Here is a 57,124-nt window from a genome sequence, read left to right on the forward strand (position 1 = left end):
ATGAGGTGATTATAGAATGGAATATAATCAAGATATGAAAAATAGATTGAAACGTATTGAAGGTCAAGTTCGTGGTGTGCTTCGTATGATGGAAGAAGGAAAAGATTGCCGAGAAGTTATTACACAGTTAACAGCATCTCGTTCTGCACTTGATCGTACAATTGGACTCGTTGTTGGAACGAATTTAGAGCAGTGTTTGCGTGAACAGTTTGAAAGTGGTAATGGTTCAAATGAAGAGTTAATTAAAGAAGCTGTTCAATTACTTGTAAAAAGCCGATAATCTGTCAAACGTAAGTGTTGACAGATTTTCAAAAACGTTTTAATATACCCCTACAGGTATTTGTATATGAATTGTGGAGGAATCGATTATGAGTATAAAAGTGGATATGAGTTTAGATTGTAAAGGTTTGGCTTGTCCGATGCCTATTGTGAAAACGAAGAAGGCGATAGAAGGATTGGCACCAGGGCAAGTGATTGAAGTTAAGGCAACAGATAAAGGATCTACGGTAGATATAAAAAGTTGGGCGAGTAAAGTAGGACATCAATATATCGGGACGAAACACGAGGGTGATGTATTGGTGCATTATGTTAGGAAAGCAAACGAGCATGAAGTGAATGAAGTTGTGAAATATCCACATACAATTACGAATGCAGAATTACAGTCTATATTGTCTCATGGAGAAGAGAGCATTGTATTAGATGTTCGCGAAGCAGCGGAATTTGCTTTTGGCCATATTCCATCCGCCATTTCGGTGCCATTAGGTGAATTAGACAGTGCAGTATTAGATAAGATGAAGCAAATTTATGTTATTTGTCGAACTGGTAACCGTAGTGATGTAGCTTGCCACATGTTGAAAGAGAAAGGTTATGCAAATGTGAAAAATGTCATCCCAGGCATGTTAGAGTGGAAAGGGAATATAGAGAAGTAAATTTTTTTGAAAGAAAATATACCTATGGGGGTAATAAAATGAATGTTAAACCGTTACAAGCAAAAGATGTGGCAGAGAAAGTTTTATTCGGAGAGTTATTCATTTTAGATGTTCGTAATGAGACGGATTATGAAGATTGGAAAATTGAAGGGAAACAAGTTTCTTCTATTAATAAACCTTACTTTGACTTGTTAGATGGTGTAGATCATATTGTAAGTGAATTACCTAAAGATAAAGATGTTTTAGTAGTATGTGCAAAAGAAGGGTCTTCTATATTTGTGGCAGAGCAATTAACAGAGGCGGGATTACAAAATATTTATTATTTAGCTGGTGGCATGAAAGCTTGGAGTGAATATGTAAAGCCTATAAAAGTTGGAGATTTAAAAAATGGCGGAAGTATGTATCAGTTTAACCGCCTAGGAAAAGGCTGTTTATCTTATATGGTCGTTTCAAACGGTGAAGCAGCAGTTATTGATGCGGTAAGGACAGCCGAGGCATATGAAGAGTTTGCGAAAGAGCATGGCGTTACGATTAAGAATGTAATGGATACACATTTACATGCAGACCATATTTCTGGAGGACGTAAGTTAGCGGAAAAAGTAGGGGGTACGTATTGGTTACCGCCAAAAGATGCGGAGGAAGTCGTTTTCTCATACGAACCGCTCGTTGAAGGATCTGTTATTACGGTGGGGGGTACTAAAATTGAAATTGACGCGTTATACTCACCAGGGCATACGATTGGAAGTACGTCATTCATTGTAGATGATTCTTATTTATTATCAGGCGATATTTTATTTGTAGATTCAATTGGGCGTCCTGATCTTGCTGGTAAGGCTGAAGATTGGGTGAGTGATTTACGTAATACTTTGTATAGCCGATATAAAGAGCTATCTCAAAATTTAGTTGTGTTACCGGCTCATTATTCAAAAATAAGTGAAATGAACGAAAGTGGTATTGTTAGTGCAAAATTAAAAGATTTATTTGAGCATAATGCAGGATTAAATATTGAGGATGAGGGAGAGTTCCGTAAAGTTGTAACAGAAAACTTACCACCTCAGCCAAATGCATATGAAGAAATTCGTCAAACCAATATGGGTAAAATTCACCCAAGTGTGGATAAAGAGCGTGAAATGGAGATTGGTCCAAATCGTTGTGCAGTGCACGAATAATGAAATAAATAAAAAATGGAGGAATTGATGATGAATATAAAACAAGTGTTAGATGCGAAAGGTTTAGCATGTCCAATGCCGATTGTAAGAACAAAGAGAGCAATGGATACTTTGCAAACTGGAGAAGTGTTAGAAATACATGTAACGGATAAAGGGTCAGTTAAGGATATTCCAGCGTGGGCAAATAAATGTGGCCATGACATCGTAAAGCTTGAAGAAGAAGGCGATGTGCTGAAGTTTTGGATTAGGAAGGCGTAGTGAAGCAATAGTTTTGTAAATATAGAGAGGTTGGTTATATGAACACAATATTAAGTACGCTTTTCATTGTACTTGCTGCATGGTTTGTTATTTCACGATTTTTACCAGTGAAAGGTGTTCAAAATATAAATGGCAAAGAATTGAAAAGTATAGTGGGGAAAAAGGGGAAGTATTTTATTGATGTCCGTACAGTAGGTGAATATAGAGGGAATCATATGAAAGGCTTTCAAAATATCCCCCTAAATGATCTAGCAAGTAAGGCGAATCAATTAGATAAGAATAAGGAAGTAATCGTTATTTGCCAAAGTGGAATGAGAAGTAAGCAAGCAGCAAAGGTATTGAAAAAACTAGGGTTTCAGCAAGTAATAAACGTTTCAGGTGGTATGAATGGTTTGTGAGGAGGAAATTTAAAATGAAAGAAATGACTACAAAAGAATTAGAAGAAAAATTGTTGCGTAAAGAAGCGGTAAATATTGTGGATGTACGTGAAGTAGAAGAAGTAGCTGAAGGGAAAATTCCAGAAGCATGTAATATTCCACTAGGACTATTAGAGTTTCGTATGCATGAATTAAATAAAAATCAGGAATATATTATCGTTTGTCGTTCAGGCGGGAGAAGTGCAAGAGCTGTTCAATTTTTAGAAAGTTACGGTTTTCAAGTAATCAATGTGGTAGGTGGTATGTTAGCTTGGGAAGGAAAAGTAGAATAGGGAGAAACAATTTTTATAAATAAAAATACCCCTATAGGTAATTGGAGGGAGAACAATATGGAACAACAGAAGAAAACAACAATCGTTTTATTTAGCGGAGATTACGATAAAGCAATGGCTGCTTATATTATTGCAAATGGCGCAGCGGCGTATGATCAAGAGGTAACTATTTTTCATACTTTCTGGGGATTAAATGCTTTAAGGAAAGATGAATATGTGAATGTAAAGAAAACATTTATAGAAAAAGTATTTGGAAGAATGATGCCACGCGGTGCTGATAAGATGGGGTTATCCAAAATGAATTTTGCTGGTATGGGACCAAAGATGATTAAAGGCATTATGAAAAAACATAATGCAATGCCTTTGCCAGATTTAATTGATTTGGCAAAAGAACAGGGGATTAAACTTGTAGCTTGTCAAATGACAGTAGATTTATTAGGGTTAAAAGAGGAAGAGATTATGGAAGGCGTAGAGTTTGCAGGTGTAGGGGCATATTTAGCAGATGCTTCGGATGGGAATGTAAACTTATTCATTTAAATCACCTTCTTTTTAGAAGGCGGGGGATGTAAGATGAGCTTAGTCGTATTACTTTTTATAATTGGGTTTATAGGATCATTTATATCAGGAATGGTTGGGATTGGTGGCGCGATTATTAATTATCCGATGATCTTATACATTCCAGTATTGCTAGGATTTACTGGCTATACGTCACATGAAGTGAGCGGTATTACAGCGGTACAAGTATTCTTTGCAACTTTTGCAGGCGCGTGGGCATACCGGAAAAGTAATGACATGAATAAAACGTTAGTTATGTATATGGGAGCTAGTATATTAATAGGAAGTTTTATAGGAAGTTTTAGTGCAAATCTATTAGATGAACACGCTGTAAATGTTGTTTATACAGTATTGGCGACCATTGCAGCTATGATGATGTTTGTACCGAAGAAAAATAATAGTGGAGCAGTTAAGTATAATAAATGGTTAGCAAGTGTGTTAGCGTTTATTGTAGGAGGTGTTTCGGGCATTATTGGAGCTGGAGGTGCGTTTCTTTTAGTTCCTATTATGCTAGTTATTTTAAAATTACCATTGCGCATGACGATAGCGACATCTATCGCTATTACGTTTATTTCCTCAGTAGGGATTACGACTGGAAAAGTGATTACTGGACAAGTAGTTATCATTCCAGCTCTAATTATTGCGGTTGCAAGTATATTTGCTGCGCCACTTGGAGCGCGAGTCGGGAAGAGGATAAATCAAAAAGTACTACAATATATGTTATCGATTTTAATTGTCGGCACTGCTATTAAGATGTGGATTGATATGATATCGAAATAAAAGGATGGGCTGCTTGCAGCCCATCCTTTTATTTATGCCCAAATAACTTTCATTAAGTTTTTATATTCGTCATTCGCTAATTTATATAGCATTCTCGTATGTTCAAAGACAAGTGCTGGATTAAAGTTTGGTTCTGAGAATGCAAGAGATGTTGAAATATCAATTGCATTTTGCTTATTTAATGTGAATTTTGCAAAGCGATAAGATGTATTTAATTCATTGATGACATGTAAAATATCATTTGTTGATGTTGCATCAGGTACGTGAGCAACATTGAAGCAGTATATATCCACCGTAGGATGTTCGTTTTGGAAAGCAGCGATAAGTTGAATTTTTGCGCCAGCTTCAGTCTCTAATCCTACTGAAAAATGAACAGAGCCATCATTTTCATCTATATTTTCTTCCATGTATATATCGTTGGATTTTAAGTAGTCTTTAAAATCTGAGATGTTATGTTTTACTGCAGCTTTCATATGTATGAGCCCCCTGATAATTGGAATAGATTGCTACTATTTATTATAATTTAAAAATATTAAAAAAGATAGTTAGAAAGTTCTGATTTTTAATTCTGAAGAAATAAAAAGAAGCCGTACTCTACCTCCATAGAGTACGGCTTCTTTACTATTCATTGTCGTTAGACGATGTTTCTGTATCTTCACTGCTATTTTTGTTCTTATTTTTCACTTCATGGTTACTTGATTCGCGTTCACTTGAATTTTCAGACTTAGATTCTTTTGTCTTTTTCGAATCAGAGTCTGAGTCAAACTTTGTATATGCAGGTAGTCCAAGATGAGTACGAAGTTCATTTGTAACATTAGCTAATTCTTTTTTATCTGGATTGTAGTAGTAAGTTCGACCACCACCAGCAGATTTGCTACAAGTATCGTCACCTTTTGCCATATAGCAATCATCACCTTGGATTTGTAATTTCTCAATTTCCGAATCCGATCCATATTTATAGAATGAAAGCATATCATCAAATGTTAAGTTTGTAACGAATTGGCCGTTAATATCATCAATGATGTTGCCAACTTTTGTTACAGAACCAACACTAGTTAGTTTCTTTAAAATAGCCTCGATAACGAGTTGTTGACGTTGTCCACGCATTGCATCACTATCGATGTGTCTTGTTCTAGCAAGAGCAAGAGCTTCTTCGCCATTTAGCTTTTGAACACCTTTTTCTAGGTGAATAGCCTCAGCATTATCATTGCTATCTTGCTCAGTAAATTCAACTGGTACATCAACTTCAACACCGCCCAAGTCATCGACGATTTTTATAAATGATTTAAAGTTGAATTTTACAAAATAATCGACAGGAACATTCATTAATTTTTCAACTGCATCAATGCTTGCTTGTGGTCCACCATTTTTTCCGTTTTTAGCAGAACCGAATGCATGAGCGTGTGTAATTTTATCTTTTTTCTTTTCTATTGGAATATAAGTATATGTGTCACGTGGGATACTTAATAGTTTAACAGTTTTGCTATCTTTATTAAATGTTGCAAGTAAAAGCGCGTCTGTTCTTATAGCTTCACCATATTCTTTTCCACGGACATCGCTTTCATCAACACCCATTATTAAAACAGAGACATTGTTTGTAATAGGTTTTACAGCCTTATCACGTAAATCAGATTTATCACCGCGTGCTAAATCGTGTGCGGCATTTCGAACAGCAGAAGATGCTTTATTTACTAAAAACCAAGTATAACCGCCGCCTATTAATAAAACGAATAGTATAGCGCTTATAATAATTTTTATTTTTTTCTTATTTTTTTTCGGTTTATTGCGTGTATTTTCTTGCAAAGATGGGTTTTGCTCCATTTCCTGTACTCCTTCATTTGGATTGAAATACGACACTCATATCCACTTATTATAATGAAATTTAGCGAAAAAAAACATTACAAAACATTTACATTTCGTAAAAATTCAATATATTTATAAAAAGTCAGATTTTCTATATTATATTTTTGAGATGTAGAATAAGTATAAGTTGTTTTAGTAGAAATGAAAATATATATTGTGAGAAAGTGATAGAGAAGTAAGATTTGTTGAAATATAGCCAAGAAGAGATGAGTAAGCTTACTTATTTCTTCTATATAATAAAGAAGAATTTGACGGATAAAGGAGAGAGCATAATGAATCATACATCATTCCGAGCAATCGTTGTGAACGAAAAGGAAAATCATCAGTTTGTAAGAAAAGTTGTTGAGAGAGAAGTAAGTAGTTTACCTGAGGGAGACGTATTCATACAAGTTCATTATTCTTCATTAAATTATAAAGATGCTCTTTCAGCTACTGGTAATAAGGGTGTTACGAGAACATATCCTCATACGCCAGGAATTGATGCTGCAGGAGTGGTTGTGAGTAGTGAAGATGCTACCATTAAAGCAGGAGATCAAGTTATTGTAACGGGATATGACTTAGGTATGAATACCTCTGGTGGTTTCGGAGAATATATTCGCGTGCCATCATCTTGGGTCGTGCCTTTACCGGAAGGAATGTCATTAAAGGAAAGTATGATGTATGGGACAGCAGGTTTTACTGCGGCTTTGTCGGTATATAAGCTTATTGGAGCAGGAGTCAAGCCTAGTATGGGAGATGTTTTAGTAACGGGTGCTACAGGCGGCGTAGGGAGTGTAGCTGTTAGTATATTAAGTAAGCTAGGGTTTAACGTAGTAGGAGCGACAGGAAAAATGGAAGAGGAAGATATGCTACTACGTCTAGGAGCGAAAAAGGTGATTCATCGCGCGGAATTGAATGATGAATCAGGAAGACCGATGTTAAAAGGGATATACGCGGGAGTTATCGATACTGTAGGTGGACATATGCTAGAAACAGCTTTAAAAACAGTAAAGTATGGTGGTTGTGTAACGACATGCGGTAATGTGGCAGGCCAGGAACTACAAACAACGGTATATCCGTTTATTTTACGAGGTATAAGCCTTTTAGGGATAGATTCCGTGCAATGCCCAGTAGATGTGAGAAGAGATGTTTGGACGCTTTTAGCGAAAGAATGGGGAAATAAAGAGTTACTATCTTATACAGAAGAATGTACATTAGAAGAATTAGAGAAGAAGTTTGCACTTATATTGCAAGGAAAGTTAAAAGGAAGAACAGTTGTTAAAATATAATGAAAAAAGAGACGCTTAAGTTAGCGTCTCTTTCTTATTATAATGATTGTTTTAGATTGATTTTTCCTTGTTCACCTAAAACACCGTCAGCGATATTTACAGCGTGATCGCCAATGCGCTCTAAGTTACTTACCATATCGACGAAGATGATACTTGCATCACCTGAACAGCTGCGTTCGTTTAGACGTAATACGTGACGTTTACGAAGAACACGTTCCATTTGGTCGATTTTGCGTTCTTTGGCAATAACAGTTTGAGCTAGTTCAGTATCGAAGTTTGTTAAAGCTTCAACTGAGTCTTGCAGTGTTGAAATTGTTAACTCAAGCATTTCGTTTAATTCAGCTAATGCTTCATCTGATAGTGAAACACGGTTTGAAATTTGGAAATCTACAAGTTCTACAAGGTTTTCTACATGATCACCGACACGTTCAATATCTCCAACAACACCTGCTAAAACAGAATGTTTTTCAGAATCCGTAGGTGAAAGTGGCTTTTCTGATAGTAAAACTAAATACTCGGTAATTTTTTTATCTAAATTGTTAATAGCTCCTTCTAATTGAGTAGCCATGTTTGCGTGTTTTTTGTCTTGTGTATTTAAAAATTGATTTGCTTCTTTTAATCCATGTAATGAGAACTCAGCCATACGGATAATCTCTTTTTGAGCTTCAGTTAAAGCGATGGCTGGAGATTGTTCAATAAAGATTGGATTTAAATGTTGTGGTTTGAAGTCAATCGCTGCATCTTCACCACGAATAATTTTTGTTACGATCCATGCTAACACTGCAATGAACGGGAATTGAATGATTGTATTTGTTACGTTAAATGTTCCGTGTGCAAATGCAATAGTCATTTCTGGATTCAAGTTTAATGATGTTTGGAAATATTGAATTAAACTTGTAAATGGTATTAATAAAATTGTAAAGATAATTGTACCGATAATATTAAAGATAACGTGAACTAATGCTGCACGTCTTGCTGCAATTGAAGTACCGATTGCTGCTAATACAGCTGTAATTGTTGTACCGATGTTATCACCGAATAATACAGGAAGAGCTGCTTGTAAATCGATTGCACCTTGACCGAATAGTTCTTGTAAAATACCGATTGTTGCACTTGAACTTTGTACAATTAAAGTAAAGACTGTACCGACAACAATTCCTAAAATTGGATTATCACTCATGCTCACTGTTAATTCTTGGAATGATTCTAAAGAACGAAGAGGTTTCATACCTGCGCTCATTAATTCTAAACCGAAGAATAACATACCAAAACCGAATACAACTTGACCTACAGAATGTACTTTTTTATTTTTAAAGAAGAATAGTAAGATTGCTCCAACTGCCATAACTGGGAGAGCATATTCTCCGATTTTAATTCCGATAATAAATGCAGTAACTGTCGTACCGATGTTTGCACCCATAATAACACCGATTGCTTGTCTTAATGTCATAAATCCGGCACTTACAAGTCCGACTGTTAAAGCGGTTGTTCCTGAACTGGATTGGATTAATACAGTAACTAACATACCTGCTAGTACACCCATAAGTGGGTTTGTTGTAAAACGATCTAGAATATCGCGAAGACGATCTCCAGCTGCTTGTTGCAGTCCATCGCCCATGTATTTAATCCCGAATAAGAAAATACCTAATCCACCAATGAACTGGAAGATCATATCTTGAACATTATATTCCACGCATTCCACTCCTTAAATTTCATGTACGATGTAATTATTAACTGAACCTTGAGTCACTGTAAACGGTTTGCTAGTAAAATTTACACTAAATTTACAAAGGGAATAAAAGTTTACAATCCCTTAAAGAAACAACTGCATTTCATTGGTTTTTATCTTGTATAAATCTTAATTTTGTAAAGAAATCACACTTTTTAGAATAATGTTGTTCAGTCGAATATCAAGGAAAGCGTCTGCAAGTTCATCGTATATTTTTTGATGAACGTTAAAAAAATATGTAGGGAAATGCATGTAGTTTTAGAACAGCAAAATGAGGGAAAACAATTCTTTTAACATGATAAAAAAGCCACTGAATTATCCAGCAGCTTTTTCCGTGTTTTTATCGCCATGCTTTTGTTTTCTTATGCTTGTAATGTAAATGAAGAGAAAAGCAATAAGTAATAGAGAGGAGTAACGATATACAGTTGCATAGTTTGTAAAGTGAGCAATAAATCCAAAGATAATCGCTCCAGCGCCGATTCCAAGGTCAAATGCGGAGAAGAATGTAGCAGTTGCTACGCCGCGTCGATGCGGTGCTACGCGGTCAATCATCCATGCTTGTAGTGCAGGTTGGATCGCTCCAAAACCACTTCCGTAACATGCTGCAGCAATAATTAAGCTCGGAATTGTCGTCGTATACGACAATAAAATAATACCTGTAAACGTTATAATAACTCCCGGAATGATGACGAATGTATGGCCTTTCGCATCATATAGCTTTCCAGAGAATGGACGAGTCACAGCGATTGCTAGTGCGTTACATAAAAAGAAGAGACTAATATCAGCTATGCCGACTTCTGTAGCAAATAGTGTGATAAAACTTCCGATTCCTCCGTACATTAATGTAATACATAATATTAATAATGAAGGAAGTAAAGCTTTACGCTCAATAAATCCATCGAGAAAAGTACTAGATGATTGTTGTGGAGGCTGTTTCGTTTTTTGGATTTGAAGTAGTTTCGTTAATATTAATGAAACAATTGTGCACGATAATGCACATAAAAAAAGAATTGTGAAGTTATATGTTTGCATAAGCCATAGTCCGATAAGTGGACCGAGGGCCATTGCAAGTGTTCCAGAAAGACCAAAATATCCCATGCCTTCTCCGCGGCGAGCTGAGGGAATTAAATCAGAAACGACAGTTCCATATGTAGTCGTTGTAATACCGAAACCAGCTCCGTGCAAAATACGAACAGCAAGCAAGAGAAAAATAGTTGAGGCGAAAAGGTAACTGCCCATAGCGAGTAAACAGATAGCAGTACCGATCATTAAAATGATTTTTTTATTGAATTTTTGCAAGGCGTTCCCAGTTAGCGGTCTAACAAAAAGTGCCGCAACGGTAAACATGCCGACAACAAATCCGATATTTGAACTTGTGCCACCAATTTCTTTCACATAAACAGGTAAGGTTGGAATTAACATTTGAAACCCTAAAAACATACATAAGTTTGCAAAAATTAAAGCAACAAACTCTTTTGTCCATAACGGTTCTCGTTTTACGAGTATTGCTTCTCCCATATATTCATCCCCTATATAAAATTTTCTCTTTTCTTTCGAGTATATGTATTGGCCAATGCAACAGTCAAGGAAGGTGTCTTGAAAACGGATAACAATTTTTAAGGTGAAAAACTGACAAATTTGTGTAAAGGCTACACAACTATGAAAAAAAGATGTAAAGTATAGATGTATAGACTTGTAGGTGTTAAGAATGATAGAAATTGTTTTTTCTTTAAAGAAAGCGGATTCAAAGGAGTAGTGAACAAGAAGGGGATATATACTTTTTCACTACATATATTTGAAAAGGTTTACAATATGATGAAGAAAGAGGCGTGTACATATGAGACGATTAGGTATTTCTATTTATCCAGAACATTCAACAGTAGAGAAAGATAAGGAGTATTTAACATTAGCAAGTAAATATGGGTTTACACGTGTGTTCACATGTTTATTATCTGTGGATGGAGAAAAAGAGAAAATTATTGAAGAATTTAAAGAAACGATCTCACATGCGAATGCATTAGGGTTCCAAGTATTAGTGGATATTAGTCCATCTGTTTTTGAACAATTAGGTATTTCGTATAATGATTTATCATTCTTCCATGAATTGGGTGCGTACGGTATTCGTTTAGATGTTGGTTTTTCAGGATTAGAAGAATCAATTATGACTTATAATCCGTATGGTTTGAAAATTGAGATTAATATGAGCAATGGTACGAAGTATGTAGATAACATTATGAGTCATAGACCAAATCGTGAAAATTTAATTGGTTGTCATAATTTTTATCCGCATCGTTATTCAGGGTTATCATACGATCATTTCATTAAATGCTCGAAACAATTTAAAGATTACGGTATGAGAACGGCTGCTTTTATTTCATCATTTGATGCAACATATGGACCTTGGCCAGTAACAGAAGGGTTATGTACATTAGAGCAGCATCGTGAATTACCGATGACAACACAGGCGAAACATTTATTCGCGACGGAATTAATTGATGATGTTATTATTGCAAACGCATATGCGTCAGAAGAAGAATTACAAGCACTAGGTGCATTAAATAAAGAGAAACAAACATTTGATATAGAAATATATGATACAACGACAGAACTAGAAAGAATTATCGTATTAAACGAACCACATTTTTATCGCGGAGATGTATCTGAATATATGATTCGTTCTACACAAAGTCGTGTGAAATATAAAAAAGAAGAGTTTAAACCTCATAATACGCGTGAAATTAAGCGTGGGGATTTATTAATTGATAATGAACAATATGGTCAGTATAAAGGCGAATTACAAATTGCATTAAAAGATATGGTGAATACAGGAAAAACAAATGTAGTTGGTCGAATTGTAGAAGAAGAGATTTTCTTACTAGACTATTTACAAGCATGGGATAAATTCGGATTTACATTAAAGAAATAGAGAGAATATAAAGGGGAAAAACTACTGATTTCAGCAGCTTTTCCCCCTTTATATATAAAGAGCGAGAGGAAGAGCTATGACAAAGGTGCATCAGCGATTAATTTCTATTTTAGAGGAATTTTTAGAAGAGAAATCGATGTTAAATCGAGCTTTTTTAGCGGGCCGTTTACATGTATCGACGAAGACGATTCAAAAGGATATAAAATTATTAAATGATATATTGGAAGAAAATGGAGCGAAAATCGAATCGCAAAGAGGGACTGGGTACGAATTAGAAATTATACAAAAGAAGAAATTTGAAGACTTTTGTGTGAGTCTATTTCAAAAACAGACGGAAAAGATCCCAACTTCTTATGAAGAAAGAATAGCGTACATTCTGCAGCGTGTTTTAATGACAGAGGGATATGTGAAGCTTTCAGAATTAGCGGAAGAGATGTATGTGAGCAAATCAACGGTCAATTTAATTATGAAAGATGTTACAGATATATGTGGTCGCTATAAATTACAAATTGAGAAGAGACCGTATTATGGTATACGTATTGTTGGAGAGGAATTTAATATTCGTTCTTGTTTATCACAATATGGTTTACCGCGTTATGACCATACTCCGTTTCATGAGCAATTTGAGCAGACGGAGACATATTTATCGCTACCGCATATATCACTCATTCGTTCAATTATATTAAAGTATATTGAAGGCGGAACAATATATTTATCTGATATAGAAATTGATAATTTAGTCATTCATATTGCAATCGCATTAAAGCGTTGTCAAAGTCAACATTATATGAAAGGACTGCATGCGGAGCAATCAGAACTTATAATAAAGAAAGAATATACAATTGCGAAGCAGATTTTAGGAGATTTAGAGAAAGCGTTAAAATTTTCATTTCCAGAAGAAGAAGTATTATATGTGACGATGCATTTATTAAGTACTGCTGTTACAACGAGAAATCGCTATGAAAATATAGAAGAGCTATTAGGGAAAGATATATATGCATTTATGCAACATATTCTTTTTAAAGTAGCGGAAGAACGGAATCTTATTTTTTATTATGATGAAGAATTATTATTTGGATTTGGTATTCATTTAAAAACGTTATTAAATCGTTTGAAGTATAAGTTAAATACGAGAAATCCTCTTTTGGCAGAAGTGAAAAAGAATTATCCGTATGCTTTTGAAATTGCGGTTCTCGTTGGAGATATCATTGGTGAATATACGAGTGAATCGATCCCTGAAAGTGAAATTGGTTATATTGCAATTCACTTCGGTGGAGCTATGAGCCGTTTGCAGGAGCAAAATCAAAAGAAAAGATGCTTATTAGTTTGTGCGACTGGTCAAGGAAGTGCCCAACTATTAAAATATAAAATTTTATCACAGTTCCGAGATAAATTAGAGATTGTAGGTATTACAGGCTATTATCAATTGAAAGTAGAAGATCTTTATAAAGAAAAAATAGATTGTATTATTAGTACGATTCATATACCGAGTGGCTTGCCTGTTCCAGTTATAAAAGTGAATTCAATATTTGATGATAAAGAGATTAAATCGATTGGTCAGCGGTTGTTTACGCATGTGAATACTAGTGTGCAGCCTTATATTAAGGAAGATTTAATCTTTTTAAATTATAGTGCTTCTACGAAAGAGGATGTTATTCAGTTTTTATGTGAGAAAGCTGCTGAGAAACGCTATGTACCAGAAAACTTTTATGCTTCTGTTATGGAAAGAGAAAATACGTCTCCGACAGCGGTTGGGAATTCAGTTGCAATCCCGCATCCGATGCAGTTATTAAGTGAGGAAACTTTTTTGATGTTTTGCACACTTGAAAAGGCTGTTGATTGGGGAGATAAAAAAGTACAAGTAATTATTTTATTTAGTGTAAAGCGCAATAATAATGAAGATTTGCAAAGGCTTTATGATTTTTTATATGATATTATGTCTAGTCAAACTACGATAGAGAAACTTACTCAGACCGAGGTAATTGAAGATTTTCAAGAGATTTTATTATCATTTTGAAAAAGTATATAAAAACTTCCGTTACATAACGGAAGTTTTTTATGTTTAATTGTATGCGTTTTCATAATAAGATGGAAATATAGAAAACATATAGCTTGGGGGAATTTAAAATGGCTGATATGCAAACTCCATTTGCGTTAATTTTACATGGTGGCAATGCGAGAAGTGCGGCGCTTGAAGCAATTGCTTTTGCAAGACAAGGAGATTTCGGGAATGCCGGTGAAAAGATGAAACTTGCTAGTGAGGAAATTTCAGCAGCGCATCGTATTCAAACGGATTTAATTCAAGAAGAGGCAAGAGGAAATCATGCAGAAATTAGTTTACTGTTGGTGCACGCACAAGATCATTTAATGAATGCAATTACAGTGAAAGAACTGGCTGAAGAATTTATTGCTCTTCATAAACGAGTAGAAGAGAAAGTGACCGTATAAGATGTACATTTTATTATGTTGTGCAGCAGGTATGTCAACGAGTATGGTCGTAAGAAAAATGCAAGAAGAGGCAAAGAAACAGGGGAAGAATTATAAAATTAAGGCAGTTGATTCAGAACTAGTGAAGCTTGAAATTAAGGAAGCCGATGTCATTTTAATTGGCCCACAGGTGAAATATTTATTTCCAGCTGTAGAATTTCTTGCAAATTCATACAATATACCAGTTGCGATTATAGACCAACGAGATTATGGCATGTGTGATGGTTTGAAGGTGCTTAAGCAAGCAGAACAATTAGTTTTAGCATAATTATATCTTTTTAAATATAAACATTATAATGTTATAAAGTTTATTTCATTCTTTTATAGTAGAGAGAAAGAGGAGGGCTATTGATGAATGGGTTTATGAGTTTTATGGAACAAAAGATTATGCCAACAACGCAAAAGATTGCAGGACAACGACATTTATTAGCAATTCGAAACGGGGTTATTTCTACATTGCCGTTAACGATCGTCGGATCATTTTTTGTTATCTTTTTAAATTTACCAATTGATGCATATATGGAATGGATTGCACCGTTTCGCCATATTTTAGATATTCCATTCCGATTTACAGTAGGACTAATGGCATTATACGCAGCGTTTGGTGTAGGGGCTTCGCTCGCGAACTTTTATCAGCTCAATCAGTTAAGTGCAGGGTTATTATCTGTACTCGCCTTTTTACTAGCATCAGTTGAACCAATTCAAATTACGAAAGCTGTACCAGGTGTTATTGATGCAGGTAGATATATTTCAGTAGGAACATTAAGTGCAACGTCTTTATTCGGCGCAATTGTTACAGCATTAATTGCAGTAGAAATTTATCATTTTATGATTAAGCATAATATCTCCATTAAATTACCAGATAGTGTACCACCAGCAGTTTCAAATTCGTTTGCAGCATTAATTCCAACATTAGCAGTTATTCTTTTATTCTGGGGCATTCGCTACGGTTTGAAATTTGATGTGAATACAACGATCACATATTTAATCGCACCATTAAAATCAGTATTAGTAGGAAATAATTTATTCGGTGGTTTATTAACAGTATTCTTAATCGTGTTTTTCTGGTCATTCGGTATACATGGACCAGCGATTTTAGGACCAATTATTCGTCCGATGTGGGATTCAGCAATTCTTGAAAATATGGAAGTATTCACGGCTACAGGAAATGCACATCAGTTACCAAACTTATTTACAGAGCAATTTATTCAATGGTTCGTATGGATTGGCGGATCAGGCTCAACGTTAGCTTTAGTAATTATGTTTATGTTCTCTAAATCTAAGTTCCTAAAAGAGTTAGGTAGATTATCATTCGTACCAGGTTTATTCAATATTAACGAACCAATTATTTTTGGGGCACCGATTGTAATGAACCCAATTCTAATTATTCCGTTCGTTATTACACCGTTAGTGACAACGACAGTATCATATTTTGCAGTTGTTTCAGGTATGATTCCACTTATGATGGCGAAACTGCCATTTACGATGTTAGCACCAATTGCAGCGGTAATTAGTACGGACTGGACAATTATGGCTGGTGTACTTGTACTTGTTAACTTTGTCATCTCATTCGTTATTTACTATCCATTCTTCAAAATGTATGAGAAACAACAATTAGCAGGAGAGGAGAAAACAGAATGCTCGGAGCAATTATCATCTTAATTACATTCGTGGTCGGACAGTGTATTGCCCATTATTCGAAATGGGTACAAAGTAAATCTTTATTAGTGTTACTACTAGTATCAGTTTTATTTATCGGTTGTTCAATGGGTGCATATGTAATGTTAGGATTGCAATCACCGTACGTAATTATTGTACCGACAATTTTATGTGCAACGTGTTTATCTGCAAAATATAGATTTACGAGCATGGCATTAATACAACGTGTGAAGGAGATGCAAAAGCATGGAGCGTAAATTAGGAATTTCACTTTATCCAGAACATTCAACGAAAGAAAAAGATATGGCTTATATTTCCGCAGCGGCACGACACGGTTTCTCAAGAATATTTACTTGTTTGTTATCTGTGAATCGTCCGAAAGAAGAAATTGTAGCTGAATTTAAAGAGATTATCAATCACGCAAAAGATAACAATATGGAAGTTATTTTAGATGTAGCTCCAGCTGTGTTTGATCAGCTTGGTATTAGTTATAGCGATCTATCATTTTTCGCAGAATTAGGCGCAGACGGTATTCGTTTAGATGTAGGTTTTGACGGATTAACGGAAGCGAAAATGACGAATAATCCGTACGGTTTAAAAATTGAGTTAAATGTAAGTAACGATATTGCGTACTTAGAAAATATTCTTTCGCATCAAGCGAATAAATCAGCTTTAATTGGTTGCCATAATTTTTATCCGCAAAAATTCACTGGTCTTCCATACGATTATTTCATTCGCTGTAGTGAACGCTTTAAAAAGCATGGTATTCGCAGTGCAGCCTTTATTACATCACATGTCGCAAACATCGGTCCATGGGATATTAACGATGGATTATGTACATTAGAAGAGCATCGTAATTTACCAATTGAAGTACAAGCGAAGCATTTATGGGCAACAGGGTTAATTGATGATGTCATTATCGGAAATGCTTATGCGAGTGAGGAAGAGTTAGAGAAACTAGGAAACTTAAATCGCTACATGTTACAGCTAAAAGTGCACTTTGTAGACGAAGCGACTGAAGTAGAGAAGAGAGCTACGCTGCAAGAATTACACGTAAGGCGCGGCGACATAACAGAGTATATGGTACGTTCTACAGAAGTACGTAAAAAGTACAAAGATTATGACTTCCCAGTGCGTGAAAGTGTGCTGCAGGAAAGAGGGCAAGTTGTAATTGGAAACAATTCATTTGGTAAGTATAAAGGTGAACTGCAAATCATTCTGAAAGAAATGCCGATAGATGAACGGAAAAATATTGTCGGTACAATTGCAGAAGAGGAGTTATTCTTACTAGATTATGTAGGAGCTTGGACGCAGTTTACTTGTGTGGAATAGGGAAGAGAAGGAGAGGATGCTGTGACATCCTCTTTTTTCTGTTGAAATAGTAATCTATCGTATATAGAATGCAAAGAGATAGACTTAATTTGGACGGGAGAGAAGGAGATGGAAGAGTATATAGATGATTTATTAAGGCGGATGGCTGATGAGGAAACAGAGATTTGGCATCGTGCGTATGATGAAGCAAAAGCGTTAAATGACTTATTAACTTTTCTTTATTTACAGCAGAAGGTAATCAAAGCAAAAAAGGTATCTATGAAGAAAGATATTTATTATTTAATGACGAAACTCGCCATCAATACGAAGGAAATCTATATTGCTGATTATCTTATAGATCGTTTGGAATGTGAACAAAGCCCGACTTTGTTAAGTGAACTGCTTAGTAATATTTATACATTGCCAGAAATAAGTAGTACAAATAAAATCATTCCGTATATTTATCATAAAAACGATAGTGTTCGTTATTGGGCAGTTGCTTCCTTAAAGTTATATAAATCGTTAGAAGCGGAAAGTGCGTTGCTAAAGTTGTTGGATACTGAAGAAAATAAAGATGAGATTACACATATTTGTTATACATTGTTTGAGATTGGAACGAAGCAATCGATTCTGCCGTTAACAAAGCTTTTATATAGTAATAGTGCCTATGTTCGTTCAACCGTTATTGAGGTTTTAGCAAAAATAGGGGGATCGGACTTACAAATAGTTTATATTGAAGCTTTACATGATAGAAATGTTATGGTGAAATATGAAGCTGTTCGAGCTATTTATACGTATGGCGACGAAATGGCAATGAGAGCAATTTGCGAACGTGTGAATAAAATTGTTGCTAGAAGACGTAAAAATGAAGTAGAGCCTACGGATGAAGCAGAGATTATCATTGCTCTTCGTTTCTTACATAAGTTTGCTAATCATGAAGAAGTTTTAAAGATATTTGATAAGGTATACAAAAAACGTGGAAACTTGTTTATGTCGGAGAGGGAGTGGCTTCGAGACAATATTGCTTACTTTCAAGAGAAAGAAAGAATGTAATAATTATAGAAAAGGAGCCAGTCTCAACGATGAGACTGGCTCTTTTTTATAACTAGTTTAATACTTTAACTGTAACTGTTTTACGTCCCCAGCTACTTGATGAACCTTTATCTGGCATTAAAACGTCGATTTTATTACCTTTAATAGCTCCACCAGTATCACCAGCGATTGCTACTCCGTAACCTTCAACCCATACTTTTGAACCTAATGGAATGACACTTGGATCAACTGCAATTAGTTTCATGTTTGGATTAGCTGTTAAGTTGTGGCCTAAAGCTGATTTTACTTGGTCGCCTGCTTTATAACCATTTTCAAGTGGATCTGCTGTGTAAGCTGTTGCTACAACACGTAACTCACGAGAAGATGATGGTGTACTTGTTTCAGTTTCTTTTGCAACAGGTTGTTGTGTAGCTGGTTTTTGAGCTTTAGCCGCTTCTTGAGCCTTAGCCGCTTCACGAGCTTCTTGAGCCTTAGCTGCTTCACGAGCTTCAGCTGCCTCTTGAGCTTTAGCTGCTTCACGAGCTTTAGCTGCTTCTTGAGCCTTAGCCGCTGCTTGAGCTTCAGCATCTGCTTGAGCTTTAGCTGCTTCACGAGCTTTAGCTGCCTCTTGAGCTTTAACTTCTGCTTGAGCTTCAGCATCTGCCTGAGCTTTAGCTGCTTCTTGAGCCTTAGCTGCTTCACGAGCTTTAGCCGCTTCTTGAGCTTTAACTTCTGCTTGAGCTTCAGCTGCTTCGCGAGCTTTAGTTGCTTCCACTGCTTTAGCTTTTGCTTGAGTTTCAGCTACTTCCTGAGCTTTAGCTGCTTCACGAACTTTAGCTGTATCTTGAACTGTAGTCGTTTTTTCAACTTTAGCTACTGGTTGAACTTTAACTGGTGCTTTACCTGTTAAGTAAGGAACATGAACATAAGCTGTTTTTCCGTTATATTCAAATTGAATCCAATCATTTTGTACTTGGTGTGTTGTTTCAATTACATCATCTTTTTTCAACTTACCAAGAATCTCTGAGTCTGTGTTTGCCCCAGCACGTACGTTTAATACGTTTGCTGTTACGTAGTAAGTGTCTTTTGTATAGTCAGCGCTTATGAAAGCTTCTTTACCGCTATTCAATTGAACTTTTGACCAACCATTTTCTGTATGTAAAACATTTACTTTATATCCATCTAATAATTTTCCTACAACTTTTGATTCAGTAGTTGGGTTTTCTCGTACGTTTAGTACGTCAGTCGTTACGATTGTTTCTGCTTTAGCAGATGTTGTGAAAATCCCAAGACCAAAAACCGCTGCTGTTGCTATACCCATAAATTTTTTCATAATAGCCTCCATTGCATTTGTTTTCGTTGACCTCATTATAGCAACCATTATTTTCTTATTTGCGAAAAACATAAAATTACAAAGCTTTCGTAATGGGGCATTAATATTCTGTAACAATTCCATAAATATCCTGATAGCGCTTCCTTGTTGTTTTTTGGCGTATTAGGGCATATGAAACACAAAATGAGTAGTATTTCAATTACTGTAACGTTAATAATGTTACAGTAATATTTCTTGATGATATCTATAGTGTTACAAAAATAGCTTATTTTACTGTTTGAATGGAAATTTAGTTATGAAACGATAATCTTTTTAGGCGTGAAAATATATAAATGAGGTGAAATTTAATAAAATATCGATATAATTGTTACAAAATCAGTCGAAGTATGGAAAAAATTACGCCTTGATTTTCGTCTGTTACATAGTATTTTTGCAATAATAGGATTAGATAATAGCCTTAGTACCTATAAATAATGAAGAGTATTAGAATGATAGTTGTAACGTGAAACATATATAATAGAAGAAACTCGATTTAATAGGTAAATAAAAAACGCAGGAGTATAAACTCCTACGTTTTTGTTTATTCATATCGTAAACATTCAATTGGATCCAGTTTGGCAGCTTTGTTAGCTGGTAGTAAACCGAATAGTATACCGATTAACATAGATAGGGCAACGGAGATAAGTCCTAGTTTTAGTGAAACGACAAGTGGCCATCCTGCAAACATTGCGACAATCCATGCGAAGAAGATTCCAAGCATAAATCCGACAAAACCACCAAGTGCTGTTAAAATACAAGCTTCGATTAAGAATTGCATTAATACTTTACCACGTGTTGCACCTAATGCTTTACGGATACCAATTTCACGTGTACGCTCTGTTACAGATACTAGCATAATGTTCATTACACCAATACCACCTACAAGTAAGGAAATAGCAGCAATACCACCGAATACACTTTTTAATATACCTGTGAAGCTATCAATTTCTTTTAAGAATTCTTGTGGATCTGGTACTTCAAATTTACCTGAATGCTCTGGTTTTTTTGCTTCATTTAATGATTTTACAACTGCTTCTTGAACAGTTTCCTTATCTTGACCAGGAGCAATTTTTACCGTTACAGAATCGTAGTTGTTTTTCCCGAATAGTACAGGCCAGTTTTCTGCTGAAATGACACCTTCTTTAAATGTCATGCCACCCATCATTGCTTTTATTGAATATACGCCAACTACTTTGTATGGTGTACCTTTTATATCTACATATAAGTTTGGTTCCCATGAAGAATATAATTTATCAAAAGCATCTGTATTTAATACAATTGTGTGTTCAGGTCTGTCTAAATCAGCTGCTGTTAAAAATCTGCCGTGCTCAAGTTTGAATTTAGATGTATCTTCAAAATAATCACCTTTTGCACCGGTAATATCAAGATCTAATTCTTTTTTTCCTGCATATACTTTTTCTTTTCCTTTTACATCTGGATAAACTTCTTGCACACCAGAAATTTTGGATATACTTTCATACATGCTTGAGGAAATTTTGCCGTCCATATCTGAGTAATCTTCTGTCTTATAATTTACAGAAAACTGATCTTTTTTTTCATTCCCGATTTGTTCGCGGAACTTTGCGTTTGTTCCATCCCCAATCGAGATAATAGTAATGATGGCACTAACCCCAATAATAATACCTAACATCGTTAAGATAGAACGCATTTTATGAGCAAAGATAGAGGAAAGGGCCATGCGTATATTTTCACTCGTATTCAAAATTAACCTCTCCAATCTTGGACGATATTTCCGTCACGAATTACAATTTGACGTGCTGCAGCTTCCCCGATTTCACGGTCATGGGTAATCATAATGATTGTTGAGCCTTGTTTATTTAATTCGTAAAAGAGGTCCATAATTTGTGTACTTGTTTTCGTATCAAGTGCTCCCGTCGGTTCATCGGCTAAAATGAATTTCGGGTTATTTACGATTGCGCGGGCAACGGCGACACGTTGCTTTTGACCACCGGATAATTCGTTCGGTAAGTGAGTAGCGCGATCAGCTAAACCGACTTTTGTTAAAGCGGCTAATGAGCGCTCGCGTCTTTCTTTTTTATCGACTCCAGCGTAAATAAGAGGTAGTTCTACATTTTGAAGCGCTGTAAGTCTCGGTAATAACATGAAGTTTTGGAATACGAATCCGATCTCTTTATTACGTACGTGTGCAAGTTCTGTTTCAGTCATGTTTGAAATATTTTGACCGGCTAGTTCGTACGTACCTGTCGTCGGTTTATCTAAGCAACCGATAATGTTCATTAGTGTTGATTTACCAGAACCAGAAGGTCCCATAATTGAAGTGAATTCTCCTTGGTTCAGTGTTACGTCAATTCCGTGTAATATTTGAACGGACTCTGCACCATTTTGGAAGGATTTCGTGATGCCTTTTAAGTTAATCACTGGGCGACAACCTCCATACCATCTTTTAAGTCTTTTTCAGGTTTAGAGATAATTTCCTCTCCTTTTTTCACTCCAGAAACTTTTGCTTCGCTATCAGTCTCGAATTCAACAGTAACTGCTTGTTCTTTCGCCTTACCGTCTTTTACAACGAAGACAACATTTTTGTCACCTTTTTTCACGATACTGCTTTTCGGAACAATTGTACCAGTTGCTTCGCCAGATTTACTTGTTACGTAAACGTGGAAGCCGTTTTGTAATTCGTCACTATTATCTAATGTGACAGTGAATTGATAGTTAGAAACAGTTTTATTTTCATCCATGCTCTTTAATGGTGTAGAACCGATTTCTGTTACTTTTCCTGTCCAAGTCTTACCAGCGACAGTTTTTGATGAAACAGTTACTTCTTGCCCAACTTTCATACTAGCAAGCTCATATTCAGAAATTTGACCTTTTACTTTAAATTGACCAGCGTGACGAAGAGTAATTCCGCTCATACCTGTTTTTTCGTCAGCAGTTTTTACGATATCATCAATTACGCCATCAGCAGGACTTGTTACAGAAAGATTGTTTACTTTCTCTTTTGCTGCTTTAATCATTTCATCAGCTTTTTCAACTTCAAACTTTTTCATTTCAATTTGTGATTCTAATTGCCCAACTTCGGCTTCTGATGCTTTTAATGCTTCAGCAGGAAGGCCTGCATTTTTATCTTTTTGTAATTTTTGTTTCGCTACATCAATTTGTTTTTGGAGCAACGTTACTTCTTTTTGTGCGATTTTCTTTTGCATTTCTGCTTCTGTTACACCTTGTTTCGCAGTCGGATCATTGTATTTAAATAGAAGCTGACCTTTTTTCACTTCATCGCCTTTTTTCACAGCTAATTCATATGTTCCTTTTGTTGGATCGAATGAAATAGTTTCAATTCCATTTGGAATAACTTCGCCACCAAATTTTTGCGCGTTTTGGATTTGTTTTTCGGTTACTTTATATCCGCTATATGCCATTGCTACATCTGAACCGCCACCAGCAAATGCAAAGTATGATCCAGCTGCAATTCCGATTGCTACTACACTAGTAATTAACACTTTATTTTTCTTCTTCATCTATTTATCACCTTTTCGTTCGTTTTAGTATCTACATTAAGTATAGAAGAGGTAAAGAATCTGACAAATCGTTTTAGCTTACAATAACCTTACAGTTTTGTAAGGTATGAATATGTAAATGTAAGGTAGAGGTTGTCCTAGTGTAAGCAAATGAATTGACTCGTCGTTTCTTTCTTACAATAATATTGTATGGAGGAAAGGAGGAAGGAAGATGGAAGCTTATTTTAGCGCACACCCATTAAAACCATTTATTCCATACTCAAGGCAACATGCCCTTATATTATTTATTATGTTGGTGGGGATATTTTTTCTGTATCAATACCAAGATGTATTACGTCAAAGTGAGTGGAATATAACGGTTCGATATGCAATTGCATTTTTATTTATAGGTAGTGAAATTGGGCTTCATATGTGGGAGTGGAAAGCGGGGATTTTTGAGCTAGCTACTTCATTACCGTTTGAATTATGTACGATTAGTTTATTATTAGCGTCGATTATGATCGTAACAAAAAGTTACCGCATATATGAGATTGTATTTTTCACGGGAATTATTGGTGCATCACAAGCTATTTTAACGCCAAACTTGCAGTATGCTTTTCCGCATTTTCGTTTCATTGAATATTTTATCGCGCATATATTGCTCATTTGGGCACCACTCTTTATGACTTGGGTGGAAGGCTATAGACCGACCTTGCAATCTATTAAGCGTACGATGATATTTTTAAACATATTGATTCCGCTTGTTTCGTTTGTGAATTATAAAACAGGCGGTAATTATATGTTTTTAGCTCATAAGCCAGAAACAGCTTCATTACTCGATATGTTAGGACCGCATCCTTACTATATTATTTCATTAGAACTCGCAGCGCTTATTGGGTGTTTTATTTTGTATATGCCGTTTGCAAAAAGAGAAAGGCATGCGCATAAAGAATCACTAGGATCATAACCTAGTGATTTTTTATGTTTGAATATTTACAATTCAGAAAATTAAGAATAAAATTAGAGAGTAAAATATAAAGAGAGAGAAGGGAAAACGTGGTCAAAAAAGTTTTTCTGAATGGGATGGAAGTGACAATTCAATTTATTATTTCGATTTTGGGGATTATTATGTTAGGGGCTCTGCCGAAATTGTTTTATGGATTTAAGCTGGATGTATCAAAGTACATACAGAGTTTAAAAGAAGTGTTTGTGAACTTAATGGATATTTCCAATTTGCAATATGTGAAAGGTAAATTTTTATTTCCACAGCTGTTCGTCCATTATAAAGAAACGATTATTATTTTTTTAGCTGCTTTTTTTATTTCATTATTTGTAGCATTTTGTATTGTTTATGTAATTATGAGTAGTTCACCGCGTATACAACATCGAATTAAATCATTTCTTATCTTCCTAGAATCTATTCCAGATATCCTTCTTATTTTAGTATCACAAATTTTAGTTATATGGTTTTTTAAACAAACAGGTTTTTTACCTTTTCAAATTGCTTCAATTGGAGGCGAGTCAATTAGAGGATTGCCGATACTTTGTTTGAGCATCCCGACTACGATTATGTTTGTAAAAATGGTCGTGCTTCGTTTTGAAAATGAACTAGAAAAAGATTATGTACTATTTGCTAAGGCGAAAGGGCTGGGGCGCTTTCATATTTTAAATCGTCATATTTTACGAAATGTGTTGCTTAGTACATTATTCTTTGCGAAAACGAATATCTTTTTTATGTTATCTAATTTATATATTATAGAATGGATTTTTAATACGGGTGGTATTTTTATGTTTTTGAAATCTTATTTTGGTATTAGAGTTGAGGTTTTCATCGTTAGTGTGCTTCTTATATATATTCCGATTTTTATTTTATTTAAATTGTTTCATTATCTCATTCCGGCTGCGATGAAGGAGAGATTATAATATGTGGACGTATATAAAACGTGATAAAAGATTTTGGATAAGCATTGGGTTTCTTCTCCTATTAGTTCTTTTGAGCATCGGAAATACGTTATGGAATGATGGACATATTAGACAAGTTACATTGCAATATGATGCGGATGAAAATCCACAAGTGCCACCGTTTTCACCTTCATTACAATTTTTACTCGGGACAGATCGGAAAGGATACGACCTTTTACATTTAGTTATTGAAGGCGCGAAGTGGACGATTGGTATATCTATTTTAATTGCGGCACTTAGAATGGTAATAGGTGTGTTTTTCGGTGTCGTACTCGGAACGTATATAAAAAGAGGATTTTCAAAAATTGAGGCTTTCTTTGATAGTTTTACAGTTATTCCGACAGTTATGATTGCGTATTTTTTTCTTCAATCTGCAAATGCATTTGGAAGCGGGGAGGAAACAACAACCTTTTTTGAAAGGGCTTCGTTTCAAGTTGTCTTACTTGTAATGCTTGTAATGCCAGTTATTGCACTGTATGTTGCGAAGGAAGTTCGTAAATTGCGAACGGAGGAATTTGTTGATGCCGCACGCATATTAGGTGGATCGAGAAGACATATTGTTATAAAGCATCTTTTCCCGCACCTTTATATGACGTTTATACTTGTATTTTTTCAGCAGTTTACGCAGACTCTTACTATTTTACTGCACTTAGGGTTACTAGAAATATTCTTTGGCGGAACGGTTAAGTTTTTAGGACCGATAGAAGAAATAGAATCTTACACACATGAATGGTCAGGGCTAATTGGAGTCTATTTTAGATCTTTAACAGTGCATCCATGGATTCCTCTCGTCCCAATTACATTTTTCGGGCTTACCATTTTTTCAGGAAATATGATTGTAAAAAGTCTAGAAGAGGCGATGTTGAAAGTTCGATTAGGGGGAGAGATAAAGAAGGAAGTTGTAGAAGAGGAACAATCTGCTGTACAGTCAAAGGAAGAGTTGTTTACGTTTAAACATACGATGTGAAGAGAAAAAGAAGCAAGCATGGATTTCATGCTTGCTTCTTTTTACTTTGCAGAAACTTCACCTTCAGCTTCTGTTTGCGGAATAAAGTATCCGATTATACCACCAATTATTGCTGGAACAATCCAGCCGATTCCTAAGTTATAAAAAGGAATCGTGTGTACGATATTAGCGATAAAACTTGGTATCATTCCCACATTATCAAGTGCATGAATACAGCTAATAATGAATGCTGCGATCATTGCTCCGATGTAGACAGAAGGTTTACGTTTCGTATATTTATCGATAAATGATACGAAAATTAAAATGATTGTAATTGGGTACAAAATAATTAATACAGGTAGTGTGATTTTAATTAATAAGCTTAATCCTAAGTTTGAAATAACGAAACTAAAGATACAAACGTATAGTACGAGCTTTTTGTAAGAAACATTTGTTAATACTGTTGCGAAATAGTTGGCGAATGCACTTACAACACCAATTGCTGTTGTTAAACAAGCGAAGATAATGGCGATACTTAATAAAACATTACCGCTTGTCCCAAAGAATTGGTACATAACAGTTGCTAATAGTTGACCACCGTTCTCGAATTGTCCCAAGTTTCCGTTTGAAGCTCCGATATAACCGAGTAAGAAGTAAACAATTGTTAAGAATAGAGCAGCGATACTTCCGCAAATGATTGTATATTTCGCGATAGATTTCTTCTCTTGTATACCGTTTTGACGAATTGCATTTACAACAATTGTTGATAGTACGAGAGCGCCAATTGCATCTAACGTTAAAAATCCTTCAAGAAATCCTTTGAAAAACGGGATGTCTTTATAGTCACCGATAGGCTCTGCAAACGTTCCTGGTGAAAGAATCGCTTTTGTTGCCATAATTGCAATAATTACAAGTAAAATTGGCGTTAATATTTTACCAATATGATCTACTAGCTTGGATGGATTTAATGATAAGAAGTAAACGACTGTAAAGAAAATCGCACTAAAAACTAACATAGAATACCATTGATCTGGGAAAAGTGGTGCAATCCCAATTTCATAAGATACAGATCCAGTTCGTGGAATAACAAATAGTGGGCCGATTGAAAGATAAATAATGATAGCGAATACTGCTGCGAATTTTGGATGAACACGGCTCGCTAAAGTGTTAAAACTACCACCAGCAAGGGCAACAGCAACGATAGCAAGTAAAGATAAACCGACGTCTGTAATAATAAACCCTGTAATGGAAACCCACATATTTTCTCCGGAAGAAAGGCCAAGAAGGGGCGGGAAAATCATATTACCAGCACCGAAGAAAACTGCGAAGAGTAATAAACTAATCGAAAGTATTTGCGCTGGTTTCAAAGTTGTACGCATATAAAGAAAATCCTCCTAATGAGTATTTTTGTCGAAAATTCAAATAATTTGTCGAGTAACTGTTATTATTTTAAAGGTCTGATGACTAGAAAGCAATAGGGAATTTTGAAAAAATTAAAAAATAATGCATTAAATCGAATAAATATACTATTTGTATGTTTAATAGGAAGGATTTAACTTTTAACGTAAAAAAAACACATATCGCTAGGATACGTGTATTAAAAATATATTTTTCTATCGCGTTCTTCTTTTAAAATTTCAACCGCTTCTCGGAAACGTTGTGAATGGACAATTTCTCGTTCGCGTAAAAAGCGTAAACTGTCATTTATGTCGGGATCGTCAGATTGGTTGATAAGCCATTGATATGTGGCACGCGCTTTTTCTTCAGCCGCAATATCTTCGTATAGGTCGGCAATTGGATCACCTTTAGCTTGTATATAGGTTGCAGTAAATGGAACACCAGCTGCGTTATGGTAATGAAGTGCGCTGTCATGATCGACGTAATGAGGGTCGAGACCAGCTGCCTTCATCTGTTCAGGAGTCGCATCTTTTGTCAGCTTATAAACCATTGTAGCAATCATTTCAAGATGCGCAAATTCTTCTGTACCAATATCGGTAAGGAGGCCAATGACTTTATCCGGGATTGTATAACGCTGATTTAAGTAACGTAGTGCAGCAGCTAATTCTCCATCTGCACCACCGTATTGCTCAATTAATAATTTTGCAAGTGCTGGATTACAAGTGCCTACTTTAACAGGGTATTGTAATTTTTTTTCATAAATCCACATAGTTTCTCTCCTTTATATTTGCCATGGCCAAGGACCTTTGCTCCATTCCCAAGGGGCATTAGAATAGCTATTTCCATACTGTTGAAGCGGTCCATATTTTTCTTCCATCTGTTGTTTTAATACTCTTCGTTTATAGGAAAAATCATTAAATTGGTTAATAGCTGCTGTATCGTCTGGGTGGGTGTCTAAGTAAAGGGTTAGTTCAACTAATACAAAGTCTAATTCTTGGAGATTCTCTAAAAGTCGATAATACTCTTCTGGTAGTGGCTGGTTCACGTCAGTAGTCACCGCCCTTTTTTATAAGGATTTTCGTAATAATCATAAAAGATAGGCCATAAGGTTCCTTTTTGTAGTGCTTCTTTCGGTGAGAATTGTGGTAAATTTGGCGGTTGAAAACCTAAATATAAATTAGGAGGGGTAGAGTAATATTTTTTACCAATAGGAGGACAAGGATCTTGAGGACTATGATATGGCACATATGATTTCATATATTTATCCATTAATAAACCTCCCTATATTCTTCATCACTACGTATTGTATTCAGACATAATAGGCCTTTATGACACATATAAAAAAGTAATAGGTACGGGGGGAATGAATGTGGAGAATGTGAAACAATTCATTGTATTGGAAGTGAAAAACTTAAAGGAAACTTTGTATTTTTATGAAGGGATTTTAGGAATCAAGCCTAGTTTAGAAAGACCCCAATTAGATGTAACAGGGGTTTGGTATGATGCTGATTCAATGAGAGTTAGTTTTGTAATGAATCGTAGTTTGGGTGGGCGTGAGAAGAGTGTTACGGATTCGGTTGATGTACTAATATTTTCAATTTCTAACATAGAGAACTTAAAGAAGAGGTTAGTGTTTTATAAAATTGCATATACAGAAAACAAAAGTGAGAAGAGTATTGTAGTACAAGACCCAGATGGATATAAAATTCAAGTGATAGAGAAGGACGAATAAACGGAGGGGATTTAGTGGAGAGGAATTATGAAGAAAGTGCATTGTTTGAGCATCAATTTTGGCTAAAGGTGCTTACTGATCATTCGCAATTTTTACTTGATGCATTAGCTCCGAAGGAAAAAGAGGATATAAAAAAGGCCACTTATTTTGTTGAAACATTTACGAATCTGTTAAATAAAGTTCGTAATGTGAATCTCATTGCGTTTTCAAAAGAGGCAGAACGAGCCGCAAAGGAAATACGAACGTTTAAATTAAGTATTATACAGAAACAACTCGAGGGAAAAATCACTATTCATTTTACGCCAACTTTCATCAATCATATGGTAAACGAAGTAGAAGAGTATATAACAGTGTTAGAATTTTTAAATAAAGGAGAAGTTCCGCCTGTTTTTCATGAATTACATTATCATCTCGTTTGGTTAACGGATGCGGCTGGCCATGCAGGGTCTATTTCTGGTGGATTAGATCTTGTTGAAAAAAGATTAAAAGAGAAAAGCGAAGAATTTACGAAGCACTTTGAACAATTTTATTTAAAGGCAGTTGAAATGACGGGGTATTTACGGACAGAGCTTCATCATTTTCCTGCATTAAAGAAGTTTACAAAAGATGTTTCACTTGAGTTAAAATTATTTTCGCATTTTCTCCATGAGGTCGAAGAGCTGGAGTTATCGAATGAAATATTAAGTGCATTATCTGCTAGAATGGCGGATCATATGGCAAGAGAAGAATGTTATTACTTATTAAAATTAGCACAATCGTCTGGACTTGAGATGCCAAAATGTAATCCGCTTTAAAGAAAAAAGAGGTCAATTTTATTTGGCCTCTTTTTCTGCTTTATTTTCTCTTTTTATTTTTGCTTGTTCAATACTTGCCTGTAATGTCTCCATAATATTGATGATGTTTGGAGTTGGAGAGATTGTTTCGGTTTTTTCCTGTTGTTCAATTTTGTTTTCGATTAGTTCGGTAAGGGCTTCTTTATACTCATCTGTATACATCTCTTGTTCAAAAGGATTTGTAAGATGGTGGATTAAATTGATTGCTGCTGTGAGTTCTTGTTTTTGAATCGGATAATTTTCGTTACTTGGTAAGTTAGGTGTATTTGTTATATCGCGAATTTCATTAGGGTAGTGAATAGTTTGTAATATAAGCCCATCTTCAAAGTTACGGATAATAGCTAAATGTTGTTTTTTTCTAATGGAAATATGGATAAGACCAAGTTTATTCGTACGTTCAAGTGCTTCTTTTAATAATAAATATGATTTTTCATGTCCTGAGGTAGGGCCTATAAAATAAGAACGATCGTAGAGAACAGAATCAATTTCGTTATTTTGGATAAAAGATATAATACGAATAGATCTTGGTTCGTGAGCTTTTTGCAACTCAGCTAATTCTTTTTCATCCATAATAATGTACTTATGAGGTGCGTATTCATAGGCTTTTACAATATCTTTATCATCAATTTCTTCATCCGTACAATCAGGAGCAAATTTTTTATATTTAATAGGTGTTAAGCATTCTTTATGAAGACTTAAAAACTTTATATCGTTTTCTTCTACGGCACTGTATAGTTTGATTCCTATATTTAATAGTCCAAGTGAAAGGGCACCTTTCCATACGGTATGCAAATGAAGCCTCTCCTTTCATTCAAAAATGATTATGTATATTATGAGATAGTAAGAAATTTCCTATACGTTTTTTGTTTTTACGGAATGTTAAGCAGGAGGATGTGGGATATAAAATATATTGACAAGCCCTCCAAAATATTTTAATGTGATTGTATAAAATTGTGTATATAAAGGGGAGTAACTTATTACAGTAAAGTCGTCATTACAGGGAGAAACCCTCGGCTTTATTGGCAACGTTTCGTTGTTAGTGAGACCTTTACCAGCAATGGTAAAGGCCCCTTATTGTCTTTTTTAGGACCCTTACCATGTTTGGTAGGGGCCTTTTTGTATACAAAGAGAGGAGATATAAAAATGAAAAAACTTATTAGTAGATTAAGAGTTGTATTTCATGTTCGCCGATTTGTTCCATTCCTATTTGACTTTTTCACTTCAAAAGAGGTTTCAATAAAGAAGAAAATTTTATCTATTGCGTTTTTAGTTGGTTATGTTGCGATGCCGCTCGATTTAATTCCAGACTTCTTACCGTTTATCGGTATTTTAGATGATATTGGAATTGTATTATTTATTTTGAACCGAATTGTAAAAATGGCGCCAGTTCAATTACAAGAAAAGCATAACGTAAACGTAGGATAGGAGTTGGGGTAGAAAATATGGAGCAAATTATTTTAGATATAATCGAGTTTTTAAAGCAATTTTCTTATTTTGGAGTTGTGTTAGCATTAACGTTTGAATTTATTCCAGCAGAAGTAGTTTTGCCCATGGTTGGTTATTGGGTGTACGAGGGAGATATGAATTTTTGGCTTGCTGTATTAGCCGGAACCCTCGGCGGAACGACAGGACCTTTAACGTTATATGCACTCGGTTATTACGGTGGTCGTCCTCTATTAATAAAATACGGGAAATACTTCTTCATTAAAGAAGAACAAATTCAAAAAGCAGATGATTTCTTTGAGAAATATGGACCGGTTGTAGCATTTGTTGGACGCTTTGTGCCAGGAGTTCGAACGCTTATTTCTGTTCCATGTGGTATGGCGAAAATGAACATATGGAAATTTAGCATATATACATTTGTAGCAATGTTCCCGTTAACGACTTTGTATGTTTATTTTGGAATGAAATTAGGTCCACATTGGGAAAAAGCAGCGGATGTTGTTGGGCAATATATGTTACCGATATTAGGAGGCGTTATTCTTATCGTTGCTAGTATCTTTGTCTATAAATATATGAAAAAAAGAAACAAAACAGAATCTATCTAGTCACATGAATATTTTTTGAAAATAGATGAATAGTACAGGCAAAAGACTCTGGGGGACATACACATATAGGGAATATAAAAGAGAGAGGGGAAACAACTATGTCTTGTGAGTGCTCAGGGTCAGCATTAACTTGTTGTCCAGATAAAAATTATGTGCAAGATAAAGTGTGTAGTCCGTGGTCTGCTACTGTAGTTGCAACAGCAATTGATAATGTTCTCTATACAAATAATATTAACCAAAACGTAATTGGTACTGGTTTTGTTAAATATGATGTTGGACCAGGCCCAATTACTGTAGAGGTACTTGATTCTGCTGGGGGTACAATTGATACACAAACATTAAACCCAGGAACGAGTATTGCTTTTACGTATCGCCGCTTTGATAGTATACAAGTTGTGTTACCTGCAACACCTGCTGGAACGTATCAGGGAGAATTTTGTATTACAACACGTTATCCACTTTCATAGCAGAATAGGAGAGGATCGAAATGGGAATGAGAAGTTCCAGTTTGTCTTGTTGTTCTAATAAAACACTTGTGCAAGACCAAGTATGTACAGACTGGTCTATTACAGGTGCTGGTACTCAAATTGTATATACAAATAATATCACGCAAGAAGTATATGGTTCAGGTTACGTGAAGTATGATGTAGGTGCCAACCCGATTACAGTTGATTTTTTAGTAGGTGCAACAGTGGTTGATACAATTACTGTACAACCACAAAGTAGTGGTACTTTCACTGTCCGATATTTTACTACTGTCCGAATTACTACGACAGGAACGACTGTTAATCAAGGAGAGTTTTGTATTACAGTACGTTATCCAATCTCATAAAAAGCATACCGTGAACGGTATGCTTTTTATATTAAGGAAATAATGAAATTGGTATTCTATAAGCAACATGTAAATTCGCAACAGTACTTGCCTTCTAAATATAGTGAAGGATTACTTGTTATATTGATAATATTGATCGACTGTAGGTCTTTTCCTGTGTACGATATTGTATTACCAGGAAACACAGTGAAAATATTGGTTACTGTTCCAACGATTTGAATTGTAATTGCTTCGTTGCTGCTAGTACTATTGTAAACCGAGACAGTACCTGATATAAGTAGTATCCCATCACTTTGCCATAGTATCATTAATTGTGATGCATCTTTGGCAGAGGAGATGGTGTTATTAGTTATGAGGAAATTCCCTGCAAATTCATTTGTTACTCGCTCGCAATTTGGATTTGGAGGAGGGGGCGGTGGACAAGGGTCTGGACAAATAATAGATAAAGGAGCGAAACAGCCGATATTTTTTTTATTCTTCAATACAACCCCTCCTTTTAAGTTGTCTTTTATTACTATTAAATGTAAAAGCATGGCCGATGTGTTAAAAAAAGAAGGAAATATTAAAAATTAAGATTGTCTAATAGGCTTAAACCTTAACTTATCATTAGTGTTATAGAAAAGATTATATGTGAATAGTCATAGGAAAAGAATGATCAGACTCTTTTAGACAAAAGGTGGTTGTATACAATAGTACGAGTAATGTTGGACTTAATTTCTAATTAACTGTATATTTACAAAAATCTAATAAAGTTCATTTGTTATTTAAACGACATTAACATGTATTAGATAAAATAGCCCTTGTAATGAATCAATTATTATGAGGAGGATTCACGTGGACAGAAATGCTTTAAGAAAAGTAAAAGGCCTTATTGGATTATTAATGTTTTTTGTATTAGCATTCGTATCATTTCCATGGAGTACATCAGTCAAGGCGGAAGAGAAAAAGCAAGAAAAGGCATCAAGTGAGAAGAAGATAGTTTTTCCAGTTGTAAGTGATGTGCATATTAAAAACAGTGGAACAGATGATACGTTTCGCTGGAAAAGAGCGATTGAACAGTTTAATACACTAGCACCAAAGCAAGATGCATTTGTTATTGTAGGTGATTTCACAGATACAGGATCAGTGCAGCAATATGATCGTTTCATGCAAGTGTATAATGAAAATGCAAATAAAGATGCCGTGAGAATGAATTCTCTTGGTAACCATGATTATTGGAACGGTTTATCTGTAGAGGGCGCACAGAAGCGTTTCTTAGAAAAAACAGGTATGGAATCAATTTATTATCATAAAGTGGTAAAAGGTTATCACTTCCTTGTTATGTCTCCAGAGAATGGAACAACTCATGGCTATTATTCGGACAAGCAAATTAATTGGTTAAAAGAAGAAATGGCAAAAGCGCAAAAAGATGATCCAGAAAAACCGATTTTTGTATTTTTACATCAACACATTAAAGAGACAGTATACGGTAGTCATGAATGGGGAACACAAGATAGCGCAAAAATTAATGCAGTATTAAAAGAATACCCACAAGTTATTACGTTTTCAGGTCATTCACATTATCCATTAGATGATCCGAGATCGATACATCAAAAAGACTTTACATCAGTTGGTACATCTTCAGTAAGTTATATGGAAGTTGAAGGTGGTAAAGTACAAGGGAATATCCCGCCAGGAGCTAGTACGTTAAGCCAAGGTTTATTAGTAGAAGTAGATGATAAAGAAGTAACGATTAATCGTCGTGATTTCCATACGAATTCTTGGACAGGCGAGCCTTGGAAAATTAAATTACCAGCAAAGAAAGAAACATTTACACATGTAGAAGATCGTGATAAAGAAAAGCCATACTTTGCTAAGGATGTAAAGCTTGCTGTATCAAATGTAACAGAAAATGCGGCAACAGTAACATTCCCACAAGCGTTGGACAACCTCCTTGTTCACTCTTACCGTGTGCAGGCTAGAGATAAGCAAACGGGTGAAATGAAAAATAAATTGTTAGCATTCTCAGAGTTTTATCGTGATCCAGTGCCGAAAGATCTTACGTTTACACTGGCAGGGTTAGATGGCGGGAAAACATATACACTTGAAGTTGTTGCAATTGATTCGTTTGGTAATGAAAGTGCGCAGCCTTTAACGGCAGAAATTACTACGAAAAAAGATGAGATTGATCCGAATGTAAAAGTGCCAAAGGCTGATGTTTTCGATGTGAATTTTGCAGATGGTACATTTAAAGACAATTCACCATTTGGTACAAAAGGTGATGTGAAGGGCAATGTGACTATTGAATATGATAAAGCATTGAAAAAGAATGTTATGAAGTTAAACGGACAATCTAATACATTTGGATACCTTCCATTTTCAGCAGCACAAAAAGAGAAAGTAGCAAATACATTTACGTTAGAAACGGTATTTTCAATGAATCAAATCCGTGGCCAAGGTATTTTGCAAAATACAGAGAGCGGCGGAATTGGATTTGAGTCTACAGGAAGTGGATATGTTGAATTATGGGCTCACATTGGTGGCAGCTATAAACGTGTTGGAGTTCAATTAGAAGCGAACAAAACGTATCATTTAACAGGAACGTATAACGGAAGTGAAGTAGCTATTTATGTCGATGGTAAAAAAGTAAATAGCCAACCAGCTACAGGGAAAGTGTATCATCCAAATGTACCATTTGCACTTGGAGCGGATCCTGATAGCAATGGAAATGGTGGCATTCCGTTAAATGGACAAATCGCGCTTGCGAAATTATATAGTAAAGCGTTAAGTTCTTCAGAAGTATTAGCAGCGTACAATGAGTTTTCTAACCGTACGAAATTAGAGCAAGTGAACGCGTTATATGAAGAGCTTGGAAAAGGGAAAGAAGTGTTAGCTGGTACGTATGAGTTTGGTGATAAGCCAGGTCAATATTCAAAGGAAGCATTTCAAGAACTAGAGAAAAGCTATAATAATGCAAAACAAGTGTTTGAAAATGTAGGGAGCACGGGAGAGCAAATCGTTCAAACATATAACGAATTAAAAACAGCTAATGTAACATTTGTACAATCTAAAGTAGTAGAACAACCGAAAACACCGAAAGAAAAATTACAAATCAATATTGAATCTGCAAAAGTAGTAGTGAAAAAAGCGCAAGATGCAAATGTAACGGACGGTTCAGTGAAAGCACTGAGTCAAAAAATTACAGTGGCCGAAGCTGTAGTGAAAGATGTAAAAGTAAAAGATACACAGGTAGAAACAATGAATCGTACATTAGAGTATACGATTTCACTTGTTGAAAAAAGCATAAACAAATAAGAGAGAAGAAAAGAAGCTTATCGTGATAGGCTTCTTTTTTGTTATACTAAAATTAGTATAGAATGAAGGAGCGAATAATTTGGAACAGAAAAAGCTAAAAAGAATTCTTGAATATGTATGGATCGCGGTTGTGCTCCTTGTAGGATATTATTTCTTAAAAGAAAAAAGTATATGGGTTTTATTTTTAATGACGTTTTTATTAGCGGGTTTAGGCACGTTATTTATTAATTTCTTCTTTGATAGTTTAAATGCCTGGAAGAATAAAAAGAAGGGAACGAAGTAAAGGAGGGAATATATGCAAAAGTGGAAGCTCATATATCAGGTGATTATTTTCCTATTGCTTGTAGGTATTGGAATTGTGAAATACGCAACGCCAATAGGAAATTGGGCATGGTTTACAGCTTGCATCGGCATATTTTTCATTTTACAGTCGTTAACGAAAAAATATAATAGTACAGAAAAATAGCTCGCCGCTAAAACGGCGAGCTATTTTGTTATGCTTTTTTCTTTTCATCATTTGTTTTTTCAATAGCTAAATGACTATGTTTCCTAGAGTAGAAGAAATAGAAGCATAAGCCGACTATAAGCCAAACTGCAAAGCTAATCCATGTTGTTTTAGACAAATTGATCATTAAATATAAGCAGCAAAGAATCGCGACAACTGGTAATACAGGTACGAAAGGTGTACGGAATCCACGTTTTAAATCAGGGTGTGTTTTTCGTAAAATAAGTACTGCGCAGCAAACGAATGTAAAGGCTGTTAACGTACCGATGTTTACTAAATTCGCTAGCAAATGTAAGTCTAAAAGGCCTGCTAATAAAGCAGCAACAACGCCAGTAATCCACGTATTTAATAAAGGGATTTTTACTTTTTTATTTACACGTGCTAACGCTTTTGGAAGTAAACCGTCACGGCTCATCGCATACGAAACGCGAACTTGTCCATACATAACGACTAAGAGAACGGTTGTCATTCCAGTCATCGCTCCAACAGCGAGTAGTCCTGCAATTGTATCCTCACCAACGAAATGCAATGCAAATGCAACTGGATCAGAAACGTCTAATTGCGTATAAGGAACCATACCTGTTAAAACGAAAGATACGATCATATATAAAACAGTACAAATAAGAAGAGAACCGATAATACCAATTGGTAAGTCACGCTGCGGTTTTTTCGTTTCTTCTGCAGCTGTTGCGATTGCATCAAATCCTAAGAAGGCGAAGAACACAGTGGCAGCCCCAGTAATAATACCGTCGTATCCGAATGGGATGAACGGTGTCCAGTTTTCAGGTTTTACATATTTTGCACCTGCTACGATAAAGGCGATAATAACGGCTAACTTAATAAGAACCATAATATTATTAATGCGTGCACTTTCACGTATACCAAAACTTAAAAGGCCAGTAATAAGAAGTAAAATGCAGACAGCTGGTAAATCGATGAGACCACCTTTTCCTACGCCGGGGGCCGAGGCGATTATGGCGGGCAGGTGTATATTGAACCCTTGTAGTAATGATTGCAAATAACCAGACCAACCGACAGCTACTGCCGCGACTGCAAGTAAATATTCGAGCATTAAACACCATCCGACGATGAAGGCGACGACTTCTCCGACTGTCATATATGCGTAAGTATACACACTTCCTGAGACAGGAATAGAAGAAGCAAATTCAGCATAACAAAAGGCTACACAAGCACAAGTAAATGCAGCAATAAGGAATGATAGCATAATACCAGGACCAGAATGTTTTGCTGCAACAATACCTGTTAATACAAAGATCCCTGTCCCAATTACGGCGCCGATTCCTAAAAATGTTAAATCGAGTGCAGTTAATGTTCTAGCTAGCTGCTTTGGTGATTCAGTACTAAGCGCTTTTTTTCGTAATAATGACTTCACTTTGGACTCTCCCCCCGTTTTTTCATTTCCATAACTGCGACTATAGTATGAGTCCATTAAAAAAGAGTAAGTAAGGAAGTGGAGGTGCAGTTATGGTATGTAGTTTTTTAAAATTGCTGGATTAATCTTAATATAATTCAGAATATTTTGTCAAATAAAAATATGACAAATAAAATGCGGATCAATAGGGGAAACTACTTGCAGAAATGGACGGGGGTTAACGACCCACTGATTAAAGTTAAAGTAGGAGCAGATGCTATGTTATTTTATTTTGAACTTGTCGTCATTTTACTTTGTACGAAATTAGCTGGTGACATTAGTGTAAGACTTGGTCAGCCTTCTGTACTTGGTAAGTTAATTGTCGGTATTATTATCGGTCCGGCTGTACTTGGTATTATTAATAGTTCTGAACTGATTGATGAATTGAGTGAGATTGGTGTTTTGTTACTTATGTTTATGGCGGGACTTGAAACAGATTTAGAAGAGTTAAATCGGAATTTGAAATCGTCGTTTGCAGTAGCGGCCGGTGGAATTATTTTTCCTTTCATCGGTGGTTATGTAACAGGATTGCTGTTTGGATTAATACAATCCCATGCCATTTTTTTAGGGTTATTACTTTGCGCAACATCGGTTAGTATTACGGTGCAGACGCTACGTGATCTAGGAAAAATGAATACGAGAGAAAGTACAACCATTTTAGGTGCTGCCGTATTTGATGATGTCATTGTCGTTATTTTATTAGCATTTGTAATGAGTTTTTTAGGAACGCAAGATGTGAATATAACACTGGTCATTGTAAAGAAAATTATTTTCTTTGTAAGTATTGTTTTTATTGCTTGGAAAGTCGTTCCTTGGATTATGAAAATGCTTGTCCCGCTTCGTGTAACAGAAGCGTTAATTAGTACAGCTCTTATTATTTGCTTCTCTTTTTCTTATTACAGTGAAATGATGGGAATTGCAGGCATTATTGGAGCATTCGCAGCAGGAATTGCTATTTCTCAAACAGAGTATAAGCATGAAGTGGAACATAAAATTGAACCGATTGCTTATGCAATATTTGTTCCAGTATTCTTCGTAAGTATCGGAATGGAAATTACATTTCAAGGTATTGGAAGTCAGCTTTGGTTCATTATTATTATGACTCTCGTTGCGATTTTCACAAAGTTAATCGGATCCGGCTTAGGCGCAAGACTGACAGGATTTAATCGCGAATCTTCTATCAGTATTGGTGCGGGGATGGTATCACGTGGTGAAGTAGCGCTTATCATCGCAGCAAATGGACTTACGGCGAATTTATTAGCGAAAGAAAATTTCACAGCGATTGTTATTGTTGTTATATTGACGACGATTATTACACCGCCACTTTTGAAGAAATATTTTGTATAGACAGGAAGGGCTTATCTGATGTAGGTAAGCTCTTTTTTTATTCCCAAAAGCAATAATCATATAGCATGAAGGGTTTGTAATTATGGTAAAATCTATGTATGTGATATGACAAGGAGAGGGAAGTGTGAAGATTACGAAGGAGAAGGTTATCGGTGTAATCGTACTTATTGCAGTATGTATACCATTTACTGCATGGAAAGAATCAAAAGTGAAAGATTTTCCGGTTTCTATTTTTTCGGAAGAAGCAGATGGTGAGTACGGTCAGAAGCTGAAATATACTGCTTTTTTACCTGATGTTGCGATTTGGATGAACGGTTGGGAAAAGAAGTGGACAGAGGGGGAAAGAACTGTTTATCAAAAAGGGAATCGCATTGTAAATGTGTTTCATCCTCCTGGCGATGATGGTTATTACCTTCTTGAAGCAAGAGAAAATAAGTGAACGCAACCGTAAGAAGTGGAGGTTAAATAGTGAAAGCTTCAACATTACTATTTAAAATTGAAAGTAATATGGATCAATTTTCACCAGCTGAGAAGAAGGTTGCCATGTACATAATGGAGAATGCAGAGATTGTACCGAATTTAACGACGAAAGAAGTGTCAACGAATGCAGGAGCAAGTGAAGCGAGTGTCGTTCGCTTTTGTAAATCGATTGGAATCGGAAGTTTTAAAGCATTTAAGATAGCACTCGTTCGTGAATTAACGATTGCTGATTATAATATTAACGATTTTTCAGTGATGAATACAGAAGATGGACCGTATGATTTATTTAATAAAGTTACTTATGTGAATAAAGCTGCAATTGAGGCGAGTGTTACTGCAATAGATAAGAGGGAACTTGAGAAAGCAGCGGATCGTATTGTCAATGCGGGCAAAATTATATTTTACGGAGTAGGTGGATCAGCTACGCCAGCAATGGACGGGGCTTATAAATTTACGCGGCTTGGATTTACAGCGATGATGCTATCTGATTTTCATATGATGTTGCCACTTGTGACGAATTTAAAAGAAGGTGATATATTTGTTGCGATTTCAACATCTGGTCGAACGAAAGATGTGCTTGAAATGGCGCAGTATGCAAAGAGACAAGGTGCAACTGTTATTGGAATTACGAAATTAGATCAATCATCACCCCTATATAAAGAAGCGGACATTCGTCTTTGTATGCCAGATGTAGAACAAGATCATCGTATTGCAAGTATTGCGTCGAGAATGACGCAACTGAATATGATTGATGCTTTATATGTGATTACTTTCAACCGAATTGGTAATAAAGTATTGGATCAATTTATGGAGACGCGAGAAGAAGCGTTGCGGTTACGGAAGTTAAAGTAGAAGAAAAGATGAGGAGACTCATCTTTTTTATTATCTTTGACACAAATATGTCATGTTGTGAAATTTTATTTCATAAAATAAGAAAGGGTTATTGATTTTTAGTTTCTTAAAGTTATAATAAAAGTGTGAAATATAATTTCAAAGAGGGTGGAAATATGTTAGAAAATTTATCGACAGAACATCGTAATGAGAAAACAATGAATCTGGATGAAATGAGCATAAAAGAAGTATTGCAAAGTATGAATGAAGAAGATCGAACTGTTGCGTTAGCAGTTGAAAAAGAGATAGAACAAATTGAAAAGGTTGTACAGACTGTTATTAAATCTTTTGAAGAAGAGGGACGCTTAATTTACATTGGTGCTGGTACGAGTGGTCGTTTAGGTATCCTAGATGCAGTGGAATGTCCGCCGACATTTGGCACGGATGATAAAATGGTGCAAGGATTTATAGCAGGTGGATTGAAAGCGTTTACTAAGGCGGTGGAAGGTGCCGAAGATCGCGAAGAGTTAGCAGAAGAAGATTTAAAAAGTATTGGATTAAATGAGAAAGATACAGTGATTGGAATTGCTGCCAGTGGCAGAACTCCTTACGTAATTGGCGGCTTGAAATACGCACAGAGCGTAGGAGCGAGTACAGCGAGTATTTCTTGTAATAAAAATGCTGAAATAAGTAAATATGCAAATTTAAATGTGGAAGTAGAAACAGGTGCAGAAATATTAACAGGATCAACGCGTTTAAAAGCTGGTACAGCACAAAAATTAGTGCTGAATATGATTTCAACAGCTTCGATGATTGGTGTAGGAAAAGTATATAAAAACTTAATGGTAGATGTTCAATCCACAAATGAAAAGTTAGTAGAACGGTCAAAACGAATTATTGTGGAAGCAACAGGCGCTAGTTATGAAGTAGCGGCAGAGTATTATGAAAAGGCAGAACGTAACGTAAAAGCTGCCATTGTTATGGTGTTGTTGCAGTGTGAGTATGGGGAAGCACTGGAGAAACTAAAATACGCAAAAGGGTTTGTGAAGAAAGCACTATAAAGTAATAGGGAGGGGGATTCTATTATGAAGAAAGAAGAGAGAATGGCCAAGGAAATTTCGGAGCAACTTGGTGGAATAAAAAATATTCGTAGTATTGCTCATTGTATGACGAGACTACGTTTAACGCTTCATGATGAAAGTAAAGTAAATATGGACCTTTTGAAAAAAGTTGAAGGCGTTATGGGTGTTATAGAAGATGAGACGCTTCAAGTTGTCGTTGGTCCAGGAACAGTAAATAAAGTAGCAGCTGAAATGGAAGGTTTGACAGGACTACGAATTGGTGAGGTAGCAGATCATCACCTTGAAGATATTGGGCAAGAGATGAAATCAGAGATTAAGAAGAAAAATAATACACCGGTGAAAAACTTTTTACGAAAAATAGGAAGTATTTTCATCCCATTAATTCCGGGGCTTGTTGCGTCAGGAATTATAAACGGGGTTGCTAACTTTGCGAAAAATGCTGGTGCTGATCCAAATGCAACGTGGTTACAAATGTTACTACTCATTGGCGGCGGTATCTTTACATTCTTAGGAATTTTAGTCGGCTGGAATACAGCGAAAGAATTTGGCGGGACACCGGTTCTTGGGGCAATTGCTGGTATTTTAATTTTCAACCCGGCGATGGCAAACGTAAAATTGTTTGGTGAAGCATTAGTGCCCGGACGGGGCGGATTGTTTGCAGTTATTTTTGCAGCATGGCTTATGGTTGTAGTGGAAAGACAAGTTCGAAAAGCAGTGCCAAACGCAGTTGATATTATCGTGACACCACTCATTACTGTATTAGTTGTAAGTATCGTAACGATGTTAGCCATTCAGCCATTAGCAGGTTTCTTATCAGATGGTATTACGAGCGGAATTAATGATATTTTAAATATTGGCGGAGCATTTGCTGGCGCAGTACTTGCGGGAACATTTTTACCTCTCGTTATGGTCGGATTGCATCACGGTTTAACACCAATTCATATGGAATTTATTAATCAAACACACGTAACACCTTTATTACCAGTGCTCGCAATGGCTGGTGCTGGCCAAGTGGGCGCAGCAATTGCGATTTATGTGAAAACAAAAAACAAACGACTTCGAAATGTAATTAAAGGTGGATTGCCAGTTGGCTTTTTAGGAATTGGTGAGCCGTTATTATACGGGGTGACATTACCACTTGGGAAACCGTTTATTACTGCTTGTTTAGGAGCGGCTGTCGGTGGTGCATTCCAAGCAGTTATGCAAACAGCTTCTCTTGGAATTGGCGTATCAGGGCTATCTTTAATTCCGTTAATTGCTGACAATAAATATTTACTCTATTTCTTAGGTTTAGTAATTGCATATGCTTTCGGATTTATCTTTACGTATTTCTTCGGATTTAAAGAAGAAATGGCAGAAAACATATAGAGAAAGGGATTCCTTTCTCTTTTTCTATTAATAGAAAGGGAGATTTATATGATCGGAGTTTCCATTTATCTTTCAAAAGAACGAGTAGAGAAACAAGAAGAGTGGCTAAAAGTAGCGAAGGAAAATGGGTTTACATCTATTTTTACATCACTGCACATTCCAGAAGATGATCCAAATACGTATAAAGAGTTAATTCAAATATTAGGGAAACAAGCTCTTGCACATGAAATGGAGTTAATGGTTGATGTTTCTCCAAAATCGTTACATCATTTAGGGCTAACATATGAAAATGTGGAAGAACTATTGGACTGGGGCATTACCGGTTTAAGAATGGATTACGGCATTGCGCCAAAAGAAATTGCAAGCGTATCTCATAAGATGAAAGTAGCTTTAAATGCGAGTACGATTACAAAGCCATTTTGGAAAGAATTACTTGCAGAACATATAAGAGTAGAGAATGTAGAAGCGTGGCATAATTTTTATCCACGTCCAGAGACGGGACTAGCAAAGTCCTTCTTACAAAAACAAAATCAATATTTACAGGAGTGCGGAATAAAAACGATGGCATTTATTCCAGGAGATGCGGAAAAACGTGGTCCGTTATATGAAGGGTTACCAACGTTAGAAAAACATCGCAATATGCGCCCGCTTGAAGCGTACTTAGAACTTGTTCAAGATTGTGGTGTTGATAAAGTATTGATTGGAGATATAAGCGCAAGTTTGGAAAGTATGCAAGAAGTAGCTAGTGCGAGTAGAGGGATTATTCCATTGCGTTACAAATCATTTATAACTGATAAAGAAGTATTAAAAGTGGTGGAGCAAGTGCATAAAAATAGACTAGATCCGGCTCGTGATGTTATTCGATCTGTAGAATCAAGGGAAGGAAATAGAGTGGTTTTACAGCCGATGCATACAATTGTAAGAAAGAAAGGCAGCATTACAATTGATAATGAATTGTACGGTAGATATGCAGGGGAGATGCAAGTTGCTACACATGATTTACCTGTAGATGAGAAAGTGAATGTTGTTGGAATAGTTGTGGAAGAGGACGTTTCTTTACTGCCTTATATTGGCGCTGGAAAAATGTTTCAACTTTTTCTATGCGATAGAATAAAAGCTTGAATTAGCGCTATTTTGTAGGAAAACATTATCCGTAAAACGGATAATGTTTTTTGTTTTCTTTAAAAAAGTATTTGACGAATGAAATAAAATACCGTATTGTTTTGACTTGTAAATAAAAGTTCACCATAACAAAACAAAAAGGAGAGTTCAAAATGAATCAATATATTGGGAATTTAATTATTCGTATCGTGTTAGGAGTTACGTTCTTTGCACACGGTTTAGCAAAGTTTCAATCAGGTATCGATAATGTAGCAGGATGGTTTACAAGCATCGGTTTACCAGGTGGCCTTGCATACGGCGTAGCAACTGTAGAATTAGTTGGTGGTATATTATTAATTATCGGTTTAGGTGTACGATATGTAGGATTGTTATTCGCTCTTATTTTAGCTGGAGCTATCGTAAAGGTAAATGGAGCAGCAGGTTTATTAGGAGATGGAAAGAATCCAGGATATGAATTAGATCTTGCATTATTATCAATGGGTGCGTATTTATTCGTAGTAAAAGCAGAAGGATATGTAGATCGTTTCTTAAAAGAGAAAGTAATGAAAACGAAGTAAATTTTATTTATAAATGTTGACTTGAAGAAGTATTGTAACTATAATGATTACAACAAATAGATTAAGAGTAAAACAATTTAAATATTTTTTTACACAAGATGTAACTGTATAGGTTACATCTTGTGTAAAAATAAATAAACGGGAGGAAGTAATATGCCTAAATCAAATTTAGAAATTATTCAAAGCACGTATGAAGGATCAGCGTCTTCGAATGCAAAGCATTTAGCAGAAGCCTTCTCTGAAAAAGTGGAATGGACAGAGGCAGAAGGTTTCCCGTACGGCGGAACATATAAAGGCGTAGAAGCTATAATGGAAAATGTATTTAGCCGTTTAGGATCAGACTGGGATGATTATAAAGCAAGTGTAAATACATATCATGAAGTAAACGGAAAAGATGTAATTGTTGCTGAAGGTATGTATTCTGGAGTTTATAAAGAAACAGGAAAATCATTTGAAGCAGAATTTGTTCATGTATGGCAGCTTGAAAATGGAAAAATCGTGAAGTTTAAGCAGTATGTAGATAGTCATATTGTTAGGGAAGCGATGAAGAGCTAATGCTTTTTAAATGGATTGTAGGTATATGTATTACCATTATGGTAATCATCTCTTCTATAGTTGGCGGAAAGAAATTGCTTGCATATGTGGAAAAAGAAAATACAAATATTCAAACCGAGCGAGCGGCAAACGAAAAAGAGAAAAAAGCTGCAGAAGAAGCCCCGCAAATTAGTGAAGGTGAAATTATTTCTACTATGCATAAAATGGTGCACCAAAAGGTAAAATCCTCTGAAAAATGGGGATTTGTAGAGATGACAAAAAAGGAAATTTCTAATGTAAAAAGAGATATTGAAAATAGTACAGGTTTTCAATATAAAATGAAGTTATTTTCTATTATAAATAGATGGGAAAAAGGAGATTTTTCTCAAACTGTTGAGGAGCATAACTTTTTATGGAGCCTTCAAGGTGGAGATACTGGCAAGGCGACGGAACGTTTATCGCCAGAAGAGGAAAAGCAGTATATAAAAGAAATGAAGAGAAAATAAAAACATCGCCAACCCAGATGACGATGTTTTTTCATTAAGAATGTTTTCGCATTAAAGGTCTAACAGGCTGAACGGCAACAGTTTTAAAATGAGAAAATAAATAACATCCTGTTACAACGACAATTGTCCCTAAAATTTGTATCCACGTTAATTCTTCTCCGAGGAATATGAATGCTAAAATGGCTGTGAAAATTGGATTGAAGTTTAGAAAAATACCTGATGTAGTTGCGCCTAATTTTTGTACGCCAATATTCCAAAATACCATACAAAGAACTGTCGAAATAAGCCCAGTATATAAAAGTGATGTGATGAAAGAAGTATTTATATTTGAAACAGTGAAGCTACCTATGTTAAACGGTAGTAATAAAATAACGCCGAAAATACCAGAGTACAACGTTGCCATAAGTGGTGAAGTTGTTTTTGTTGCCCATTTACTACAAACAGAATAGATTCCCCAAATACAAACTGCTGCAATCATCCATAAATCGCCGCTATTAAAATGTAGTGAAAATAAAAGCGAGAAATCACCTTTTAATAGGACGAGGATAACCCCGAAGAATGAAAGAATCATGGATAGGATTTGAAGTGTATTTACTTTTTCTTTTAGAAATAATACTGAAAATAATGCGATTGAAATTGCATTCAATGTAGAGATAAGACCTACATTCGTAGCGGATGTTTTTTCTAATGCTAAAAATTGAAAGATGTTAAAAAGAGCGACCCCTGAAATTCCCATCAATATTAAAGGAAGTATTGCGGTACGTGGTGGAAGGATTTTCTTTTCTTTAAACCATACCATCGGTAATAAACAAACAATCGCAATCATCCATCTTAAATTTGTCAATGTCATCGGCGATGCATGATCGACGAGTGATTTTCCAACGACAAAATTTCCTCCCCATAATAAGCTCGTTAGTAATAGTAAAAAGACGTAAAAATAAGGCATGCTAAAATCCCCTTTTTTGTAATCAATACGAATTGTAAATAATTTTAGCATTTTTCTTTATTATGTAATATATTCTTTTGTATAATGGTGAAAACTCGATAAAATATTTAGTTGCGAATGATATTTACGGAATGATATTCAGTTTTTTGTAAGGTATAAGGTGTTTTTTCGAATAATCATCGGTAAGAAAAAAGGGGGAATTGTAATGGAGTCGTCTGTTATTAAAGTGTTGGATGATTTGGATGTACAAATTTTAGATATATTGCAGAAGGAGTCACAAGTAAGTAATGCAGAGCTGGCACGTCGCGTTAATTTATCACCGGCTGCGATGCATGCAAGAATAAAAAGATTGGATGGGGAAGGTTTCATCGATAAGCAAGTTGCGATTTTAAATCAAGAAAAGCTTGGGTTTGATTTATTATGTTTTATTTTTATGAGTACGAATATTCATCAATTTGACAAGTTGGAAGTGTTGGAGAAAGAATTAGAATCGATGCCGGAAGTGTTAGAATGTCACTGTTTAACAGGAGAGTACGATTATTTATTAAAGGTTGCAAATCGTGATCGTAAAGAACTAGAGCAGTTTATTAGAAAGTTGAATAAGCTTGGTATTACAAGGATACAGACAAGTTTAGCACTTCGTGAAATTAAATATTCGACGGTATTGCCGATACGAAATGAGGAACCGAGCATCGATTAGATTGCTTGGTTTTTGTTTGTATAAATTGATTGACGAGGAGAAAAGAGAGATGTATTATTATATAAAATTATGAATTAAAATTCATTTTAAGTTATAAATATTAATATTGAGGGGCAAGGGGATGTAATATGAAAATCTGTAATGCAGTGACGAGTGATGTGAAAGAAATTTATAGTCTTATTGAGGTTTATGCAAAAGAGGGAGTTGTTTTACCACGTTCTCTTTTGTCTCTTTATCAATATTTGCAATGTTTATATGTTATGAAAGAAGATGAGAGAATTGTTGGAGTTGCTGGATTGCATGTATTAGGAGAAGATCTTGCAGAAATACGATCGTTAGTAGTTTCGCATACATATGCAGGGAAAGGGATAGGGCGTATGCTTGTAAATCATGTAATGGAGGAAGCTACGAAAATAAATGTAAGAAGAGTAATTTCCTTAACATATGAAACAGTATTTTTTCAAAAGTGTGGATTTGATTTTATAAATAAAGAAGCGTTGCCAGAGAAAGTATGGATTGATTGTAGACATTGTCCAAAGGTGGATTATTGTGATGAAGTGGCGATGGTGCGGTATGTTGGATGAAAATTTTATAGAGAAAAAGTTCCCACTATTATTTACATATATAGTGGGAACATATATTTCCATAAGAAATGGACAGGTTATTAAGAATTTGAATTCTTTTGTCTCACGGCAAAATTATAAAGTGGATCTTTAAGTTCATAGTTATACGTTAAACCGTCGACAATTCCTACAACTTTATCATTATCATAAAGGTCGAGCATAAATTGTGCCATTTGTTTTGCAGTGTGGAATTTTGGTACAACATTATCATATTGGAATTCATCAATATCAAATGAACGCTTCGCAAATTCTGTTTCAGTTGCAGCAGGAGCTAAAACTTTTGCTTGCAGTTTTGCGCCTTGTTCTTTCAGTTCGTGAGACAGCCCTTCTGTAAATGCACTTACATAGAATTTCGTAGCGCAATACGTAACAGCATCAGCAACAATTGTGTATCCGCCGCCCGATGAAACGTTAATAAGCTGTGTTCCATCAACCATTGAATAATCTCGAACGAAAAGAGAAGAGAGTATTGTTAGTGCTTCTATATTTACATGTAACATCGTTTCGATTTTATTTAAATTTTGTTCAGCAATTGAGGCGAAATTACCAAAACCTGCGTTGTTAATCCACGTTTCAATTTGAAAAGATTGTAGGCTTTCATAAAGTTTATAAACATCTTCAGTAACAGATAAATCAGTTCTTCGAATGACAACATCCAATTCTGGATGCATTTCGTTAATTTTCAATTTTAATTCGTTTAATTCTTCTTGTCTTCGAGCTACAAGTACTAAATTTTTTCCGCGAGATGCAAATGCTAAAGCTGCTTCATAACCAATTCCGGAACTTGCTCCAGTAATAACAGTGTATTTCATATAAAATCCCCCTAAATTCAAATTAATTTATGGTTAGATTGTATTTGTTAGAGTATACTCTAAGTCAAACGTTTTTTATAAATTTGATACGGTTATAAAATATATGAGGGTAAGCATGTGAAGGGAGTTTTAGTATGTACACAATTAGCGAGGTAGCAAAATTATTAGGCGTGAGCACACATACACTACGTTATTATGAAAAGGAAAATATATTAATTGCAAATCGTGATACAAATGGAAATCGACTTTACGAAGAGTCACATATAAAGTGGTTGCAATTTGTAATGAAATTAAAACAAACGCAAATGCCAATAGCGAAAATAAGAGAATACGCTAGATTATATACAGAAGGGGAGCATACAACAGAAGCTCGTTTACAGCTCCTAGAAGATCATAGGAAATCTATTCAGATTCAAAGAGAAAACTTAGAAGTTACAGAGAAGATGCTTGAGAATAAAATTCGTGCATACAAAAGCTCATTGGAAAATAAATAGATGGTTGTTATGTGATGAAAAATGGATTTGATCTATGAGTATTTCATCATGGTGTGCGGATAAATAAAAAAGAGCAGCTAGCAAAAGCTAACTGCTCCATTCAAGGGATCTCTCCAAGGGGGAGTGGAGAAAATATTATGTTACTAGCAGTATTGACAGATTATTAAGAAATATACAAATCAGATGAAAGGAATTTTAAATAAACTTTCGGCATTGACAGTTTTTAAAATGTTCATGTACAATATATATATGAATGACATTCAGTCATTTTTATGTGACAGGATGCAGTTAGCTTAGAAATGGAACAAATACAATGGTAAATGAGGATGATAGTTGTTTTTATATAGTATTGATGAAAGAGTATATTTTTTTAAAATAAAAATGACTGATAGTCAGTCATAAGAGGTGAGAGGTATGAAAAATAGAGCATGGTTATATGTCATATTAACATGTATCTTTGAAATTTTTTGGGTGTTTGGTTTTAATACGGCTAATACTTGGTGGCATTGGATTATTATTTTAGGAGTTATCGCTGTTGATTTTCACTTCCTTTCTAAAGCGTGTGAACATCTTGCAACAGGGACTGTATATGCTGTTTTCGCCGGAGCTGGTACGGTAGGTACTTTCTTAATGGATGTATTTCTTTTCGGCGGAAGTTTCAGTGTAGGGAAGTTATTTTTTATCGTGATGGTTGTAGCTGGCGTTATCGGTTTAAAGCTAGCTGATAATAAAGAAGAAACTGTGGAAGGAGCTGCTTAAAAATGGGTTGGTTTTTCGTATTTTGTGCTGCAATTAGTGAAATAGTCGGTGTGATAGGACTTAAAATGTATAGTAAAGATAAGACATTAGCCAATGGTGCGATTTATATCGGTGGGTTTGCTACATCCTTCGCATTTTTGTATACTTCCTTCTTATTTTTACAAGTAAGTGTCGCATATGCGGTTTGGATTGGTATCGGAACAGCAGGTGCAGTTTTGTTAAACATGTTCTTGTTTGGTGAGTCGAAAAGTAAAGCGCGTATCATTAGTGTGTTTCTTATTGTATGTGGAGTGACAGGATTAAAGGCACTTTCTTAAAGATATATTGCATTTTTATCTCCTAATTGTTTATTAGGAGATTTTATTATAAAAAAATGAGTTCCTCTTAGAGTTCACTATCATTGACAGTACAATCGATTATCTTATAAAATGAGTGACAGTCATTCAATATGCGTGTGAAAGGGTTTAGATGATGAATAAAAAAGAGAAAATTGTCTATGCAGCTATTGAAGTGTTTCAGGAAAAGGGCGTCGAAAAAACGAAGATTTCTGATATCGTGAAATTAGCTGGCATTGCGCAAGGAACTTTCTATTTATATTTTCCTTCTAAGCTATCTGTTATGCCTGCAATAGCAGAAGTGATGGTTGAAAAGATGATACTTGCAGTGAAAGAAAAAGTACAAAAAGATGTACCTTTTTCAAATAAAGTGGCACAAGTAATCGATGCGGTGTTTCACTTTATAGAGGAATACCGTGAAATACAAGCTTTAATGTATGCAGGTCTTGCATCTACTGAACATATAAAAGAGTGGGAAGCTGTGTATGAGCCTCTTTATATGTGGTTAAGCGAATTTTTAAGTGAGGCGAAAGAAGCCGGTGAAATTCGTGATTCGGTTCACGCAGAGCGAACAGCGAAGTTATTTATTGCTCTTGTTGAATCAGCAGCGGAACAAGTTTATTTATATGATCATAAAGATGATGAGCAAGTGGATTTGCAAAAGGCAGAAGTACTAGATTTTTTAACACATGCACTACATATAAAGAAGTAGTAAGATGAACCTGTCTGAAAAGGTAGGTTCATTTTTGAGGAAAACTGAATGATAGTCATTCACCTAATACTTATGTATGTGTAGAAGGATAGAGTGAAATTCTAATGAGTGGAGGCATCCTCACTCATTACTAGCCCGCAAAGAGCAGGATAAAGAAAAAGCTTCTTGGGTATTATTTTTTGAGAGGAACTTATGGGAAGAGGTGTTAAAAAGTGAAGAAACCGATAAAAGAACAAAAGATGGTATTGGTTATTCTTTTGAGTAATATATTTATCGCTTTTTTAGGGATTGGATTAATCATTCCGGTTATGCCGTCCTTTATGAATGATATGCATTTAACAGGGAAGACGATGGGATATCTCGTTGCAGTGTTTGCAATGGCACAGCTCATTACTTCACCTATTACAGGCCGATGGGTTGATCTTTACGGTAGGAAGAAAATGATAATCATTGGATTATTTATTTTTGGTGTTTCAGAGCTTCTTTTTGGATTAGGAAAAGATGTGTGGATGCTTTATGTGGCAAGGGTATTAGGCGGAATTAGTGCTGCTTTTATTATGCCTGGTGTTACGGCATATGTTGCGGATATTACATCTATTCAGGAACGTCCAAAGGCGATGGGATACTTATCTGCGGCTATTAGTACTGGATTCATTATAGGGCCTGGAATCGGCGGATTTATTGCAGAATACGGTATACGTGTGCCGTTTTTCGTTGCAGCAGCAATTGCTTTTATAGCATGTGTGATTTCAATCTTTATTTTAAAAGAACCGTTAACGAAAGAAGAACTTGCAGAGATTTCTTCTAATACGAAAGAATCAAGTTTTATTGGTGATTTAAAGAAATCATTACATCCAATGTATGCAATTGCATTTATTATCGTATTTGTACTCGCATTCGGATTATCGGCGTATGAAACTGTGTTTAGCTTATTCTCAGATCATAAATTTGGTTTCTCGCCGAAAGATATTGCAGCAATTATTACAATCAGTTCAATCTTTGGGGTAGTTGTGCAAGTATTTATGTTTGGCAAATTGGTAGACATGTTCGGTGAGAAAGTATTAATTCAAATATGTTTAATTGTAGGTGCAGTATTAGCATTCGTCTCAACTGTAGTCTTTAATTATTGGATTGTACTTCTCGTTACTTGCTTCATTTTCTTAGCATTTGATTTACTTCGTCCAGCTTTAACGACGTTTTTATCAAAAGCAGCTGGAAAAGAGCAAGGATTCGTTGCTGGAATGAACTCGACTTATACGAGTTTAGGAAATATCGCAGGACCAGCGATGGGCGGAATATTATTTGATATGAATATTCATTATCCATATGCATTTTCAGGAGTTGTTTTAATAGTTGGTCTCGGCATTACATTTATGTGGAGAGAGAAACAGTTGGCTGAGAGTTTTGCGAAGTAATAAAACCCCTTACGACGGTAAGGGGTTTTTTGTTTTATAAACTTAATCCAAACCGTTTTAATTCAATAAAAATCCCCTCTAATTGCTTTCCTTTATCCGTTAATGTGTACTCTACACGAGGCGGAACTTCTGGATATACTTTTCTCGTTATAATGCCTTGAGATTCTAATTCCTTTAGTCGAAGCGATAATGTTTTTGGACTAATCCCATCCATTGATTTTTGTAAATCACTAAAGCGTAATGTTCCTTCGATAAGAAGATCACGAATGATTAAAAATGTCCATTTTGTACTAATTACATCAAGCGTTTTAGCGATAGGACAAGGTATGCCAGGTAAACCTTTCGTTAATTCAACTGGATCTATATTGTTCATGGAACAAGCCTCCATAAAATTTTTTTGGATGAATTTGCTTTATAGTATCACAAAACTATACTTTTGGTAACTATATGAAAAAAATATCACTACTTCCATAAAGGAAGTTAGTGCATATACAATAGTAATACGAAACATAAAGGATTTATATGAGGAGGTGGTGATTTCCATGGGGATAAAAAAGTTATTTGGATTCCTTAGTTTGTTTGTTATTTGTATTGTGCTTGTAGCATGCGGCGCGGAACAAAAAGGTGAAGTTCAGTTATTAAAAGAAATGCCAAGGCCAAAAGCAATGACAATTGATCCCTCACTAAGTAAAAAAGAAGCGACAGAAATGGTTCATGCGGCGCAGCGTTTTTATGCATTTTGGGATACAGGTAAGGAGGAACTTATTCCGCAGACTGTTACTAAAGATTTCTTCGATAATACATTGCCGAAAGGGCGACCACAAGGCATTGAAGGATTAAAGTTTGCAGCGCAAAATTTTCGTAAAGTTGTGCCTGATATACATTGCGAGATTGAAGACTTATTGGTTGTTGGTGATAAAGTAACAGCCCGTCTTTCTTTTACAGGAACGCATAATGGTAAGAAAATTAATTTTTTTGCAATTGATATTTTACATGTGAAAGACAGAAAGATAACGGAGGATTGGCATTTAGAAGATAATCTTACACTACAGCAGCAACTCGGCTTAATAGCTGAAGAGTAGATCATATAAGGGAGAGGAAAGCGATGAAAAATATATTTATTATAAATGGTCATGAAAAATACGGTACAAAGGAAGGACGATTAAATAAAACGTTAGTAGATTATATGGTTACTCTATTAGGCGAGAATCATTATGTGAAAACAACAACGATTCAAGATGGTTACAATATTAAAGAAGAACAGGATAAATTTTTATGGGCCGATGTTGTTATTTATCAAACACCGATTTATTGGTTTAGTGTTCCAGGCTTATTTAAAACGTATATGGATGAAGTATATGAATATGGTTTGTTCTTTAAAGGTGCAGATGAATATGGAACAGGTGGTTTATTAAAAGAGAAAGAGTATATGTTCTCTACAACTTGGAATGCACCTGAAAAAGCATTTGGAGATAAGACGAAGTTCTTTGAAGGAGAAAGTTTAGAATCAGCGCTTAGTCATTTACACCGCGTACAAAAGTTTCTCGGTATGAGTCCGTTAAAGAGTTTTGCTTGTTATGATGTGGTGAAGAATCCGGATATTGAGAAGTTTTTAGTAGACGTGAAGAATCATTTGGAAGAAGTCATTCAATAATAGTTTACATCCCTGCACATTTGTGTGGGGATATTTTTTTACGAGAATTAAATTTTAACTTTAGTATTATTTTGAAAAGTAGCACTTGAATTTTAGATAGTTAAATAATAACTAATACTTCATTTCAAAAGTCGAATGATTTTGTTGTTTTTGTATTTTCTGTAAATACACCTTTTTTAAAATTTTATTTAATGATATATTATTTTTAGATGATAATGTGGTAAAAAAATGAATATATAACAGTATTTTCAAAAAAGTTATTGAACATATGCTCGTCATACCGTCCACTAAAATTAGTATCACTTATGACGAAAATAATTTAGAGCGTGAAGATAGAGTTTATGAACTTATTGATAAAAAATTAGAACAAAGAGGAATATTTTCTAAGTCTAAATTGCAAACATTGGGTAAAGGGTAAATATACTATCTAATAGATCAAGAATTTGATAGATACTTACTTTTATTTAAGAATGAGAAAGTGAGGAACAAAATGAAATTAGCAATTCAAACAAAAAATTTAACAAAGTCTTTTGACAATCAATCCATTGTAAGGGATTTAAACTTATCTGTTCCTGAAGGAAGTTTATATGCTTTTATTGGACCAAATGGTGCAGGAAAAACAACAACAATGCGAATGTTATTAGGATTAATTCCATTAGATAAAGGAACGATATTATTTAATGATAAAGATATCAAAGAATGGAAAGAAGAATTATTTGAAAATGTGGGGTGTTTTATTGATTCACCTACCTATTATCCTAATTTAACAGCATATGAAAATTTAGCCTATGTACAAAAAATGATTAATGAACCTTTAGATGAAATAGATAGAGTATTAAAAACTACAGGAATATATAAAGCAAAGGATAAAAAAGTGAAAGATTTTTCTTTAGGAATGAAACAAAGGCTAGGTATTTCCTTTGCTATTCTTAATAATCCTAAAATATTAATTCTGGATGAGCCGACAAATGGATTAGACCCAGAGGGAGTACACGAGATTAGACGTTTATTACTTCATTTAGTAAAAAATGAGGGGAAGACTATATTTATTTCTAGTCATAATTTAGCTGAAATTGAAATGATAGCAGATCACATAGCATTACTACATAAGGGTGGCTTACTCTATGAAGGGAAGTTAAACAGTATTATTACTTCTGGAGAATATATTGTTCATGTTGATGATACTGCTGCCACAGAAAGGGTTTTAAATACAGAGGGTATGCCTTATAGCATAGAAAAAGAAGGGGTATTCAAAGTAATAATAAATCAAGATAGTGTTCCTAGTTTAACAAGAATATTAATTAAAAATGATATAGATATTTTTGAAGTTAGTCCTAAAAAGCCAACATTAGAGGAAGTATTTTTATCTTTAACTAAACAAAAGGAGTTACTATAATAATGCAATTTATCTTTAAAAGTGTAAATAGTGAGATGAGGAAAATTGGTGGGAGAAAATTATTATTATTTTCTTTGTTTTTTTCATTATTATCAAGCTTTTTGTGTATAAGTTATTTTATTTTTAACAAGAATAATCCTGACATGTTTCAATCTACAAATCTTATAGCAATTACAGTAAACTTTAATACACTAACATTAAGCATTTTTTCTGCTTGTATGTGGTATTTTATCATTTCTTCTGAAAATAAATATGGTACTTGGGCTATTATTTATACAAAACCCATTTCAAAATTTAAGTTATTGATAGCTAAAAATATATTGTTTATACTGTTCTATTTGATCTTTGATATTTTAAATTTTTTGGTAATAGGTATCTATGCTTTTATAAATGGTTATGAAATATCCATACTGTATTTTTTAAAAATGTTGATACTTTGTACCGTTTTATCTTTAGCAATACCATATTCTCAATTGCTTTTACATTTAATAATAAAAAAGGGAGTCTTAGCGGCATCCTTGTCAGTTATTTGGATTTTCTTTAGCGTAACATATGGATTATTCCCTGCAATATTCACAAAGACATTTCCAATATTTTATGCATTGAATATAGTAAGTGACATAATGATTAAAAAAACAACTATTTTAATATATCTTGCAAGTTCTTTAATATATATTTTAGGAATTATGTTATTAACTGTGAATTTTAAATATTATACATATGAATAATAAAGGGTGAAATAAGTGGGTATATTAGGTGAGTATAAAAAAAGTCTTCATAATGGATTGTATATCCTGTTACTAGTATTTTTGTTGATACCAATAAGTTTTCAAGTTTTTCTAACTGTAGCGTCTCAATTAAAAGATGGCGTTGTCATGCATATAGCGATTCTGAGCCTTTTTTGTAGGTTGTTTTTACCTATTGCGATAGGTCTATTAGTGTC

Annotated in this window: 69 protein-coding genes (1 of these 69 cut by a window edge); 51 read left to right on the forward strand and 18 right to left on the reverse strand. The window is 35.1% G+C overall.

Annotated elements, in window-relative coordinates; genetic code table 11:
- The first annotated feature begins 16 nt into the window (after positions 1-16).
- The 8 genes from GD442_RS04030 to GD442_RS04065 all read left to right on the forward strand — a co-directional run bounded on the left by GD442_RS04030 (position 17) and on the right by GD442_RS04065 (position 4,400).
- Positions 17-280, forward strand: coding sequence for a metal-sensitive transcriptional regulator (locus GD442_RS04030; protein ID WP_000456206.1), 264 nt, complete (start codon positions 17-19; stop codon positions 278-280).
- 88 nt (positions 281-368) lie between these two features.
- Complete coding sequence (locus GD442_RS04035) at positions 369-929, forward strand: sulfurtransferase TusA family protein (RefSeq protein WP_000023951.1); 561 nt, start codon at positions 369-371, stop codon at positions 927-929.
- Between the two features lie 38 nt (positions 930-967).
- A complete protein-coding gene (locus tag GD442_RS04040) occupies positions 968-2,098 on the forward strand; it encodes an MBL fold metallo-hydrolase (protein ID WP_048655909.1) in 1,131 nt (376 codons plus the stop codon).
- Positions 2,099-2,125: 27 nt separating this feature from the next.
- On the forward strand, positions 2,126-2,356 hold the full coding sequence (locus GD442_RS04045) for a sulfurtransferase TusA family protein (RefSeq protein WP_002182462.1): 231 nt from the start codon (positions 2,126-2,128) through the stop codon (positions 2,354-2,356).
- Between the two features lie 38 nt (positions 2,357-2,394).
- Positions 2,395-2,754, forward strand: coding sequence for a rhodanese-like domain-containing protein (locus tag GD442_RS04050; RefSeq protein ID WP_001092318.1), 360 nt, complete (start codon positions 2,395-2,397; stop codon positions 2,752-2,754).
- 14 nt (positions 2,755-2,768) lie between these two features.
- Complete coding sequence (locus tag GD442_RS04055) at positions 2,769-3,065, forward strand: rhodanese-like domain-containing protein (protein ID WP_000661810.1); 297 nt, start codon at positions 2,769-2,771, stop codon at positions 3,063-3,065.
- Between the two features lie 57 nt (positions 3,066-3,122).
- Positions 3,123-3,602, forward strand: a complete 480-nt coding sequence (locus GD442_RS04060) for a DsrE/DsrF/DrsH-like family protein (RefSeq protein ID WP_000437746.1) — start codon at positions 3,123-3,125, stop codon at positions 3,600-3,602.
- 33 nt (positions 3,603-3,635) lie between these two features.
- Entirely contained in the window at positions 3,636-4,400 is a 765-nt protein-coding gene (locus tag GD442_RS04065) for a sulfite exporter TauE/SafE family protein (RefSeq protein ID WP_048655908.1), read from the forward strand.
- 32 nt (positions 4,401-4,432) lie between these two features.
- On the opposite strand, the gene GD442_RS04070 is transcribed toward GD442_RS04065, so the two are convergent.
- Together GD442_RS04070 and GD442_RS04075 are read right to left on the reverse strand one after the other, a co-directional pair.
- Positions 4,433-4,873: a hypothetical protein gene (locus tag GD442_RS04070; RefSeq protein WP_000642362.1), complete on the reverse strand. Its 441-nt coding sequence runs from the start codon at positions 4,871-4,873 to the stop codon at positions 4,433-4,435.
- A 148-nt stretch (positions 4,874-5,021) separates the two neighbouring features.
- A complete protein-coding gene (locus GD442_RS04075) occupies positions 5,022-6,221 on the reverse strand; it encodes an LCP family protein (protein ID WP_048655907.1) in 1,200 nt (399 codons plus the stop codon).
- Between the two features lie 314 nt (positions 6,222-6,535).
- Here GD442_RS04075 and GD442_RS04080 point away from each other — a divergent pair, with 314 nt between their 5' ends.
- A complete protein-coding gene (locus GD442_RS04080) occupies positions 6,536-7,531 on the forward strand; it encodes a YhdH/YhfP family quinone oxidoreductase (protein WP_001016960.1) in 996 nt (331 codons plus the stop codon).
- A 37-nt stretch (positions 7,532-7,568) separates the two neighbouring features.
- On the opposite strand, the gene GD442_RS04085 is transcribed toward GD442_RS04080, so the two are convergent.
- Positions 7,569-9,224 (reverse strand): Na/Pi cotransporter family protein, encoded by a 1,656-nt coding sequence (locus GD442_RS04085; protein ID WP_000456278.1) that lies wholly within the window; start codon positions 9,222-9,224, stop codon positions 7,569-7,571.
- Positions 9,225-9,575: 351 nt separating this feature from the next.
- Positions 9,576-10,778, reverse strand: coding sequence for an MFS transporter (locus tag GD442_RS04090; RefSeq protein WP_000503245.1), 1,203 nt, complete (start codon positions 10,776-10,778; stop codon positions 9,576-9,578).
- Between the two features lie 319 nt (positions 10,779-11,097).
- Here GD442_RS04090 and GD442_RS04095 point away from each other — a divergent pair, with 319 nt between their 5' ends.
- From GD442_RS04095 to GD442_RS04130, 8 genes are all read left to right on the forward strand, one after another.
- Positions 11,098-12,186: a DUF871 domain-containing protein gene (locus GD442_RS04095; protein ID WP_001253349.1), complete on the forward strand. Its 1,089-nt coding sequence runs from the start codon at positions 11,098-11,100 to the stop codon at positions 12,184-12,186.
- 76 nt (positions 12,187-12,262) lie between these two features.
- Entirely contained in the window at positions 12,263-14,203 is a 1,941-nt protein-coding gene (locus tag GD442_RS04100) for a BglG family transcription antiterminator (RefSeq protein WP_048538587.1), read from the forward strand.
- A 110-nt stretch (positions 14,204-14,313) separates the two neighbouring features.
- A complete protein-coding gene (locus tag GD442_RS04105) occupies positions 14,314-14,634 on the forward strand; it encodes a PTS lactose/cellobiose transporter subunit IIA (protein WP_000774631.1) in 321 nt (106 codons plus the stop codon).
- A 1-nt stretch (position 14,635) separates the two neighbouring features.
- On the forward strand, positions 14,636-14,941 hold the full coding sequence (locus tag GD442_RS04110; RefSeq protein ID WP_048655905.1) for a PTS sugar transporter subunit IIB: 306 nt from the start codon (positions 14,636-14,638) through the stop codon (positions 14,939-14,941).
- 83 nt (positions 14,942-15,024) lie between these two features.
- On the forward strand, positions 15,025-16,335 hold the full coding sequence (locus GD442_RS04115) for a PTS sugar transporter subunit IIC (protein WP_001013053.1): 1,311 nt from the start codon (positions 15,025-15,027) through the stop codon (positions 16,333-16,335).
- Complete coding sequence (locus GD442_RS04120; RefSeq protein WP_000900048.1) at positions 16,311-16,589, forward strand: hypothetical protein; 279 nt, start codon at positions 16,311-16,313, stop codon at positions 16,587-16,589. The genes GD442_RS04115 and GD442_RS04120 overlap by 25 nt, the downstream gene beginning before the upstream one ends.
- A complete protein-coding gene (locus GD442_RS04125) occupies positions 16,579-17,664 on the forward strand; it encodes a DUF871 domain-containing protein (RefSeq protein WP_000440054.1) in 1,086 nt (361 codons plus the stop codon). The genes GD442_RS04120 and GD442_RS04125 overlap by 11 nt, the downstream gene beginning before the upstream one ends.
- A gap of 108 nt (positions 17,665-17,772) precedes the next feature.
- Entirely contained in the window at positions 17,773-18,696 is a 924-nt protein-coding gene (locus GD442_RS04130; protein WP_048538586.1) for a HEAT repeat domain-containing protein, read from the forward strand.
- 52 nt (positions 18,697-18,748) lie between these two features.
- On the opposite strand, the gene entC is transcribed toward GD442_RS04130, so the two are convergent.
- The 4 genes from entC to GD442_RS04150 form a co-directional block, all read right to left on the reverse strand.
- Complete coding sequence (gene entC / locus GD442_RS04135; RefSeq protein WP_048538585.1) at positions 18,749-20,131, reverse strand: cell wall-binding protein EntC; 1,383 nt, start codon at positions 20,129-20,131, stop codon at positions 18,749-18,751.
- A 457-nt stretch (positions 20,132-20,588) separates the two neighbouring features.
- On the reverse strand, positions 20,589-21,746 hold the full coding sequence (locus GD442_RS04140; protein WP_002197439.1) for an ABC transporter permease: 1,158 nt from the start codon (positions 21,744-21,746) through the stop codon (positions 20,589-20,591).
- Positions 21,747-21,772: 26 nt separating this feature from the next.
- The gene (locus GD442_RS04145; RefSeq protein WP_000609104.1) at positions 21,773-22,447 is read right to left on the reverse strand and encodes an ABC transporter ATP-binding protein; all 675 of its coding nucleotides are present in this window, start codon (positions 22,445-22,447) and stop codon (positions 21,773-21,775) included.
- Complete coding sequence (locus tag GD442_RS04150) at positions 22,444-23,547, reverse strand: efflux RND transporter periplasmic adaptor subunit (protein WP_000728807.1); 1,104 nt, start codon at positions 23,545-23,547, stop codon at positions 22,444-22,446. The genes GD442_RS04145 and GD442_RS04150 overlap by 4 nt, the downstream gene beginning before the upstream one ends.
- Before the next feature lie 211 nt (positions 23,548-23,758).
- Between GD442_RS04150 and GD442_RS04155 the strand changes: the two genes are divergently transcribed.
- From GD442_RS04155 to GD442_RS04165, 3 genes are all read left to right on the forward strand, one after another.
- Positions 23,759-24,493 carry a YwaF family protein gene (locus GD442_RS04155; protein ID WP_000388698.1) on the forward strand — a complete coding sequence of 245 codons (735 nt, stop codon included), beginning with the start codon at positions 23,759-23,761 and terminating at the stop codon, positions 24,491-24,493.
- Between the two features lie 89 nt (positions 24,494-24,582).
- Entirely contained in the window at positions 24,583-25,449 is an 867-nt protein-coding gene (locus GD442_RS04160; protein ID WP_000239670.1) for an ABC transporter permease subunit, read from the forward strand.
- Position 25,450: 1 nt separating this feature from the next.
- Positions 25,451-26,455 (forward strand): ABC transporter permease, encoded by a 1,005-nt coding sequence (locus GD442_RS04165; RefSeq protein ID WP_000269976.1) that lies wholly within the window; start codon positions 25,451-25,453, stop codon positions 26,453-26,455.
- Between the two features lie 41 nt (positions 26,456-26,496).
- Here the strand turns inward: GD442_RS04165 and brnQ2 are convergent, their stop codons facing one another.
- The 4 genes from brnQ2 to GD442_RS04185 form a co-directional block, all read right to left on the reverse strand.
- The gene (brnQ2, locus tag GD442_RS04170; RefSeq protein WP_001260934.1) at positions 26,497-27,813 is read right to left on the reverse strand and encodes a branched-chain amino acid transport system II carrier protein BrnQ2; all 1,317 of its coding nucleotides are present in this window, start codon (positions 27,811-27,813) and stop codon (positions 26,497-26,499) included.
- Between the two features lie 218 nt (positions 27,814-28,031).
- A complete protein-coding gene (gene cotJC / locus GD442_RS04175; protein WP_000265278.1) occupies positions 28,032-28,601 on the reverse strand; it encodes a spore coat protein CotJC in 570 nt (189 codons plus the stop codon).
- A 12-nt stretch (positions 28,602-28,613) separates the two neighbouring features.
- Positions 28,614-28,877, reverse strand: a complete 264-nt coding sequence (gene cotJB, locus GD442_RS04180) for a spore coat protein CotJB (protein WP_001075543.1) — start codon at positions 28,875-28,877, stop codon at positions 28,614-28,616.
- A gap of 8 nt (positions 28,878-28,885) precedes the next feature.
- Positions 28,886-29,101 carry a spore coat associated protein CotJA gene (locus GD442_RS04185; RefSeq protein ID WP_000362187.1) on the reverse strand — a complete coding sequence of 72 codons (216 nt, stop codon included), beginning with the start codon at positions 29,099-29,101 and terminating at the stop codon, positions 28,886-28,888.
- A 34-nt stretch (positions 29,102-29,135) separates the two neighbouring features.
- Here GD442_RS04185 and GD442_RS04190 point away from each other — a divergent pair, with 34 nt between their 5' ends.
- Both GD442_RS04190 and GD442_RS04195 read left to right on the forward strand, forming a co-directional pair.
- Positions 29,136-29,564: a VOC family protein gene (locus GD442_RS04190; protein WP_162840103.1), complete on the forward strand. Its 429-nt coding sequence runs from the start codon at positions 29,136-29,138 to the stop codon at positions 29,562-29,564.
- Between the two features lie 14 nt (positions 29,565-29,578).
- On the forward strand, positions 29,579-30,358 hold the full coding sequence (locus GD442_RS04195; protein ID WP_000440988.1) for a DUF2935 domain-containing protein: 780 nt from the start codon (positions 29,579-29,581) through the stop codon (positions 30,356-30,358).
- An 18-nt stretch (positions 30,359-30,376) separates the two neighbouring features.
- On the opposite strand, the gene ku is transcribed toward GD442_RS04195, so the two are convergent.
- On the reverse strand, positions 30,377-31,189 hold the full coding sequence (ku, locus tag GD442_RS04200; protein WP_000557737.1) for a non-homologous end joining protein Ku: 813 nt from the start codon (positions 31,187-31,189) through the stop codon (positions 30,377-30,379).
- A 351-nt stretch (positions 31,190-31,540) separates the two neighbouring features.
- On the opposite strand from ku, the gene GD442_RS04205 reads away from it, so the two are divergent.
- The 4 genes from GD442_RS04205 to GD442_RS04220 all read left to right on the forward strand — a co-directional run bounded on the left by GD442_RS04205 (position 31,541) and on the right by GD442_RS04220 (position 33,277).
- Entirely contained in the window at positions 31,541-31,822 is a 282-nt protein-coding gene (locus GD442_RS04205) for a YkvA family protein (RefSeq protein ID WP_000733844.1), read from the forward strand.
- Between the two features lie 17 nt (positions 31,823-31,839).
- Entirely contained in the window at positions 31,840-32,445 is a 606-nt protein-coding gene (locus tag GD442_RS04210) for a DedA family protein (protein ID WP_000435017.1), read from the forward strand.
- Positions 32,446-32,543: 98 nt separating this feature from the next.
- Positions 32,544-32,912 carry a DUF3992 domain-containing protein gene (locus GD442_RS04215; protein ID WP_001277537.1) on the forward strand — a complete coding sequence of 123 codons (369 nt, stop codon included), beginning with the start codon at positions 32,544-32,546 and terminating at the stop codon, positions 32,910-32,912.
- A gap of 20 nt (positions 32,913-32,932) precedes the next feature.
- Positions 32,933-33,277 (forward strand): DUF3992 domain-containing protein, encoded by a 345-nt coding sequence (locus tag GD442_RS04220; RefSeq protein WP_000525819.1) that lies wholly within the window; start codon positions 32,933-32,935, stop codon positions 33,275-33,277.
- A gap of 56 nt (positions 33,278-33,333) precedes the next feature.
- On the opposite strand, the gene GD442_RS04225 is transcribed toward GD442_RS04220, so the two are convergent.
- Positions 33,334-33,717, reverse strand: coding sequence for an S-Ena type endospore appendage (locus GD442_RS04225; RefSeq protein WP_225989749.1), 384 nt, complete (start codon positions 33,715-33,717; stop codon positions 33,334-33,336).
- Between GD442_RS04225 and GD442_RS28000 the strand changes: the two genes are divergently transcribed.
- The 4 genes from GD442_RS28000 (at position 33,602) to GD442_RS27590 (ending at position 37,037) form a co-directional block, all read left to right on the forward strand.
- The gene (locus tag GD442_RS28000; RefSeq protein WP_002025365.1) at positions 33,602-33,850 is read left to right on the forward strand and encodes a hypothetical protein; all 249 of its coding nucleotides are present in this window, start codon (positions 33,602-33,604) and stop codon (positions 33,848-33,850) included. The genes GD442_RS04225 and GD442_RS28000 overlap by 116 nt on opposite strands.
- Positions 33,851-34,111: 261 nt before the next feature.
- Positions 34,112-36,571: a LamG-like jellyroll fold domain-containing protein gene (locus GD442_RS04230; protein WP_063225456.1), complete on the forward strand. Its 2,460-nt coding sequence runs from the start codon at positions 34,112-34,114 to the stop codon at positions 36,569-36,571.
- Between the two features lie 79 nt (positions 36,572-36,650).
- Positions 36,651-36,854 (forward strand): hypothetical protein, encoded by a 204-nt coding sequence (locus tag GD442_RS04235; RefSeq protein WP_000435797.1) that lies wholly within the window; start codon positions 36,651-36,653, stop codon positions 36,852-36,854.
- Positions 36,855-36,866: 12 nt separating this feature from the next.
- Complete coding sequence (locus tag GD442_RS27590) at positions 36,867-37,037, forward strand: hypothetical protein (protein WP_001174838.1); 171 nt, start codon at positions 36,867-36,869, stop codon at positions 37,035-37,037.
- 28 nt (positions 37,038-37,065) lie between these two features.
- Here the strand turns inward: GD442_RS27590 and bcaP are convergent, their stop codons facing one another.
- Complete coding sequence (bcaP, locus tag GD442_RS04240) at positions 37,066-38,526, reverse strand: branched-chain amino acid transporter BcaP (RefSeq protein ID WP_002040681.1); 1,461 nt, start codon at positions 38,524-38,526, stop codon at positions 37,066-37,068.
- Between the two features lie 105 nt (positions 38,527-38,631).
- Between bcaP and GD442_RS04245 the strand changes: the two genes are divergently transcribed.
- From GD442_RS04245 to GD442_RS04285, 9 genes are all read left to right on the forward strand, one after another.
- Complete coding sequence (locus tag GD442_RS04245; RefSeq protein WP_400145324.1) at positions 38,632-39,855, forward strand: cation:proton antiporter; 1,224 nt, start codon at positions 38,632-38,634, stop codon at positions 39,853-39,855.
- Between the two features lie 124 nt (positions 39,856-39,979).
- Positions 39,980-40,294, forward strand: a complete 315-nt coding sequence (locus tag GD442_RS04250) for a hypothetical protein (protein WP_000704958.1) — start codon at positions 39,980-39,982, stop codon at positions 40,292-40,294.
- A gap of 29 nt (positions 40,295-40,323) precedes the next feature.
- Complete coding sequence (locus GD442_RS04255) at positions 40,324-41,187, forward strand: MurR/RpiR family transcriptional regulator (protein WP_000648173.1); 864 nt, start codon at positions 40,324-40,326, stop codon at positions 41,185-41,187.
- Between the two features lie 155 nt (positions 41,188-41,342).
- A complete protein-coding gene (gene murQ / locus GD442_RS04260; RefSeq protein ID WP_000892350.1) occupies positions 41,343-42,227 on the forward strand; it encodes an N-acetylmuramic acid 6-phosphate etherase in 885 nt (294 codons plus the stop codon).
- A 24-nt stretch (positions 42,228-42,251) separates the two neighbouring features.
- Positions 42,252-43,616 (forward strand): PTS transporter subunit EIIC, encoded by a 1,365-nt coding sequence (locus GD442_RS04265; RefSeq protein ID WP_074554216.1) that lies wholly within the window; start codon positions 42,252-42,254, stop codon positions 43,614-43,616.
- 48 nt (positions 43,617-43,664) lie between these two features.
- A complete protein-coding gene (locus GD442_RS04270; RefSeq protein WP_000580626.1) occupies positions 43,665-44,738 on the forward strand; it encodes a DUF871 domain-containing protein in 1,074 nt (357 codons plus the stop codon).
- A gap of 152 nt (positions 44,739-44,890) precedes the next feature.
- The gene (locus GD442_RS04275; RefSeq protein ID WP_001077751.1) at positions 44,891-45,295 is read left to right on the forward strand and encodes a DoxX family protein; all 405 of its coding nucleotides are present in this window, start codon (positions 44,891-44,893) and stop codon (positions 45,293-45,295) included.
- Between the two features lie 153 nt (positions 45,296-45,448).
- On the forward strand, positions 45,449-45,850 hold the full coding sequence (locus GD442_RS04280) for a nuclear transport factor 2 family protein (RefSeq protein ID WP_001126699.1): 402 nt from the start codon (positions 45,449-45,451) through the stop codon (positions 45,848-45,850).
- Entirely contained in the window at positions 45,850-46,335 is a 486-nt protein-coding gene (locus GD442_RS04285; RefSeq protein ID WP_000897995.1) for a PRK06770 family protein, read from the forward strand. Before GD442_RS04280 ends, GD442_RS04285 begins: the two co-directional genes overlap by 1 nt.
- Positions 46,336-46,369: 34 nt before the next feature.
- On the opposite strand, the gene GD442_RS04290 is transcribed toward GD442_RS04285, so the two are convergent.
- Complete coding sequence (locus GD442_RS04290; protein ID WP_001146236.1) at positions 46,370-47,281, reverse strand: DMT family transporter; 912 nt, start codon at positions 47,279-47,281, stop codon at positions 46,370-46,372.
- 205 nt (positions 47,282-47,486) lie between these two features.
- Here GD442_RS04290 and GD442_RS04295 point away from each other — a divergent pair, with 205 nt between their 5' ends.
- Positions 47,487-47,981, forward strand: a complete 495-nt coding sequence (locus GD442_RS04295) for an Lrp/AsnC family transcriptional regulator (protein WP_000446097.1) — start codon at positions 47,487-47,489, stop codon at positions 47,979-47,981.
- Positions 47,982-48,109: 128 nt separating this feature from the next.
- A complete protein-coding gene (locus GD442_RS04300; RefSeq protein WP_000686663.1) occupies positions 48,110-48,565 on the forward strand; it encodes an N-acetyltransferase in 456 nt (151 codons plus the stop codon).
- An 80-nt stretch (positions 48,566-48,645) separates the two neighbouring features.
- Here GD442_RS04300 and GD442_RS04305 read toward each other — a convergent pair whose 3' ends face one another.
- Positions 48,646-49,416 (reverse strand): SDR family NAD(P)-dependent oxidoreductase, encoded by a 771-nt coding sequence (locus GD442_RS04305; protein ID WP_000878078.1) that lies wholly within the window; start codon positions 49,414-49,416, stop codon positions 48,646-48,648.
- A gap of 134 nt (positions 49,417-49,550) precedes the next feature.
- Here GD442_RS04305 and GD442_RS04310 point away from each other — a divergent pair, with 134 nt between their 5' ends.
- From GD442_RS04310 to GD442_RS04330, 5 genes are all read left to right on the forward strand, one after another.
- Positions 49,551-49,910, forward strand: coding sequence for a MerR family transcriptional regulator (locus GD442_RS04310; RefSeq protein ID WP_000288066.1), 360 nt, complete (start codon positions 49,551-49,553; stop codon positions 49,908-49,910).
- Positions 49,911-50,324: 414 nt separating this feature from the next.
- Entirely contained in the window at positions 50,325-50,669 is a 345-nt protein-coding gene (locus GD442_RS04315) for a DMT family transporter (RefSeq protein ID WP_000796022.1), read from the forward strand.
- A 2-nt stretch (positions 50,670-50,671) separates the two neighbouring features.
- A complete protein-coding gene (locus GD442_RS04320) occupies positions 50,672-50,986 on the forward strand; it encodes a DMT family transporter (protein ID WP_000539671.1) in 315 nt (104 codons plus the stop codon).
- A gap of 151 nt (positions 50,987-51,137) precedes the next feature.
- The gene (locus GD442_RS04325) at positions 51,138-51,716 is read left to right on the forward strand and encodes a TetR/AcrR family transcriptional regulator (protein ID WP_002025356.1); all 579 of its coding nucleotides are present in this window, start codon (positions 51,138-51,140) and stop codon (positions 51,714-51,716) included.
- Positions 51,717-51,928: 212 nt separating this feature from the next.
- On the forward strand, positions 51,929-53,131 hold the full coding sequence (locus tag GD442_RS04330) for an MFS transporter (RefSeq protein WP_000742953.1): 1,203 nt from the start codon (positions 51,929-51,931) through the stop codon (positions 53,129-53,131).
- Positions 53,132-53,165: 34 nt separating this feature from the next.
- Here GD442_RS04330 and GD442_RS04335 read toward each other — a convergent pair whose 3' ends face one another.
- Entirely contained in the window at positions 53,166-53,504 is a 339-nt protein-coding gene (locus GD442_RS04335; protein ID WP_001059470.1) for a winged helix-turn-helix transcriptional regulator, read from the reverse strand.
- A gap of 169 nt (positions 53,505-53,673) precedes the next feature.
- On the opposite strand from GD442_RS04335, the gene GD442_RS04340 reads away from it, so the two are divergent.
- From GD442_RS04340 to GD442_RS04360, 5 genes are all read left to right on the forward strand, one after another.
- A complete protein-coding gene (locus GD442_RS04340; protein ID WP_000511552.1) occupies positions 53,674-54,213 on the forward strand; it encodes an ester cyclase in 540 nt (179 codons plus the stop codon).
- A 23-nt stretch (positions 54,214-54,236) separates the two neighbouring features.
- The gene (locus GD442_RS04345; RefSeq protein ID WP_059304112.1) at positions 54,237-54,785 is read left to right on the forward strand and encodes an NAD(P)H-dependent oxidoreductase; all 549 of its coding nucleotides are present in this window, start codon (positions 54,237-54,239) and stop codon (positions 54,783-54,785) included.
- 490 nt (positions 54,786-55,275) lie between these two features.
- Entirely contained in the window at positions 55,276-56,181 is a 906-nt protein-coding gene (locus tag GD442_RS04350; RefSeq protein ID WP_000761417.1) for an ABC transporter ATP-binding protein, read from the forward strand.
- A gap of 2 nt (positions 56,182-56,183) precedes the next feature.
- Positions 56,184-56,909 carry an ABC transporter permease gene (locus tag GD442_RS04355; RefSeq protein WP_001159640.1) on the forward strand — a complete coding sequence of 242 codons (726 nt, stop codon included), beginning with the start codon at positions 56,184-56,186 and terminating at the stop codon, positions 56,907-56,909.
- A gap of 15 nt (positions 56,910-56,924) precedes the next feature.
- Positions 56,925-57,124, forward strand: the 5' portion of a protein-coding gene (locus GD442_RS04360) for an ABC-2 family transporter permease (protein ID WP_000511803.1). 514 nt of this gene lie beyond the right edge of the window; 200 of the gene's 714 nt are visible here — the first part of the coding sequence; its start codon is at positions 56,925-56,927; its stop codon lies off the right edge, out of view.

The sequence above is a fragment of the Bacillus sp. A260 genome (assembly GCF_009861435.1).
Classification (GTDB): domain Bacteria; phylum Bacillota; class Bacilli; order Bacillales; family Bacillaceae_G; genus Bacillus_A; species Bacillus_A cereus.

Coding starts and splice junctions, on each gene's coding strand:
- GD442_RS04030 (WP_000456206.1), top strand. CDS start 17: ATGGAATATAATCAAGATATGAAAAATAGATTGAAACGTATTGAAGGT.
- GD442_RS04035 (WP_000023951.1), top strand. CDS start 369: ATGAGTATAAAAGTGGATATGAGTTTAGATTGTAAAGGTTTGGCTTGT.
- GD442_RS04040 (WP_048655909.1), top strand. CDS start 968: ATGAATGTTAAACCGTTACAAGCAAAAGATGTGGCAGAGAAAGTTTTA.
- GD442_RS04045 (WP_002182462.1), top strand. CDS start 2,126: ATGATGAATATAAAACAAGTGTTAGATGCGAAAGGTTTAGCATGTCCA.
- GD442_RS04050 (WP_001092318.1), top strand. CDS start 2,395: ATGAACACAATATTAAGTACGCTTTTCATTGTACTTGCTGCATGGTTT.
- GD442_RS04055 (WP_000661810.1), top strand. CDS start 2,769: ATGAAAGAAATGACTACAAAAGAATTAGAAGAAAAATTGTTGCGTAAA.
- GD442_RS04060 (WP_000437746.1), top strand. CDS start 3,123: ATGGAACAACAGAAGAAAACAACAATCGTTTTATTTAGCGGAGATTAC.
- GD442_RS04065 (WP_048655908.1), top strand. CDS start 3,636: ATGAGCTTAGTCGTATTACTTTTTATAATTGGGTTTATAGGATCATTT.
- GD442_RS04070 (WP_000642362.1), bottom strand. CDS start 4,873: ATGAAAGCTGCAGTAAAACATAACATCTCAGATTTTAAAGACTACTTA.
- GD442_RS04075 (WP_048655907.1), bottom strand. CDS start 6,221: ATGGAGCAAAACCCATCTTTGCAAGAAAATACACGCAATAAACCGAAA.
- GD442_RS04080 (WP_001016960.1), top strand. CDS start 6,536: ATGAATCATACATCATTCCGAGCAATCGTTGTGAACGAAAAGGAAAAT.
- GD442_RS04090 (WP_000503245.1), bottom strand. CDS start 10,778: ATGGGAGAAGCAATACTCGTAAAACGAGAACCGTTATGGACAAAAGAG.
- GD442_RS04095 (WP_001253349.1), top strand. CDS start 11,098: ATGAGACGATTAGGTATTTCTATTTATCCAGAACATTCAACAGTAGAG.
- GD442_RS04100 (WP_048538587.1), top strand. CDS start 12,263: ATGACAAAGGTGCATCAGCGATTAATTTCTATTTTAGAGGAATTTTTA.
- GD442_RS04105 (WP_000774631.1), top strand. CDS start 14,314: ATGGCTGATATGCAAACTCCATTTGCGTTAATTTTACATGGTGGCAAT.
- GD442_RS04110 (WP_048655905.1), top strand. CDS start 14,636: ATGTACATTTTATTATGTTGTGCAGCAGGTATGTCAACGAGTATGGTC.
- GD442_RS04115 (WP_001013053.1), top strand. CDS start 15,025: ATGAATGGGTTTATGAGTTTTATGGAACAAAAGATTATGCCAACAACG.
- GD442_RS04120 (WP_000900048.1), top strand. CDS start 16,311: ATGCTCGGAGCAATTATCATCTTAATTACATTCGTGGTCGGACAGTGT.
- GD442_RS04125 (WP_000440054.1), top strand. CDS start 16,579: ATGGAGCGTAAATTAGGAATTTCACTTTATCCAGAACATTCAACGAAA.
- GD442_RS04130 (WP_048538586.1), top strand. CDS start 17,773: ATGGAAGAGTATATAGATGATTTATTAAGGCGGATGGCTGATGAGGAA.
- entC (WP_048538585.1), bottom strand. CDS start 20,131: ATGGAATTGTTACAGAATATTAATGCCCCATTACGAAAGCTTTGTAAT.
- GD442_RS04140 (WP_002197439.1), bottom strand. CDS start 21,746: ATGGCCCTTTCCTCTATCTTTGCTCATAAAATGCGTTCTATCTTAACG.
- GD442_RS04150 (WP_000728807.1), bottom strand. CDS start 23,547: ATGAAGAAGAAAAATAAAGTGTTAATTACTAGTGTAGTAGCAATCGGA.
- GD442_RS04155 (WP_000388698.1), top strand. CDS start 23,759: ATGGAAGCTTATTTTAGCGCACACCCATTAAAACCATTTATTCCATAC.
- GD442_RS04165 (WP_000269976.1), top strand. CDS start 25,451: ATGTGGACGTATATAAAACGTGATAAAAGATTTTGGATAAGCATTGGG.
- brnQ2 (WP_001260934.1), bottom strand. CDS start 27,813: ATGCGTACAACTTTGAAACCAGCGCAAATACTTTCGATTAGTTTATTA.
- cotJC (WP_000265278.1), bottom strand. CDS start 28,601: ATGTGGATTTATGAAAAAAAATTACAATACCCTGTTAAAGTAGGCACT.
- GD442_RS04185 (WP_000362187.1), bottom strand. CDS start 29,101: ATGGATAAATATATGAAATCATATGTGCCATATCATAGTCCTCAAGAT.
- GD442_RS04205 (WP_000733844.1), top strand. CDS start 31,541: ATGAAAAAACTTATTAGTAGATTAAGAGTTGTATTTCATGTTCGCCGA.
- GD442_RS04210 (WP_000435017.1), top strand. CDS start 31,840: ATGGAGCAAATTATTTTAGATATAATCGAGTTTTTAAAGCAATTTTCT.
- GD442_RS04215 (WP_001277537.1), top strand. CDS start 32,544: ATGTCTTGTGAGTGCTCAGGGTCAGCATTAACTTGTTGTCCAGATAAA.
- GD442_RS04220 (WP_000525819.1), top strand. CDS start 32,933: ATGGGAATGAGAAGTTCCAGTTTGTCTTGTTGTTCTAATAAAACACTT.
- GD442_RS27590 (WP_001174838.1), top strand. CDS start 36,867: ATGCAAAAGTGGAAGCTCATATATCAGGTGATTATTTTCCTATTGCTT.
- bcaP (WP_002040681.1), bottom strand. CDS start 38,526: ATGGACTCATACTATAGTCGCAGTTATGGAAATGAAAAAACGGGGGGA.
- GD442_RS04245 (WP_400145324.1), top strand. CDS start 38,632: ATGACAAATAAAATGCGGATCAATAGGGGAAACTACTTGCAGAAATGG.
- murQ (WP_000892350.1), top strand. CDS start 41,343: ATGTTAGAAAATTTATCGACAGAACATCGTAATGAGAAAACAATGAAT.
- GD442_RS04265 (WP_074554216.1), top strand. CDS start 42,252: ATGAAGAAAGAAGAGAGAATGGCCAAGGAAATTTCGGAGCAACTTGGT.
- GD442_RS04270 (WP_000580626.1), top strand. CDS start 43,665: ATGATCGGAGTTTCCATTTATCTTTCAAAAGAACGAGTAGAGAAACAA.
- GD442_RS04275 (WP_001077751.1), top strand. CDS start 44,891: ATGAATCAATATATTGGGAATTTAATTATTCGTATCGTGTTAGGAGTT.
- GD442_RS04280 (WP_001126699.1), top strand. CDS start 45,449: ATGCCTAAATCAAATTTAGAAATTATTCAAAGCACGTATGAAGGATCA.
- GD442_RS04285 (WP_000897995.1), top strand. CDS start 45,850: ATGCTTTTTAAATGGATTGTAGGTATATGTATTACCATTATGGTAATC.
- GD442_RS04290 (WP_001146236.1), bottom strand. CDS start 47,281: ATGCCTTATTTTTACGTCTTTTTACTATTACTAACGAGCTTATTATGG.
- GD442_RS04295 (WP_000446097.1), top strand. CDS start 47,487: ATGGAGTCGTCTGTTATTAAAGTGTTGGATGATTTGGATGTACAAATT.
- GD442_RS04300 (WP_000686663.1), top strand. CDS start 48,110: ATGAAAATCTGTAATGCAGTGACGAGTGATGTGAAAGAAATTTATAGT.
- GD442_RS04305 (WP_000878078.1), bottom strand. CDS start 49,416: ATGAAATACACTGTTATTACTGGAGCAAGTTCCGGAATTGGTTATGAA.
- GD442_RS04310 (WP_000288066.1), top strand. CDS start 49,551: ATGTACACAATTAGCGAGGTAGCAAAATTATTAGGCGTGAGCACACAT.
- GD442_RS04315 (WP_000796022.1), top strand. CDS start 50,325: ATGAAAAATAGAGCATGGTTATATGTCATATTAACATGTATCTTTGAA.
- GD442_RS04320 (WP_000539671.1), top strand. CDS start 50,672: ATGGGTTGGTTTTTCGTATTTTGTGCTGCAATTAGTGAAATAGTCGGT.
- GD442_RS04325 (WP_002025356.1), top strand. CDS start 51,138: ATGATGAATAAAAAAGAGAAAATTGTCTATGCAGCTATTGAAGTGTTT.
- GD442_RS04335 (WP_001059470.1), bottom strand. CDS start 53,504: ATGAACAATATAGATCCAGTTGAATTAACGAAAGGTTTACCTGGCATA.
- GD442_RS04340 (WP_000511552.1), top strand. CDS start 53,674: ATGGGGATAAAAAAGTTATTTGGATTCCTTAGTTTGTTTGTTATTTGT.
- GD442_RS04345 (WP_059304112.1), top strand. CDS start 54,237: ATGAAAAATATATTTATTATAAATGGTCATGAAAAATACGGTACAAAG.
- GD442_RS04350 (WP_000761417.1), top strand. CDS start 55,276: ATGAAATTAGCAATTCAAACAAAAAATTTAACAAAGTCTTTTGACAAT.
- GD442_RS04355 (WP_001159640.1), top strand. CDS start 56,184: ATGCAATTTATCTTTAAAAGTGTAAATAGTGAGATGAGGAAAATTGGT.